Source organism: Enterococcus silesiacus (assembly GCF_001886225.1).
Classification (GTDB): Bacteria; Bacillota; Bacilli; order Lactobacillales; family Enterococcaceae; genus Enterococcus_L; species Enterococcus_L silesiacus.
The window spans coordinates 115,344-173,014 of record NZ_JXLC01000001.1 but is presented as its reverse complement, the minus strand read 5'-3'; the positions used below and the strand labels follow the sequence as shown (position 1 = coordinate 173,014).

The following is a 57,671-nucleotide window of genomic DNA, read 5'->3' as shown; positions in this document are numbered from 1 at the left end:
AAAATTGGGGGTTTTTTACATGAAATTAAAGAGAAGTGCCTTGCTCGGATTACTTGCAGTATCAAGTATTGCTCTAGCTGCATGTGGCGGAGGTTCTAAAAATGCCGACGGTGGGTCTGGCAGTGACGAAAAAGTCTTTAGATATATTGAAAGACAAGAAATGCCAAGTGCAGATCCTTCATTAGCAACAGATGAAGTGAGTTTTGTTGCATTGAATAATGTTTATGAAGGAATTTACCGCTTAGATAAAGACAGTAAGCCTCAACCAGCTGGCGCTGCTGAAAAAGCGGAAGTTAGTGAAGATGGTTTAACGTATAAAGTGAAATTAAGAGAAGATGCTAAATGGACAGATGATAAATCTGTAACAGCAGCCGATTATGTTTACGGCTGGCAGAGAACAGTCGATCCAGCAACTGGATCAGAATACGCTTATATGTACAATTCTGTAAAAAATGCTGAAAAGATCTCTAAAGGCGAAATGAAAAAAGAAGAGCTAGGCATAAAAGCAGTTGGCGATTATGAATTAGAAATTACGTTAGAAAAAGCAACACCTTATTTTGATTACTTATTAGCATTCCCTTCATTTTTACCACAAAGACAAGATATTGCTGAAAAATATGGGAAAGACTATACGACAGCGAGTGATAAAGCAGTTTATAATGGTCCGTTTACATTAACTGATTTTGATGGACCAGGAACAGATACAAGCTGGTCTTACTCAAAAAATGATAAATACTGGGATAAAGATACCGTTAAATTAGATAAAGTAGCGATCGATGTTGTGAAAGAAGCACCAACATCATTGAACTTATTCCAAGACGGTCAGGCAGATGAAGTACCTTTATCTGGTGAATTAGCCCAACAAATGAAAAATGAACCTAACTATATTATCTTAAAAGGTGCTTCAACGTTTTATCTTGAGCCAAACCAAAGAGAAGAAAACTCACCTTACCGAAATGTAAACCTACGTAAAGCATTATCTTATGCAATCGATCGTAAAGCGTTAGTTGAGCAAATTTTAGCGAATGGTTCAGCTGTTCCAATGGGCTTAGTGCCTGAAGGGCTAGCAGCAGATCCGAAAACAGACGAAGACTTTGCCAAAGAGCTAGGTGATGAAGTTACGTATAATGTCGATAAAGCCAAAGAATCATGGAAAAAAGCCAAAGATGAATTAGGTGTTTCCACAGTATCAATCGATTTATTGATCGATGATACCGATAACGCGAAGAAAATGGCCGAATATCTTCAAGGGTCGTTATCTGATACTTTAGAGGGCTTGAAAGTATCTGTTAGCCCAGTACCATTTTCAGTCCGCTTAGATCGTTCAAACAAAGGGGACTTCCAAATCGCTGTTAGTGCTTGGGGAGCAGATTACGCGGACCCAAGTAGTTTCTTAGATTTATTTACGACAGATAACTCTTATAATAGAGGGCACTATTCAAATCCTGAATATGATAAGTTAGTAGAAAGTGCTGCAACAACAAATGCAAATAACCCAGAAGCACGCTGGAAAGACATGCAGGATGCAGAAAAAGTTATTATGAATGATATGGGTGTCATTCCATTGTATCAAAAAGCTGAAGCGCATCTTCGTTCTGAAAAAGTAAAAGATGTTGTGTATCATTCAACTGGTGCGAAATATGACTTTAAATGGACCTACATTGAAGACTAATAAATAGAAAGAATAAGGATGGGACATAAGTGTTTAACCCCGAGAAATAAGAGGGGGTGCTTCTGCTTCCACTGCTTATTCGGATTCCAAGTGATTGAGTTGTAACTCGTAGAGTTATGGCCCAATCACTTTTTTGCTTTATACATGACAAATGTCATCTAGATTCATGACAAGATCATCTAACAAGATTCCCCATACTCAGATAAGATAAGGACATAAGCAAAGGGGAGAAAAAAATGATCACAGTCAATCAACTCACAAAAACAATCAACAAAAAGACAATTTTAAAGCAAGTTTCTTTAAACGTGAATAAAGGCGAAATCATCGCTCTAGTTGGGCCAAATGGTGCTGGAAAAACCACATTGATCAATTGCTTAACTGGCTTGATTCGCCCAACAACGGGGGAAATAAACCTCTTTGGTGCAAAACCACTGAATAAAAAAAATAAAATGAAATTAGGTGTGATGCAGCAAGAAAGCACGACGTTAGACAATGTTAAAGTCAAAGAACTACTGACACTTTTCCGTAGTTTTTACCTCAATCCGCTTTCTCTAGAGGATTTGTTAGACATAACTGGGTTAAATGAACATCAAAACACGTACACAACGAAACTATCTGGTGGGCAAAAACGCCGCCTGACATTTGGGCTATCGATTATCGGAAATCCAGAACTGCTTTTTTTAGATGAGCCGACAACGGGGATGGACGTCACCAGCCGCAAAATTTTCTGGGAAAAAATCAATACGCTAAAAGAACAAGGCAAAACAATTATTTTAACCACTCATTATCTAGAAGAAATTGAAAAAGTTGCTACTCGAATTTTACTGATGAAACAAGGTGAAATCGTTCATGACGGGACATTAGAAAGTATTCAGTCTGAAATGCTGCAAAACAAATTGAGCTTTCAATTACTAGACGATCATGATGAAGCAAAACTAGCTGAGTTGCCGTATGTATCAACAATTGAACAAACAGAAAACAACGTAACGCTCTATACTTCAAACAGCGATGAAACACTTATAGAATTATTCGCAGCAGAAATTACCTTCAAAGATTTGTTGATCACCCCAGGAAGTTTAGAAACAGTCTTCAATACATTGGTCGAGGAGGAAAACAAATGAACGCATTAGTAGTACAAACCAAAACAGATTTAAGCCGTTCTTTATTTAGAAGCAAGCCATTTATCTTTTTTTCGTTAGGAATGCCAGTCGGTTTTTATCTGCTCTTTACTAAAGTCTTTAATATGGGGGTTCCTGAAGAATATCTGGCTATTTTTTATAAAGACAGTATGATTCAAATGGCAACCTATAGCGTGATGATCAGTTCATTATTTTCCTTTTCGATGACCTTGATCGAGGATCGTAAACAAGGTGTGAAGCAGTTTTTACGCCTATCCCCTCTGCCAGAAAGTATGTATTATGTGAGTAAGATTTTAACGCAGTTTTTGATCAATAGTTTATTGTTGGTCGTTATATTTTTGGTTGGGCATTTTGTAAATGACGTTCAAATGGATTTCATGACCTGGATCACCAGTGCTGTCTGGATTTTGTATGGATGTTTACCGATCGTTTCACTAGCAACGATCGTGAGCCTAGTGAAAGATCCAAATACAGCTAGTGTACTGAATAATATGATCTTGATGCCGCTTGCGATTGCCAGTGGATTATGGTGGCCGATCGATATGTTCCCAGAAGTCGTTCAAAAAATTGCTACAGGGTTACCGACTTTTTATGCAGCGCAAGGGGCTAAACAGTTGGCAGCAGGACAGTTACCAGATGTGAAAGGAATGTTGGTCATCTTCATTTATTTTGTAGGAATTATGGTATTATCAATATATCTGAATGGTCGTAGAGAAGAAATAAAACGTTAGGGGTAAGTTATGATAGGGAAGTTTAGGTTGTATCCGAAAGAGGATGGTTTTGTTTCATTTATTTGGTTGATTTTTATTTTGATTCCGATTATCGCGATGTTTCCATATGATAATTTTGATAAACAGTTAGCATTGTTCACTTTGGGGATTTTTGTTGTGACCTACCGAAATTGTTTATTTAATGGGAAATGGTTTCCGTTTTGGATGGCGTTGATGTATGGGATATCGCTCTTTTATACGATCTACTTTGGGTATATCTACTTGTTTATTTATCCAGCGTGGATGATTGGTTTTGTCCCGATGAAAAAACATGTGTTTAAGTATTATTATATTGCGTTATTATGTACGCTGACGCCGGTGCCGTTTAGTTTAAGCCACTTGCCGGAATATATGGCTCAAGATTTAAAAATCACGATTTTTGTTTATGGCTTTTTTATCTGTGCAGCACCTTTTGCGGGTCGTTCGATTCGTAAACAAGCTGAATTACGTAAACAAATGTATCAATCTACGCAACGGATGGAATATGTGATCAAACAAGAGGAACGTTACCGAATCGCTAGAGATTTGCATGATACATTAGGACAGTCGTTGTCGATCATGACGATCAAAACAGAGCTGGCAGGGAAGTTGGTAGACAAAGATCGTGAGCTGGCTAAAAGAGAAATCGCAGAGGTCGCAGAAACGTCAAGAGGTACCTTACAAACGGTACGGGAAATTGTTTCAAGTATGCGTCATGTGTTGATTGCTGAAGAAATGATTATGATTGAAAAAAGCCTGCGGACTGCGAAAATTATTTTATCCACAGAGGGCGAAGAGTTAACAGGAGAGCTTGCCACGGACATTCAAAATACACTGAGTTATTGTTTACGGGAAAGTGTCACAAATGTGATTCGTCATAGCAAAGCGAGTCATTGCAGGATTATTATAGAAAAAAATGCTACTCATTACAGGTTCACAGTCGAAGATGATGGTCGCGGAATGAAAGATTCTGTGTATGGTAATGGATTAACAGGATTAAGCGAGCGCATCGAAAGTATCTGTGGAAAACTCGAATTTACGCAAAAAAATGGGATGAAGATACTATTCACAGTACCTGTGGATAAAAAAGAGGAGACGATCAATGATTAAATTAATTATCGTAGAAGACCAAGGATTATTGTCTTCAGCTTTAGCAACGATTTTAGGTTTAGAGGATGATTTGGAGGTGGTAGGGATTGCTAAAAATGGGGTGGAAGCATTAGCATTGATCGAAAAGCATCAACCAGATATTTGCTTGACAGATATCGAAATGCCATTGAAAACAGGTTTGGATCTAGCAGAAGAATTACAGCATCAGAAACAAAAGGTGATCATTTTAACCACTTTTGCTAGAGAAGGTTATTTTGAGCGTGCAGTAAAAGCTGATGTATCAGGCTATTTGTTAAAAGACACACCGACAGATGAGCTGATTGGCAATATTCGTGCGGTGATGAAAGGGAAAAAGTTTTATTCACCAGAGCTTGTAACGGGGTTATTTTCACAACAAGAAAATCCGTTGACGGAGCGGGAACAAGAAGTTTTACTGGCAGTTGGGGATGGTTTGTCGTCTAAAGAAATTGCTGAGAAATTATTTTTAACTAGTGGAACGGTCCGAAATTATATGTCAGAGATTTTGAATAAACTGAATGCAAAAAATCGGATCGAAGCGGTAAGTGTGGCAAAGGAAAAAGGCTGGATTTAAACGAAAAAGATAAGCGTGAAACAAAGCGAAAAACTCGTTTTGTATCACGCTTTTTTTCTATTCAGGAGTGATCTTTTCTAGCTCAAATTTCCGTAGTTTAACGACTAAATTAGCAAATTTTGACCAATTAGCGGGTGTAGGTGGCTGTTTCCAAATGATCTGCTGGCAATTTGCTTCTTGCAGCCGATAATCTGATAAAAAAATGTGAGTGTCATTATTAAATTTTTCTTGAAAGGCAATATTTAAATCACGGAAACGTTTCAAACTTTGGCGAATATATTCTGTATAAGCGGCACCAGATGAGAAATCTACATAAATATTAATCGGTTTTCCGAATTGTGACGGCTCAAGAAGAGACAATATGGTAAACATAATATCATAATAAAGCTTCGTTTGGTTTCGTTGTGAAAGTTCCAATGATAAAAGAAAATGGTCTTTTCGAGTGAAATTTAAAATCAAGTTATGCACAGGCGCATAGACATCTGCAAAATAGCTATGCGTAGTTGTTTCTATAAAGGTAGTGTAACTTTGTTTAAAAGTAGATAATCCCAAAATTTTTTTGAAAAATGAATCATACAATTGTTTCTGTTGCGAATTGCTTATTTGAAACTGAGTTGTTAACTGCTTGATTAAGCGTTTTGTTGCTTCTTGACTCTGAGTAAAAAGGGTTTGATCAAAACGCAATTCGACATCAAAAATATCCGTAATAAATAAGAAAAGTAGCAAATAATTACTTTCTTTAAAGTTGTCTGAAATTGGAATTTCAGATGTATGAAGAGCTTGTTCAATCATAACTAACTGCCGACCAAAGACTTGTTGTGTTTTAGCACTGCTAGAACACAGAGTCTCTTTCAAAAGGTGCCGACTTCTTATGCGTATTTGAACTATATGAATAAATAAAGCCAATTTTTCCTTCTGAAAAAAGCTTAGATCTAAGTTGAAATAAGTGAGTAGCTGTTGTAGTAGTTGTTGCGCCTCTTTGTCGTTTTCTTTTGAAAAAGGATATTTCTTACCAAAATAAAAGTACGCTACTATATCGAAAATAAGAGACCGAATGTTCATTTCGTTACCAGTTAGTTTATTTTTTTTAATGAAGATTTGCTCTTTTTCTAAACAGGCGACAACTTTTCCCCGGATCTGATAGAGCGTCGTTCTGGCTATATGCTGCTCCTCTTGAAATCTTTTTATGGTTTTTTCTTCAACTAATACCTCTATAAAAAAACGAAATTTTAAGGATCGCTGAATATAATCATATTGAACTGATTGAATCAGATCATTTGATACGGACTGATAGAACAATTCATCATAACTATTTTCATGGATTTTCAATTCTGGATAGGCGGCATTTAACTCGGTGATATATTTATCTAATAAGAATTTAGATAGACCAGTTAATTCTATTAACTTTTTTTTCGTTAGAAATTGTTCATTATAGTGTTGCAAAGTCATAAGCAACTCTAACTTATCATAGTCTTCGTCATCTAAAAAATTTAAGTATTTCACGTATTCTCACCCCAAGATCAACTGTCAATTTGACTTATTTTTATATTTCTTTATTTCTTCTATTACATTTGAGCTATTGTTTCATGGCGCTTATATAGAGTAAAGCAGTTAAATTATTACTTGAACGCAGAGCATGACTAAGTTTTGCTAGATGGAATGTTAGAACTGAGAAATTAGTGAAAGTTCTTGTTTATTCGATATTTTTCTAATAAAAATCATGTTTCATATTGCTGAAAAATGAATTTATCTACATTAATGAAAAAAATACTGATGATTATTCCCGTTTATTTAATTTGTTATTTAATTAATGATTATAATGAATTAATGATAGTTGAATATCGTCTGAACCTTCCTGTTTTGAGATGAAAAAGATCTATTAGCAATACTAGTTAGTTTATCTAATGAGAAGCTAACTAATATATTACACTTTTAACGCTGGAACAGCTATAGATTCTTTTGGTTTTTGTCTTTATTTTTATTTATTACCAAAATATGACGGATTTTTTAAAAAATAAGGAAAAAAATTTGGGTTTGATGGTTGAAATATATTTGAAACTGAAAGAACATTAAAGGAGTGCGAATTAATCTTTTTTTAAAGTTTTTTTAGTTATTTAATGATAAATATTTAAACTGCATAATGATCAATGAATAGGAGGGGATGCTATGAAGATAGGACTAATTGATTCAGAAAAAAAGATCAGTCAGTCAGCTTTTACATATCAAGCCTTTACTTACATACTAGATAGTAAAGAAGTGGTTAAAGAAGGCGATCTGACAGATATTGATGCCCTAATCATTTGTAAAAATCAGTCGTTTGATGTTGGGAAAATTTGCGAATGGGTAATGAAAGCCAAGCGATATAGAAATATTCCAATATGGATAATCATGTCAGAAGAACAGTTGGAAGAAAAATATATTTATCTGCAATTAGGCGTTTGTGGAATCTTTGTAACTGATCACATCGCAGAGGAAATATACTTGTCGATTGGTAATAGCTTAAACACTATAAACGTACAACCGCAAACTGAATTAGGAGAGAAGCCGTTCATCCAGTTAAATCCGTTAATGTTGAGTTTAACAGTTGGAGAAAAGAGTGTTTCACTGACAAAATTGGAGTATTCCTTACTAGCGATTCTTTATGAAAATAAAGAGAATGTCTGCACTTATGAGTTGCTTAGTGAAACTTTTTTAATGAAACTGCCGAATATGTCTCATGAGCAAAGACAAGGTAGAGTTGCCAACATCATTTGTAAAATTCGGGCGAAGTTAGCTCTGGTGGATAAGAAGATGTCACATTTGATCAAAACAGTACGATCAGTCGGTTATATGTTGATTTTAGCAGAGTAAAATTGCCCAGATTCTAATGGTTAGAGGGGGTGATTCATGTAGAAAAAGTCGTGTACTTAGAAAAGAGGGGAGGCAACCATGAAAAAATTAATTTTGTCTAGTATGTGCTTGTTTTTCCTAGCTATCGCATTTTTTGGTACAACTGTGCAAGCCTCTGAGAAAACACAATCAGAGATTACGTTTATTCAAGGAGACAAGGAAAATATAGACCTTATTGAGACTATTAATGGAAATATCCAAGGAATCTTCCCTTCTACAGGAGAACGGCACACGTTATATTTAGTCATTATTGGGATTTGTCTTTTGAGCTTACTCTTTTTAGGGGTTCAATTGAAAAATAAAAAAATACGAAAGTAGGAATAAAAAATGAAAAAGAAAATACTTGCAAGTTTAGTGTTAAGCGGTTTGTTTGTTAGCTACTCACCAGTAACTACACACGCAGATGAGGATGCTGCAAAAACAAAAGCTGAAACAGAGTTTACAGCAGGAGACCGTCCCGACCCATCAAAACCAGAAGAAGGGCCAAAAGATCCTAGCCCATTAGATCCAGACCCAGATCCGACAGATCCAACGAAACCAAAACCACTACCAGAAGTAAATAACGTCTATGTGACTCATTTACCGGACATTTCATTTGGCTCAAATAAGACAGATTTGAAGACGACTGAATACGAAGCTTTAACTGAAAAAAGAACAAAGGGACAAGGAGCTGAGACCTTTTACATGCCTCACTCTGTTCAAGTAGCGGATTTATCGGGGAACAGTGAAACAAAATGGAAATTAAGTGTCCAACAAGATGACGTATTTAAAACGAGTGGTAGCACACCTAAAAAATTAGACAACTCTCGCATTAGAATTTATGGAAATACCTTGACAAGTACAGCGTATGCAGTAGCAGATTTAGCAAATAAGGTTTCTGGGATTGCACTGGGTGAGAAAGATGAATTTGGTGAGTTTTCGACGATTCCAGTCAAAAATGACACACAAGACGAATTAGTAGTGTTAGAAAACAAAACAGCTGGTTTCACATTGAACTCATATACTTCTTCTATTTTTAGAAATAGTTATGTTGAGGGAAATTATGATGCGACTAAGACACCTACAGAGGCTCGTTATGAAGGGGTCAAGTTAAATGTACCTGCAAGCGACCAATCACAAGTTGCAACCTATTCCGCTGATTTGACTTGGACATTGACTGTAGAACCATAAAAATCGAAATCGTTAAATAGAAAAGTAGATCAAATAAGTATCGAGGACAAGGAGCGAAAAAAATGAAAACAACAATAAAAAGAATTTTAGGACTCAGTTTAGTGACAGCGGGAATCTTAAGCTTAAGCGCACCTACTTCTGCTGAGGCAGAACCAGTACAAACAGATGGGAAAGCATCGTTTATGCCTCAAACCGGTGCAATCAATACGATCAAACCAGGTACAGATGAAAAAATCGAAGTTGAAGGTGGAGAGGGCAATCGAGTAACCGTTGAAAATATTCAATTGATGCATGTCCCTAATTTTGATTTTGGCAAGAATGAAACAAGTGTAGACACTAAAAATTATGATGCGATCTATGAGCGTTATAACAAAGCAGGCGATGCAACAAAATATGCTATTCCGCACTTCGTACAAGTCGGAGATGTTTCTGGTGTTCAAGGAACAGCGTGGGCTGTGACGGTTGAGCAAGAAGCATTGTTTAAAGAAAATGGCGGTCATTTGTTGAAAGCATCTAGAGTTAACCTTTATAACCAAACATTGACTAATAATGTTCAAACAGGAAATGTGGCTGATGTCGTTACAGGATTAACGATTCCAAGCGAGGGTTCAGTTCAAGTTCCTGTAAAAGGGGTCGATACAACAGGAAGTGTCGCTGTACTAACATCCAAAGCCGGTAAGACCGACCAAACAACAACAAATGGAACAATTAGTTCGGTTGTTTTCCGAAAAGATTACGAAGAATCGAACTACGGAAAGGTAGATTCACCAGCCGTAACAGATAAAAATACAGATGTGAAACTAAATGTACCGCAAAGCGATGGTGTACAAGCTACAGCTTACGGGGCTAAATTAAATTGGACCTTAACGGTCGGACCGTAAAATCCAGTTTTTGTTGGTGGAAAGTTCCGCTTGTAGGAACTTTTTACCAATTTTGTTAGAAAGGAAAAATGTATGAGTCCACTAAAACGATTAACCTGCTGGAGAAGGCAAGTATTTTTATGTGTGGTTTTGTTGATACTGCTACCATTTTCTACGGTGCATGGAGAGGAAATCCCTATTTCTGTCAAAGCCATTTTACCAGACAATCAAGTCACAAAAGATGCCGGCTATTATGATTTGAAAGTCAATCCGGGAGAAAAACAGGAACTATCTTTTCAACTTTATAATCAAGGGGATAAAGACGCTACGGTCAATATAAACATCAACCCAGCCTATACAGGAGATGGTGGCTCATTTATTTATACAGAAGATGAAGCCAACAAAGATCCCTCTTTAAAATATCCCTTATCAAGTATTGCAACTTCAGAACAAGCGGTCAGTGTTCCCGCCCAAGGGACAACTGTTACCAAAATAACACTTGATATCCCAAGTGAACCCTTTGAAGGCCTGATCCTTGGAGCGATTCGGGTTACAAGCGCGGATGCAGGGGAGAAAAAAACAGAAGAAACAAAAAAGGGCTTCAACATTTCCAATAATTTTGCTTATTCAGTAGCCATTCAACTAAGAGAATCAGATGATCTACCAAAATCAGATTTAGTACTCAAAAAGGTCTTTGCCTCACAAGTTGCAGGGCGCAACACAGTAAAAGTAAATTTGCAAAATCCGACAGCAACGATTATTGACAATGTTTCCTATGAGGCAACCGTCAGCAAAAAAGGGGAAAATACCCCTTTGCATGAAACGAAGGTAAAAGGCTACCGAGTTGCACCGAATACCAATTACAATATTCCAATCAACTGGGAAAATCAGCCTTTTGCGGCGGGTACCTATGTTGCCAATGTCAAAGCAAAATCTGAAGACACAGGGCAAGATTGGACATTTGATCAAGAATTTGTGATCAGTGCAAAAGAAGCCAAAGAGCTGAATGACAAAGCAGTCGATCTTGAAAAAGACTATTTAATGTATGTATTGATCGGCATTGGAATCTTCATTGTACTTGTTATTTTCCTCATTATTTTATTGGTTATCTTATCCAAGAAGAAGAAAAAACGAAAAGAACAAGCAAGACGAGCACGTCAAAAAAGGCAACAAAAAGGAAAAGAATATGACAAACGAAAACAACGACCAAGTAATAAACGATCTTCCCAAAGTTCAGGAAAACCCAAACGAAGATAAGCAAAAAAGCCTTTTTTTCTACCTTATTTTATTGCTACTTATTATTGTGCTGCTAGGTGGTGGTCTTGCGGGCTATATCTTTTACCCATTCGTGAATAAAATCAATGGCAACTGGGTATCGACCGATCAAACCATGCACTTAACCAGCCGAGGCAACATATGGGAACTCGCCATTGCAGATTACCAGCAAACAAAAGGCTTTGCTCTTGTTTATACAGGAGCATGGGAAGCCGCTGGAGTCAATAAGTATGATGGAAAACAAGTGAAATTGCTAGCCAAAATAAAAAAAGCGAATTTTGCTAAAGAGGAAATCAAGAAATTAGAAAAAAAGTCCGACCTATACACAGTGTTTGACCAGACTGAAAAAGAACTTACATTACAATACACAGAAAAAGGAATCAAACAAATTCAATCAGGTGCTAATTTGAATACAGTCGTACATATGACGTTGGAAAATATTCATTGGGAAAAGGCCAAAGAAAAACTGTACTTAAACAGTAGCTATTTTTCTAGTGAACGGATTGAATTTACGTATAAAAATGGACAATAAACATAGCGTGTTATTGAAAATCGGACGAAACGAGAGGAGTGAACAGTTGAAATAGTTAGCTATTTCACAACTTATGAAAAGAAAAAAGTATATTCTCTCTTTGATCATTTTAGGGTTTAGTATAGTGATAGGCATCTTCATTGTCACTTCTTTAAGCTCTAAAAATAAGCTTCAGGCACAAGAAATACAGCCAACCAGAGCAATAACAGATAATATTTTTCAAAGTATAGGTATCATAGTGCCTGGTGAAAAAAATCGGCGATTAGAACAAGAAGATTATCTTGAAAATGGTTCAGAAATCAAAGCTACAATGACCTTTAAATTTACCAATAAAGATTATAAAGTAGGAGATACTTTTGAAACAACGTTACCAGAAGGTTTCGCATATACAAAGGTCTTTGAAGGGACATTGTCTGATACGGCGGCTTATCGTATCGATCCGGTAACGAGAAAATTATCTTTAACAATGATAAAAGACGTTCAATCAGCAGAGTATAATTTGGATTTAGTGACAAGCATCAAATTTAATAGTAAGTTGAATTCTAAACAAACAATGTCTTTTGAGACACAAACACCAAAAAACTATATATTTCACTTATATGATAAGGAAACCGGCAGCACATATAGCTATGGAAAGACCTTTGATAAAGATAAAAATGAAACAAAATTAATGCCAGTAAGTGGTGGTGCATATGCTGCGGTGGACGTCAATTACGCTCATGCAGATTTGTCAAAGCATAATCTCGAAGTTTCTTTTTCAAAGCAATTGATTCCAAGTTATTGGAGTGATGGTTATGTTAAAGCCTCACAAGATATTGAATCCTTTCAATTCTATACCTATGAAACGATGATCGATGGCACACGGATAGGGGAGAAAAAAGAATTAAAAGTCAACGAAGACTTTATTATGATCGAGAAATCGGATTGGCAGAGCCGACTTAAGTTTAAGGAAAAATTTCATGGGGCTTTAGAGGTATCAGGCGGCGAAGTAACTTTTGACTATACTGGGTTTAATCCTATCTCTAATGGAAAAAGCGGCTCACTCTCATCTGGGACGGGGTTTAATGTTTATATTGGGAAGGATAATAATGAACTCATCAGTCTGAGGAGGTTTGCTGTTAACTTTTATGTCGTAGCGCTAGGTTACTTAGGTTTAGGAACAATTGTCGCGGATGACAATGTAAAAGCGCAGGAAGCAATCGTTAAAACACCGATTTATATCAATGGTACCAATCAGCAATTAAAAAAAGGTGACACTTTCACCTTGACGAACGATAAAGAGCCAGCCTTAGTGGCAATCGATACAAAGCTGTCTCGAGAAAATAAAGTGACATTCAATGCTAATGGCTCGATTGTTGAAGGTAGTAAAAAAGCGGTCAGTAACTGGAAAATTTCCAATGATACATTTGGCAAGGTAACACTGACATACTTAGGTGAAGATACGACGGATACTTTTGGCTTGGATATCTACACGGGGATCGATGATACAGTCACACCACCATTTAGTTCTAAATATATTCTTTCAGGGAATGGCTATGAAACAAGCGGAACGACAACGTTTAAAGGACAAGGCAACAATGTGAAAAGAGGAGCGTTCAATACGGCAAAAAATAGTATCAATTGGACGATCACGATTAATTCACTGTATCAAAAAATAACTAAACTAACGGACACTTTCGGTGATGGTGTCAAAGCAGGAACCCTGAAAAACTTAAAAATCACTTCTGTAGAATTTGGAAAATCCGGTGCAATAAAAGAATTAATTGAAGGAATCGATTATGAATTGTTGGATTCGTCGAACGCTTTTGAAATCAAGTTTTTAAAAGAAGTGAAAGAAAAGCTTACAATTACTTATGAAACAGGTGTTGATCTTTTGACGATTGCTCCAACTAATCTACGAGCAACAAATACAATTACGCCAAAATTGGCCATTTCCTCCTCAATCGAAAAAGAATTTCCAACAGTAGGAGTGGCATCTATACCAGCGTATTTATTCACTAATTCACCGTTTATACTTGGTAAAAATGACGTAAGTAGTCGCACAGAAAAAATCAATGAACAGCCTGTAAACCAAATAAAACTACTGATAAATCCATCTGGAGCAGACCTTAATAACAATGAAATTGTGATCAAGTATAAAGGTTTGGATGTGTCGATTTTAGGTGAAAAATTTACAGTAAATACGGTCAAACAGTTTTCTATAACCAATTATGCACAGTTGCTTCCAGGTGAAGAAATCACTTCCGACAGTGAAGAATATCCTGAGATAAACATTGAAGAGGATCAAATTCGTGTAAAGAGTAAAAAGTTGACACAGGCGATTATTGTAAGTTTTACTATGGGCAAAAACAATTATTATAATGCTGCTGGGGAGTCTGCAAGACTCAGTCAAACGAGTGACAATTTTGCTCCAACTAATACAACGTCTCAACGGCTTTATTTTAATAATAGTTTGTCAAAGAGATTTACGTTAAAGACTAGTAAAGAGTATGTCAACATTGCTGAAGGAACCTTGACAGTAGCTAAAAATAATGGCTTTCCTTTAATAAAAGGCACAAAAATCGATCTTGCTAATATTAATCCAGTAAATAATTCTAGAGAACTTTCCAGTTTAAGAGAAGTCACGGACAGCGATGGAAACCCTTTACCAGTTTCAACTATTTCAGTGAGTGGTGGTAGTTATTCAGCTTGGGCGATCACGATCAATGATGAGCAGTTAAAAAATGGCTTAATCGTAAAGTTAAATTGGGACTTTAATACTAGTGGTACGAAAAGTTATTCAGGTGGAAGTTCAAGTCATCCATATATAAATTATGGAGGATCTACAAGTACACAATCCTATACTAATGTCGTTTGGACAGGTAAATTTGATATCGATAACTCTGGCGCAGGTGGTGGCGGAAATCTGATTTTTAAAGACATGCTGATCAATATGGTCGATTCTGTAACAAATAAACCGCTAGCTGGTGCAACCTATGAGATTATCGATAAGGATGGTAACGTAAAGAATACCCTGACGTCAAATGCAAAGGGAGAAATACTCCTAAAAGAGTATGTCGTTACAAACTATACCTTAAAAGAAATTAATCCACCAGACGGCTATTTATCTAATGAAGAATATAATGATTCAGGTAAAGAGATTACGTTAACATCAACTGGTGAAAATAAACTCACGATCCCTTATGTCAAAGAAGGGAAAATTATTGTTCATTTTGCCTATCAGGATGGAACAGCTATTGAAACCATCGATCCAATAACGATCAAAGGCGGTAATGGTTCAACAGTTAATTTAAAAGAGCAAAAAGCAGTAACTGATCAATTGGAGCAAATGAACGCAGTGAATTCAGACTATCGATTTATAAACTTTGACCCAGGGAAAATACAGGGATCAGATGAAGCATTAGTCTTTCCGTATGAAAGTGAAACTGTCTATTACAAATATGAAGGCTTGCTTTCATTAAAAGTGCCAGAACTTCTAACCTTTGAAACAGGTTTTGTCACACCGTTTAAGCAAATGCTGTCATATGACAATATAGAAGATTTTGAAGTTGCACTGAGAGACAATCGACAAGTCACCACGTCAACAACAACGAAACCAAGCAAGACACGAGGCAACATTCGACTAAATGCTTTCCTATCGAAAGAATTTACCACGCAAGGAAATAAGGTGCTAAAAAATGCCCGCTTGATTTACCGAAATAATGCTACAGATATTGTGTTAAACGGAGCTGGCGGAGAATTAGTGAACAATAAGCAAGATGCTAATGATAAAACGAAAAAAGATTTTACTTTCATTTTAGACACAGCAGAAAGTAAAAACCAAGGCTTTAAACTGGAAGTACCTGCCAAAGGGACATTGGCGGATGAATATACAGGAGAAGTTACTTGGGAGATTGTTCAAGAGCCGTAAATTTTTTGAAGTAGTACAATGAACAATAGGAGGCTGGGACAGGAGTTAAATACATCCTGTCCCAGCCTGTTTTAATGTTTAAAATCTAAATGAATCAACCAAACAATTAACAAATTCCTCATAAGAATCAGCTTGTAGCAGCGCATCAATCGTTTCCTTATTATCCAAGGACTCAATAATCAAATTAAAAATCTTTCGAAATTCTTTTCGTTCCGATCGATTCATCGCCATCATCACAACAATTTGGACATACTCTTGATCCCAAAGCATCGGTTCCTCATTGATCACAAAATAAAGTGAGGTTTTCAGCGCATTCATTTCCATCGAATGAGGCATGGCTAATCCATTACCGAAACTCGTAGATGACATATCTTCCCGCCTAAGTATCTCTTCTTCAAAGCTCGAACTCACTCGGTTCAACTCAGTCAAATGGGTGGACATATGATGGATTAGCTGATATTTACTTTGTAAATGCTGATTTTTTTCAAATAATTCTTTAGAAAAATACTGTTCGATGACTTTTTTCATTTTTAGTTGCTGTTGCCCTAAATTGATTTTTTTGATTGCTTTTGTGATAATCTCTTTGTCTCTCTCGTTGAAGAAAGGCGTGATTTTCACATAAGCCACCTCATCTGGCAGTGTGATCGTTGAAATAATCAAATCTTGATTCAGATTAGAGATCGGCGCATCGACCTCGGTAATAACTTTCTTGATATCTAATTCGTAGTCAAAAGCCGTTAAAATTTTTTCAGAAAGATCAATATGCATGTCGTAGTAACTAGGGCAGATCAGGGTAGCGAAGAGCTTACTTTGGTTTATTTTAGCATGTTCAAAATAGGCCCCAATATGAAACGCCAGGTAAGTAATTTCATCTTCGGCAATTTTAGACCCCAAATATTCTTCTAATTCATTGGAAACAAACACAGCTAAATCATAAACTAATGGGTAATTTTCTTTGATTTCTTTCGTCATAGGATTTAAAGCAACTTGTTTTTCCCGATTGCGACTCAATAAGTTTTGAAGGTGCAACGAGAATTTAATGAAAAAGTCTTCGTCATCTAACGATAGTAAAAATTCCTCATTGATTTTTTTTAAAATTCGGTTTGATAATTGAATACTTTCGTCAGTGATGTAGTCTTTCAAGTCTTCTTTAATCTCGGCATAATTTAGTAAGGTTGTCTTACTCTTTAACAGGATCGTCATATAAGAAATTTCGCTCTCTTTTAACTGAATAGCGTAAGTATGCTGAATGTAGGCGGCAATTGCAATGGCTGAGCGATGTTCCGCTGCCAAACGTTCATCAATTTCAGCAGAATCGGTATCGATACTTTGATTGCTGTCGTAGATTCGTTCCATTGCGACTACTATGTGTAAGATGATGCTGTTTAAGGTGTAACCATTGATATATAAGTTGTTTTCTTTCAAAATTTGAGTGATCATGATTTTTAGCTCATCTAAATTATAGCCATAAAATGCAGCCTGAATCGTTGCTAGATGTAAAAATTCAGCACTTGTCTCATGGTAAAATTGTTCTCTGATCCAAGCCCGTTTTTTTTCTTCAGGTCCGGCAAGATGAACGGAATTATCTTGATTGGCGATTTTTAAGTGGAATTTATGCAGTTCTTTGTTTGCTTTATTGATCGTTCGCTCCAGTGTAGATAAGCTGATAAAAAGTTCCTCAGCTAAATCATATTTATTCATCGGTGTTAGAAGATAAATCAACTTTTCTATCAGCACTTTTTCTCGGCTGACTTCCTTTGAGAAAATTTCAGGAGGCTCACTTTGGTCGATATAATAGCCTTTTGAGGTTGCATGAATAATTTTTTCCGCAACGTGTTCATTGATTTTTTTGACATAATTCTTAATGGTTCTAGTAGATACAGAAAAAACTTGTGCTAATTGGCTGGAAGAGGTGAGACCATTTATTTGGAGATACTTTATTAATTGTTCTTCAGATAACTTGTTCATGCTGTTTCCCTCGCAGTCCTTTTTTGATAGTTCCTCTTCTTCTATTGTTGACTTCATTATATAGTCTCTGATTAAAACGAACAAATCACATAACTGCACCGTAAGCGTTTGCTAGTGCAAAATGTTGGTTTGCCCTCTTGGTTCAAAATAGCGATAATTGGGATGTGAAATACAAAGGAGGAAAACAATATGACAAAGAAAAATATTTTATTAGTATGTGGTGGCGGAGCTTCAAGTGGTTTCTTAGCGCAAAGCATGAAAAAAAGTGCTAAAACACAAGGGTTAACAGTAACAGTAGAAGCTGTTGGAGATTCTGAAATTGAAGATTACATCGATGAAAAAGATGTAGTGTTGTTTGGTCCACACTTACGCTATATGGAAGCTGAATTAAAAGAAACAATGAATGAATTTGAGGGAATTCCATATGACTTTATTCCAGATGAATACTATGGAGCGATAAATGGGGAAGCGACTTTGAACTTTGCACTGTCTTTGATTGCGAAGTAGATTGAAAAATAGGTGGGAGAAAAATGAAAAAGATTATTGATTGGATGACGAATGTCTTTGCACCAAAAGCAAATAAAATCACGAAAAATCCTTGGATCGGTGCCATTCAAGAAGCGATGACGACAGTGATGCCAATGATTTTGGTCGGCTCACTGGTAACGATTTTTGCCATTTTTGAAGAATATATTCCAAATTTTCCAGATATTTCGCCAATTAGCAGTTTTAGTTTTGGATTAGCGTCAGTGTTTGTAGCCTTTTTTATTCCGTATCTGCTTTTGGAGAAAAAGAAGAAACATAAATTAAAGAAACAAGCTGGAATGATCGGGATCGCTTTTTTCTTGATGCTGGTTTTTCCGACATTTAATGACAATGGAGATATTATCATTGAATTTGCTAAATTAGGTTCGGGCGGAATGTTTGCAGCAATCGTTGGGGGCTTGTTTGTAGCATTTGTGATGGATAAATTTTCTAAGTTTAGTTTATTTAAAGAAGATACAATGATGCCGCCATTTTTAGTAGAAGGATTTGACAGTATTGCACCAACGTTTTTGATTTTAGCCATTGGTTGGGTAGCGATTTTTATTTTTAATATCAATCTGTATGAGGGTATTTATTGGATTTTATCACCACTGGTCAATGTATCGCAAAGTTTCTGGGGATTTGTGTTGATCATGTTTATTCAGGCTTTTCTATATTCATTTGGTATCAGCAGTTGGGTGTTGGAGCCGCTATATGTGCCGATTGGCTTGCAGGCAGTTGGACAAAATGCAGCTGATTTAGCGCGAGGTATAGATCCGTCATTGATCCTAACAAACGAAACATTGCAAGGTTGGGTGTGGATCGGTGGCGCCGGTTCGACATTGATGCTTTCCGTATTCATGCTGTTCACAAAATCAAAACGGTTAAGAGCAATTGGGAAGTCTTCTATTGTTCCGTCATTATGTAATATCAATGAGCCATTGGTTTATGGCGCTCCGGTAGTTTTCAATCCAATGTTAATGGTGCCAATGTGGATTTCTGGGATTGTAGTGCCGGCGATAACGTATCTTTCTTTCCAACTTGGGTGGGTCAGTATTCCAACGAAACCATTTGCGTTATGGTATTTACCAGTTGGCATCCAAACATGGCTGATCAACGGAGATTTAAATGGGTTGATTTTGTTAGCTGTATCTTTAGTGTTAACAGGATTTATTTATTACCCATTCTTGAAAGTATATGACAACCAAATTTATAAAGAAGAATTGTTGAAAGTGGAGGAAGCCTAAGATGACACAAGATGAAATAAATGAAGTAGCAATGCAAATGATTTTACACGCAGGAAACGGTCGAAATTTGATCAAAGAAGCGTTAGAAAAAATGGATGAAGATTATTTTGTCGAAGGTGAAGAACAATTAAAAGCGGCGAAGCAAGAATTAAATCTAGCCCACAATGCACAGACAAAAGTTGTTCAGTATAGCATGGAAAATCCAGTTGAAATCAATTTGTTATTTACCCATGCACAAGATACCCTGATGACGATTTTAAGCGAATATAATATTGCCAAACATTTATTCAAATTGTACTACAAAATCAGTAAAATCGGAGGATGATCAAATGTCTTCTTTTCCAGAAACGTTTTTATGGGGAGCAGCCACAGCGGCTTATCAAGTGGAAGGTGCTTATCTAGAAGCTGGCAAAACATTATCTGTTGTGGATGAAAGTATTGCTCCGGAATATGCAGATACTAGTATTGCCAGTGATCATTACCATCGGTTTAAAGAAGATATTTGCTTGATGAAAGAGCTAGGATTAACAGCTTATCGCTTTAGCATTGCTTGGACCCGAATTTTACCGAATGGTCGAGGTGCAATCAATCAAGCGGGTGTTGATTTTTATAACCAGCTGATTGATGAGCTGATTAAAAATAACATTGAACCAATTGTCACGATTTATCATTTTGATTTGCCTGTGGTGCTGCAAGAAGAGTACGGCGGTTTTAGTTCAAGAAAGATCATTCCAGACTTCGTGGCGTATTGCCGCGTGTTGTTTGAACAGTTTGGTGATCGGGTCAATTACTGGTTAACGATTAATGAACAAAGCAATATGTTCCTACTGCCATATCTGATCTCTTTCACTGAAAGCAGTGAGCAGTCGTTGTTAAAACAAAAGTATGAGATGAATCATATCATGACCGTAGCCCATGCCAGTGCTGTGAAATTATGTCATGAACTGTTACCAGATGCAAAAATTGGTCCAGCGCTTGGGGTCTCACCGGTTTATCCTAAAACATGCAATCCAAAAGATGTTTTAGCGGCTGAAAAAGCGGAAGAACTGCGGAATACTTTCTTTTTAGAGTTGTATTGTAATGGTCAGTATTTACCATCCATGCAAGCTTACATGAAAGAACATGATTGTCTGCCGACGATTGAAGTGGGGGATATGGCGCTGATTAAAGAGGGCAAATGTGATTTTCTCGGACTTAATTATTACGATAGTAAAACGGTGGAGCATGTAACAGCGTTAGAGCGTGGTAAAGAATTAGTAATCAATACATCAGGCGAAGTTGGTTCAACGGAAAAAGAAGTCGTTGAAGGGATCTATAAAGGTTGTAGTAACCCCTATTTAGAAAGCAACGACTGGGATTGGGAAATTGATCCAGAAGGGTTACGGATCACACTAAACCGAATCTATCAACGATACCAAATACCTTTGATTATCACTGAAAATGGTTTAGGCGGGATCGATACATTAACTGAAAATAACCAGGTCCACGATGATTATCGTATCGAGTACTTGAAAAAGCATCTTGAACAAATCCAATTAGCAATCGTTCAGGATGGCGTAGCAGTTTTTGGTTTTTGTCCATGGTCATTTATTGATTTAATTAGCACGACTAGTGGGTTTAGAAAACGATATGGCTTTGTTTACGTGGATCGTACAGATACAGAGGTCAGGGAATTGACCAGGTATAAAAAAGATAGCTTTTATTGGTACCAAGGAGTTATTAGGAGTAATGGAAAAAGGTTGTAGATATAGATTTTAAAGAACAAAAATTGAAGTTAGATCAGATTCTATTTAGGACGGAATCTGATCTTTTTTTGAATGTTCAGTCAATTTAGTGTATAAAATTGACTGAATCCAAGCATTCTAAGAAAAAATATCAGTAACGTCTTTATTTAGTGAACGAGCAATGTTAACAGCTAAAGAGTCAGAAGGTTTATATTTCCCTTTTTCAATACTTTGGATGGTTTGGATCGAAACATCGACTTGATTGGCAAGTTCTTCTTGTGTCATGTTTGTAGTGCTGCGGATTTCTTGTAAATTGTTTTTGATCGGTTTTTTCATAGATGATTGCCTCTTTCTTTATTGTGTATAGTGGTAAGGAATATAACGCACCAAGTATTTTATAATAAATTTAGTTAAAAATATATATACTAATTTAACCTTAGTGTGTTATATTTAATACGTAGTGGCAAACTACAGATAAAGGGATTATATTCCTTCTATTGAGGACTTCTAGCATGAATAACTTCCCCAAGTTTTATGAATGCTAGGAGTTTGTTATAGGATTAATATCCTATTTGCCAAGTATAAACACTAATAATACAAGCAAGTGTAGTAATAAACATTTATATTCCCCCTTAAATATAGTTATATCTATCAAAGTACTTAAAATATCTAGTACTTAATGATAATATTACCAAAAATTAAGACAGTTATAAACATATTATTAAATGAATTGTTAAAATCTCATAAAGTAATGAGTATTAGAGTGAAAAGTAGTTTTTTTATGTGAATATGTCATTGAAAGGAGAGTAAGTGGTGGAGATATATGAAGCTTTGAGATATTTTAGAAAAAAAATAAATTTTACTCAAAAGGAGATTCTACCTGATGTAGACCCTTCAGTTTATTCTAGGCTTGAGAGCGGGAAGCAAGAGATTAAAGTAAATGACTTGAAAAGGATACTGAACAGTCTATCTCTTTTACCCGAAGAAGTTTTTACAATCGCACCATTGAATGAAGATCAACAAAAATTCCATATTCTATTTTCTAATTGCGCAGAGGATTTACGTGGTGAAAATAGGAAGGAAGAGTTGATTAATTACTACCTTGAACTATCTAATAAAAATAAAGACTTAAGAGAGTTATCCAATTATTTTGCTATTAAGAGTTATTTTGCTCAACTATGGGACGAGGTTGATGAAGTTAGTGAAGATGAATTAAATGATATATTTACTATGGTAGTGAATAAAGATTACTATCAACATTATGATTATATAATTATTAGAAATGCCATGCGAATTCTTGAAAAGGAAAAGGCCGACATCCTTATAGAAAAAATTTTTCTTACTAAAAAAAACAAGTCACAAGCTAAAGTTATGGATGACGCTTTTTATTATATTCTTTTAAATGCAACGACAACGAGAATATATGAAAAAGAGTATACTAGTGCTAGAAAATATATTCATTTAGCAAAAATGCAAGATAAAGAACGAAAGAATTTTAACTATAGAATTCATCTAAAATATTTGGAAAATTTACTAGATTATATAACTATCGGCGATTACCAATATATGCAGCGGATTCAAGAATATATCCATTTACTTAAGGATATAGGTGACACGGTTGTAGCAGACCAAATTAGCACGGATGTCAAACTAGTTTTGGCTGATACTGCTGCATATACTGATAAAAAAGATTTTCCAGTTATTTTTGTAAAACATACTTAAATAGTCTGGATATTTACTATATATCTAGCATACGTAAGTCTCAATATACCCACAACCCTTCCCTTCCATCCCAAAAACCTCTATAATAAAAACAGAAATCAAAAGAGAAGAGGAAGCTTTTTGCGTATATTATTTATAGGAGACGTAGTAGGTTCGCTAGGACGGGATACGATCACCACTTATTTACCGAAGTTGAAGAAGAAGTATCGCCCACAAGTAACGATTTTAAATGGTGAGAATGCTGCAGCCGGTCGAGGAATCACTGGTAAGATCTATAAGAAATTTTTACAAGATGGGGTTGATGTTGTCACATTAGGGAACCATACTTGGGATAATAAAGATATTTTTGAATTTATTGATGATGCAAAAAAAATGATTCGCCCTGCCAATTTTCCAGAAGGGACACCAGGACAAGGAATGGTTTTTGTTAAAGTCAATCAGCTTGAATTAGCTGTAATCAACATGCAGGCGCGTGTTTTTATGGCAGATATCGATGATCCCTTTCGTAAAACCGAGGAGCTGATTGCTCAAGCACGTAAGCGGACGCCGTTGATTTTTGTTGATTTTCACGGGGAGACAACAAGTGAGAAGCAAGCGATGGGGTGGTTTTTAGATGGGAAGGTCAGTGCAGTTGTTGGTACGCATACTCATGTCCAGACAAACGATGCACGCATTTTACCCGCAGGTACAGCTTACTTAAGCGACGTTGGTATGACTGGTCCTTATGATGGTATCTTAGGAATGAAGCGTGGTCCAGTTATTGAGAAATTTTTGACGGCATTACCGAAACGTTTTGAAGTCGTTGAAGAGGGCCGAAGTTTATTGTCTGCTTGTGTTATTGATATTGACGACCAAACAGGACGGGCGAAAAAAATCGAACCGATCCAAATCAGTGATGATCGTCCATTTGAAGAATAAAACAACCAAATTAAATAATAACAGAAACAGAAGGATCACCGTTTATTCGGATTCATTGAGGCTGGAATGTAACTCGTAGAGTTATGTCCCAGCCTTACTCACTTTTCTTTTGATTGTAAAGGCGATTGAGCATTTTTGAACAAGAGACAAGTAAATTGATTTATAATGAAAAAAGAATCAGAGAGCGGTGAGTAAAGTAGCAGATTGTAGGGAGGTATTTATGCAAAATTCTTTTATGGGAAAAAAAGAACGGACAAAGTTCGAATTATTTAAGTCGATTGTTTTCTCAAAAAGTGGGTTGAGTTTTAATGATTTATTGCTAAAGTATGGTCTTACGAAAAGTACGCTCAGTAGATATCTTCATGAGTTGGTGCAGGAAGTAGAAGAAGCCTTCGAAGAAAAGGTACAGTTAAGTCAAAATGTCCAAACAGGACTGTATCAAATTGAAACACAAGAAGCTTACAGCATAGGCTATTTGATTGATTATCTTCATTTATTCTATGTGGAAAAAAGTGGTGTTTTTTTCATCTTAGATGTGCTGTTAAAAAAACGTTATATCTCAATTGAAGCGATGGCGTTAGATTTACATATGAGTAGTTCGTCGGTATACAAACAATTGCGAGAGTTGAAACAGATGGTAGCACCATTTGGCGGTAAGATTTCGTTCAATCAGCTTACTAGCCCTTTGACAGGTAATGAGATCGGGATTCGTTTATTCAGCTTTTTTTCCTATTGGTCAGTGTTTAAATCAACAGAATTTGACAATAAAAATTATCCTGAATCGTGGCTAGAATTAAAAGAATTCGAGGGCTATTTTGACCATGCCTCTTCCCTTTCAGAATCTCAAAAAGCTAAATTACGGTTTATTCAGCTGATTACGTTAAAAAGAGCACTTTGGCAAAAGAATTATATAGAGCCTTCTAAAGAGTTTTTGGCAGATATAGCCTACTTTGATAATAAAGATATGGAGTTGTTGCCGCTACTTAAAAATCTGCTGACAAATGAACAATACCAAAAGGAACGAGCATTATTAGTCTATGCAACAAGAGGACTGATTTATAATCTTGATTCGCTGGAAACCAAAAAGAAAATCGTGCAGGATTATCAACAGTCTTCGCTAGAAATCGCAGCGTATACAACAAAGCTGATGTCAGAGGTACAAAAAGAGTTTAAACTCGATTATACGGAAGAGGGATTTACAAATTTTTATTTTTATCTACTCATTTTGTTGATCTATATCAAACACATCAATATGGATATATCTGGTTATTACAAAAACGGGCTCTCGTTTCTTCCGATGATCGATTACAACGAAGTCAACGAGAATATCCTTCAAAGGATTGCAGAGATTGTTGGGCGACAAGATTTTTATCCTAAGATAAATAAGCAATCCTTGCCTGGCGTAATGGCAATTCTGTCATTGACGATTTACTCAGGTATCTATTTAAATAAAAAACTCGGTTATATCCAGATTTGTGTAATTTTCAATAATAGTTTGATTTTGGCAGATAATATAAAAAAAGCGATTTTGGATGTGTATAATCAGGAACGGATCATTTTTACGAATGATGTAATGGCAGCTGATTTAGTGATATCAGACTCTTATGAAGCTGTTGCGCCGCAAACCGAGCATTTTTATTTTGATGAGCAGTTGAATCCAGAGCAATGGAAGCAGATGTTGGATGTGATCAATCAAATCTTTTATAGAACGATTTTTTAAGTCGAACGGAGCCAATTGTTGGGAATATCGCTTTTTTATCACTAAATTATCATTATTAATTATTTTTTATAAGGTTGGAACAAAACACTTGTGTGTTTTGTTTCAGCCTTTTTCCTTGATGAATACAGCGTTTTGAAATAAAGAACTGTTGTTTTTTTTGTTTTGAAACAATCTGTTTCAAAAATATACAATTTTTTTCTGAAAAAAATTGTATTATTTCATGGTAGTGAAAAAAGTAGCTTATGTTCACACTACACAATGAAATAAGCGGATCGGAGAATCGATGAAAAAAAACATATTTAGTTTACTCATTTTGTTTTTCTGTCTATTATATACCGTTCTAAAAACAGATGTGACCTTTGCAGAGAGCATTTCTCCGCCTTTGGGCTATCCATTGGGTGTTTCCACAAAAACGAATTTAACAGCTGGCGGTACACTTTACTTTAATACCGATCAATTGCAGGATAAACAGCTTGTCGGCCAGTTTATGGCAAAAAATATAACCTCTAACGGCTCATCAGGCTTGTCTAAAGGTGGTTTTCAAAATTATCAAGACACAACTAAGAATTGGGAGCTTGAACAAATCGATCCGGCTGTTGTTTCTGAAACCATTACTGGGAGTGACATTATTCGCTGGTATGCAAATGAAACAAGCTTCAAATACGTAGCAGGTGAAAACTTACATTATTATTTAGAACATCTGCCAACAGATGAAGAAATGAATGCTGCATTTCGGTACTATCCAAGCTTGCGGGATAATTTTACAGATAGAAGCTACACTGGTTCGCTTGAGTCATTTCCGTCATTTACAGAAAATGGTATTTCAACCTTTTCTCAAGTAACGGCTAATATCCAAACAGTCAGTGATTACTATGCATCCTTGATCGATACTGATCAAGCGGTAGTTTATAATTCGGCGGTTCAAGCAGCAGAAGTAAATACAGCGCAAAAAGTAGTGAATCCAAATGATTGGGGCGGACAGTCCTCGATCCAACTTAATATCGCTTTGAAAAAAGGTGTGACAGAGCAGGCAGTAGTGATTGTTGATGTGGATGGTCAAATCGAGCATTTCAAAAACGCTCAAGATATTTCGATCAACTACACGAATTATGATCCAGACACGATGCTGCCGCCTTATGTATTCATTAATTACAAACACTTTCCATCGTTTAATTTTAGCGGAAGCACTTTTTTTCATGCAACAGCCTATCCTAGTTTGCCAGGAACTGAAGAATATGATTTTGAGGGGAACCAAGGAGTCTTTTTTGAAAGAAAATATGCAGATCAAGCAGTGCCTTTGATCCAATCAGACAGCCATACGATTTCTGAAGACTTGAAAGATAAAACGTATAAAATTGCGACGCACCTTGTTCATAATTTTAATGATGAGGATCAAGAAATCCAATTTAGAAGCAATGCTTCATTATTTATAGGGACAGTATTAGCGCCGCGAGCTTCTGTTACGCTCGATGATACACAAGGTCGAGTTTTGGGTAGTGTTATTTCTGGTTACGATATTCATACCAATATGCCGATCAACACCGAAGAGAGCACGGCGATGTTTGATTACGATGATTTTCCAGGATTGGGAGATATCATTGGCGGTGAAGAACTTGAAGCACCCTTCAAAGTTGGGGAGCATTTTAATTATATTGGCGCTGAAAAAAGAAAATTATATACAATTTCTCAAAAAGTACCAGCCTACTCCTCGCGTTTTTTGATCCAGTCGTTAAACATTACGGATGCATTAGCCGATTCATTGAGGATAGACGCTTCAGATGTAGAGATCACCGATGAGGCAGGAGAGGCAGCTGCTGATTATTTTACAGTTAGCGAAAATGCTGAAAATGAATTGCTGATCGAAGCCAAAGCAGAGAGCCTAATGAATGAATCCTTTTATGGGAAAACGTACACGTTTGAATTAAACGGCAGTCTAGCGCTAAGCCAAGAAGAGCTGTCAAGTCCAGAAGTTAATCAAATCACGATCCCCAATACAGCAGTTGTTACTGCAAATGAGGAAGAAAAAATCAGTAATAAAGCTGTTCTAGAAGCAGATCTCATAGAAGGGAAACCAGTTCTTGTCAAATATTTAAATGAAGATGGACAAGAGATTGCACCAACTGAAACGTTGGCTGGAAAAATCAGTCAGGCCTATCAGAGTGAAGCGAAAGACATTTCCGGCTATACGCTGAAAGCGACGCCAGAAAATAAATCAGGAATCTTTTCTGATGAAGAACAAACAGTCGTTTATAACTATCAAGGTCATCTAACATTTTCGGATGTACCAACCCAGATCAGTTTTGGAACACACACATTATCTGCCAAGGATGAAGAATATAATATCGAATCAAAAGATCGGGATATCATTGTGAAAGATACGCGTGTATTAGGTTCTAGTTGGCAATTACGGGCAACCTTGAGCAAACCCTTGACAGGAAGCAAGAGCAAACGCGTCTTAACCGATGCACTATTTTATGTAAGAGCTGGGCAGTCCGTTCCGATCCGTTCCGATTCATCAGCAACGATTGAATCAGCAATAACGGCAACTCATGATGACTACAATGTCACGCATGATTGGAACACATCAGATGATGGATTGAAAATTGCTGTGAAATCAGGCGACGCATTAGCAGATCGGTATTCTGGAGAAATTAGCTGGGATTTGTATGATGTTGTTTCCAATGATTGAAAGGTGTTCAACTGTGAAAAAAAAAAGAAAATGGGTTCAATTATTAATAATCAGTTGTTATTTTGTCTATTTAATTGGAAAAAATGAAAGTTATGCCGCAGAAAATGCCAAAGCCACAGTGGGTTTTTATGAAATAAAGAAAAAAGAACAACGAGAGACAGATGCTTTGCCTAGTACAGGCGAGCGTCCAACAGAGAAAATTTTACTAATAAGTGGAGTATCCATTCTGTTATTTATAACTGGAATGATATCATATAGAATTTTAATGAACGGGGAGAGAATTTAAATGAAAGCAAACAAAATTTTAGTAGGAATTGCAGCAGTATCAATGATCTTTAGCGGAAGTGTAATCGCTAGCGCCGAAGAAATCGAAAACCAAGAATCAACAAGTGATATCGGTTTTACATCACCAACAGACGGTGCCTTGACACTATTAAATGTCGCTGATCTTGATTTTGGTTCAAATCCGATTTCAGCAAAAGACGAAGTGTATAAAAATAAAACAGAAACAGCTACAACAGTTCAAGATATTCGTGGTACAGAAGCTGGCTGGATCGTCCAAGTTGCACAAGAAGGACAATTAAAAGCAGGCGAAAAACAATTAACTAATGCTCAAATTACATTAAAAACACCGACTATCTCAGAAAAATCAACAGGTGCAGCTACAGCTAAAACAGACGTTGTTTTAAATACAGATGGTTCTGCTGCAACAATTCTAGAAGCTGGAAAAGGACTAGGGAATGGTGTGACGATCGAAAACTTCGATAAAGATGCCGCTATGTTAGAAGTCCCAGGCAATACAGTCAAAGTAGCAAAACAATATGAAACAACATTAACCTGGACCTTGCTAGATCAACCAACAAATAGCTAAGACCAATTAGAGCGTGGTGCAGAGTAAACGATGAGTCTGGCCGCGTTCTATGTATATACATAGAAATAAAAAAATGGAGGAATTTACATGTTAAAACGAACGTTTAAAGTGTTGTTGCCGCTGACAGTTGTTGTATTCGGGTGCTTGGTAGGAACCCTGAATGTTTGGGCTCAAGACGCAGATTATGAGGTCAAAGCAATTCCTTCGACAAAGCAAGTAGACAAATCGAAAACCTATTTTGATCTAAGACTTAAACCAGAGGAAAAGCATGTAATAAGCGTTACTGTAACTAATCAATCTGATCAAGAACGGACGATCAATACTAGCGTTAAGACCGCTACAACGAATACCAATGGAGTAGTTGAGTACCTTAAGAGCGAGCAGAATCAATCAATCGACTTACCTTATGATCTGAGTAAGCTCGTCAAAACAAACGCCTCAAAAATTATCTTAGCACCGCATGAATCAAAAAATGTTGACTATGACATTACAATGCCTGAAGATGATTTTTCAGGAGTTTTATCTGGTGGTATTATTTTCACAAGTGAAAATAAAGCAAAATCGCAAGCAACAAATGCAGATGTGGCTATAAACAATCAATTTGGTTATGTGATCGCATTAGTTTTACACGGGAACAAAGAGGTTTCGCCTGATTTACAATTAGCCAAGGTAAATTTAGGTCAAATCAACAATAGAAATACTGTTTTTGCTCAGTTAGCCAATCCAAAAGCTGCCTATTTGAATCGTCTAAATGTCACGGTCAAAATCCGAAAGGAAAGTACTGACAAAATACTTTATGAAACGAAAAAGAGTGACCTGCAAATGGCGCCAAATTCCATATTCAACTATCCAGTAAGCTTGCAGGAAACAGAATTTAAACCGGGAAAATATCGTTTAGCTGTTCATGCAGAATCAAAAGGAAAAATCTGGGATTTTGAAGAAGGTTTTGAAATTAAAGGAACAGAGGCTAAAAAGTTAAACGAGCAAGCCTATATTCATCATGATAAACATAATTACCTGCTCTATATCATTTTAATCGTGATTCTTTTGTTGCTCATCCTTTTATATATTGTATACAGAAAAAGACAACAAAAAATCAAAGCACTAGAGGAGCAAGTAGCAGCATTGAAAAAGGATTGAAGGAACAAAAAATAAGTGAGCTGCAAGGATCTATTCCTGAGTGATCGTTAATTCGTATTTAAGGTATGAAACAAAAGTGATTGTTACTTTTGTTTCATGCCTTTTTTTACGGTTTATAATTGTACAATTTTGGTATACAATAAACAGCAACTGATTGACCGGTTGCATTCATAGCTACCAGTGAATGATTAGCAGAAGCGCGCGTATACGTCTTTGTCTGGCTTCCTTAGTTTACTACTTTGTAGGTCTGTCTTTAAGTGGGCTCAAAAACATGCAAACTTGTTGTTTTATTTTCCGTAAACTGTTGATTTTGCTGGAATTATGTTAAAATAAGTAGACTTGTCTTACAACAAAATCTTACCCAGAATAAAGGTGTGAAATCATGGAGTTATCCATTACAGATAAAAGAATCAACGAAGAATTAATGAAATTATTAGCCTTACTTGGTGAGGATGAATTGATTAAACGGTATAAAGAACTAGAAGAAAAAGTCCAAAATAACGAAAAACTGACTGCGCTGGTAGAACAAATCAAAGCCGCGCAAAAAGATGCAGTCCAATTTGCTCACTACGATAAACCAGAAGCTGAAAAAACAGCGATCAAACAAGCTGATGCCCTAACAAAAGAATTTGATGAGCATCCTTTAGTCGTAGCATATAGAGAGCAATTGATGGAAGCAAATGATCTCTTACAACACGTCACCGACATGATCCAATACAGAATCAATGAAGAATTAGAGAAGGAAGTGTAGCAATGCCGCAAAAAACAAAAAACACGCCAATGATGGAACAATACTTAGCGATCAAAGATCAATACCAAGATGCGTTTCTTTTTTATCGCTTAGGCGACTTTTATGAAATGTTTTATGAAGACGCGGTCAATGCTTCTCAGCTTTTGGAATTGACATTGACTAGCCGCAACCGCAATGCAGATGATCCGATTCCGATGTGTGGCATTCCACATCACGCAGCCCAAGGTTATATTGATACCTTGATTGAAAAAGGCTATAAAGTAGCGATCTGCGAACAAGTAGAAGATCCTAAAACCACTAAAGGTATGGTCAAGCGCGAAGTGGTTCAGCTGATTACGCCAGGAACGGTCATGACCAGCAAAGGACTAGATGCCAAAGACAACAACTATCTTACCGCTATCGTGGAAGAGAATGGTCTATTCGGTTTAGCATATGTCGATTTAAGTACTGGAGAACTAAAAACAGCTGTGTTAAATGATGAAGATGCTGTAATCAATGAAGCATCAGCGCTACAAACCAAAGAAATTGTTTTAGGCAGTCCTTTATCAGACACATTGCAGCAGACCTTGAAAGATCGTCTGAATATTATTTTCTCTGAGCAAAAACAAGCAGAAGAAAATGCTGAGTTCAGCTTTATAACAAGTGAATTGACCCAGCCTTTAGAAGTTGAAGTTACGGGAAAATTATTGACCTACTTAACTGTGACCCAAAAACGTGGCTTGTCACATATTCAAAAAGCAGTAGAATATCAACCAGACCATTTCTTAAAAATGGATCACTATTCTAAATTCAACTTAGAATTGACCCAATCGATTCGAACTGGACTGAAAAAAGGTACCTTATTATGGTTGCTAGACGAAACAAAAACGGCAATGGGCGGCCGTTTACTAAAACAATGGCTAGATCGCCCATTGATCCAGGAAAAACAAATCCAAACACGACAAGAAATGGTTCAATCATTACTGAATGCCTATTTTGAACGTGTTGACTTACAATCGACTTTAACAAAAGTCTATGATTTAGAGCGTTTAGCTGGCCGGGTCGCTTTTGGTAATGTAAATGGCCGTGACTTGATTCAACTGAAAACTTCATTAGAACAAGTACCATTGGTTCGTGAATTGATCGTTGGTATCAACCAAGGCGAGTGGAATGATTTATTATTAGATTTAAATCCAGCGGAAGATATCGTTGAACTAATCAATACAGCTATCAACGAAGAAGCGCCGCTTGCAATCACAGAAGGAAATATCATTAAAGATAATTACAATGAAAAACTAGATGAATACCGCGATGCCATGCGTCACGGTAAACAATGGTTAGCTGAGCTAGAAGCTAAAGAACGCCAGGAGACAGGCATCAAGACCTTAAAAGTTGGATTTAATCGAGTATTTGGTTATTACATTGAAGTCACAAAATCTAACTTAGCCAACCTAGAAGAAGGCAAATACGAACGCAAGCAAACCTTAGCGAATGCGGAACGTTTTATCACACCTGAATTAAAAGAAATGGAAACCTTGATTTTAGAAGCAGAAGAAAAATCTGTTGATCTAGAATACCAATTATTCCTAGAAGTTCGTGAACAAGTCAAAGCGAATATCGAACGTCTGCAAAAGCTAGCAAAAACGATCAGCGCAGTAGATGTCCTACAAGCTTTTGCTACAGTGAGTGAAAGATACCAATATGTTCGCCCGATCCTAAAAAGCAACAGCAAAGAGCTGCATATTGTTGAAGGCCGCCATCCAGTTGTAGAAAAAGTGTTGGGACATCAAGAATATATTCCTAACAGTGTTCATATGAATAAAGACAACATCATCTTGTTAATCACTGGACCAAATATGTCTGGTAAAAGTACCTACATGCGCCAATTAGCGCTAACAGTCGTGATGGCTCAAATCGGTTGTTTTGTTCCAGCTGAATCGGCGGAGCTACCGATTTTCGACCAAATTTTCACAAGAATCGGAGCATCAGACGATTTGATCGCTGGCCAAAGTACCTTTATGGTGGAAATGATGGAAGCCAATCAAGCATTGCGTCACGCTACACCAAATAGCTTGATTTTATTCGATGAACTTGGTCGGGGAACGGCAACCTATGATGGGATGGCACTAGCACAAGCAATCATTGAGTATATTCATCGAGAAGTCAAAGCGAAAACACTGTTCTCTACCCATTATCACGAATTAACGGTGTTAGATGAGAGTTTAACTGGCTTAAAAAATATTCATGTCGGCGCCGTAGAGAAAAATGGCGAAGTCGTATTTTTGCATAAAATGATGGATGGACCAGCAGATAAAAGTTATGGGATTCATGTCGCTAAAATCGCTGGATTGCCAAGTGCTTTATTAGAAAGAGCGGCAACGATCCTTTCAGCATTAGAGTCCGAGGAACAACCCCTTAAAACGATTGAATACCAAGATGAAATTAAAGAAGATACAGAGCAACTTTCGCTATTTAAAGAAGTATCAACAGATGAATTAGGTGTGATCGATACCTTAAAGAAAATAAACTTGTTAGAAATGACGCCGATGGATGCGTTAAATAAACTACACGAATTACAAAAAAGAATTTAAACGTAAAGAAAAAAACTGAGCCAGGAAAGGATCGTCTAGATGGGAAAAATACAAGAATTATCCGAACAACTTGCCAATCAGATTGCTGCTGGTGAAGTAGTAGAACGTCCTGCATCAGTTGTCAAAGAACTTGTTGAAAATGCGATCGATGCTGGCAGTACTCAAATCGATATTTTTATTGAAGAAGCAGGACTTAAAACAATCCAAGTCATTGATAATGGCGAAGGAATCGCAAAAGAGGATATCTTGAGTGCGTTTAAACGTCATGCAACAAGTAAAATCCATACAAGAGATGATTTATTCCGTATCCGTAGTTTAGGATTCCGGGGAGAAGCTCTACCCAGTATCGCCTCTGTCTCAGAAATCATTGTGGAAACAGCGGTTTCTGAAGAGGAAGAAGGTAGTTATGTGCAGATGAAAGGCGGAAAGATCGAAGAACACCGCCCAGCGGCTTTAAGAAAAGGCACAAAAATCACTGTTTCAAATCTATTTTTTAATACGCCTGCTCGCTTAAAATATGTCAAAACGATCCAAACGGAACTCGCCAATGTAGGGGATATCGTCAATCGCTTGGCGTTAAGCCATCCTAAAATAGCTTTCCGCTTAGTTCATGATGGCAATAAAATGATGAATACAACTGGTAACGGTGATTTAAAACAAACGATTGCTGGAATTTATGGTATTGGCACGGCAAAAAAAATGCTGAAGATCGAAGCAGAAGATCTAGACTTTAAGCTGACTGGTTATGTTTCGTTGCCAGAAGTAACAAGAGCTAGCCGAAATTATTTGTCGACAATCATCAATGGCCGCTATATCAAAAACTTTGCGTTAAACAAAGCAATCGTGGATGGTTACGGCTCTAAATTGATGGTGGGACGTTTTCCGCTTGCCGTGTTAGAGATCGAGATGGATCCTTTATTAGTGGATGTCAATGTGCATCCGACCAAACAAGAAGTTCGTTTGAGTAAAGAGAAAGACTTGATGGCTCTGATCAGTGTAGCAATTCGTGAAGTATTAAGCCACGAGCAATTGATCCCAAATGCCGCAGACAATCTTCGTTTTAAAAAGAAAATCGAGCAACAGCCTAAAGTTGAACAAATGGAAATTCCTTTGACAGAACAAGAGGAAACCGCTCGCCCCATTCGAAAGCCTAGCAGTCTAGGCTATGATGCTAGTAGCGGGAATTTTTTTGTCAAAGAATCGACACCAGAATTTCCAACGCAACAGCCTGCTAGTAAGTTTGCAGAAACTGAACCACAAACAAAAGAAGAACTTGAAAAAGAAGCCTTGATGGCCTACGCATTCAGCGCGCCAACAGAAGTTGAGGCAGAGTCAATTTCTGATAACCGTCAGTTAGGTGAGTTTGCTGAATCAACAAAATTAGCAGAAACCCCTCAAACTGAAGAACAGACAACTGTTGATGAACACGTGTATCAAGAAGAACTGAGCCATCATCCAGAAGTTGATTTTTCAGCGAAAGGCGCTCAAAATGATTTGAATAAGATGTTGAATAAACTAGTCGATGAGCGTCCGAAAGAACGTTTTCCCGAGTTAGAATATTTTGGTCAAATGCACGGCACCTATCTCTTTGCGCAAAGCAAAGATGGTCTATATATTATCGATCAACATGCTGCTCAAGAGCGCATCAAATACGAATATTTCAGAGAAAAAATCGGTGAAGTGACCAATGATCTACAAGAATTATTAGTCCCAATCGTGATCGATTATCCAAACAGTGATGCCTTAAAAATCAAAGAACAAAAAGAAACATTAGCAGAAGTGGGCATTCATTTAGAAGACTTTGGGCAAAATAGTTTTATCGTTCGCGCTCATCCAACCTGGTATCCAGCAGGTGAAGAAGAAACGATCATCCGTGAAATGATCGATATGTTTTTGACCACAGGCTCTGTCAGTGTCAAAAAATTTCGTGAGGCTACAGCGATCATGATGAGCTGTAAACGGTCGATAAAAGCCAATCATTATTTAAATGAACAACAGGCTCGAGTGCTACTGAAGGATCTTGAAACCTGTGAGAATCCGTTTAATTGTCCTCATGGCCGTCCTGTTTTGATTCATTTTACCAATTCAGATATGGAAAAAATGTTTAAACGTATACAAGATCCACATTAAAAAGTATGAGGAAGAAGGTTATATACGAATGAAAGTTATCTTAGCCTCTCAATCGCCGCGCAGACGTGAGCTACTGAGTCGCATCATCGCTGATTTTGACGTCGTTCCAGCTGATATCAATGAAGAAGTCAAAAATTATTTTACTCCAATGGATTACGTCTTGACTATGGCAGCACAAAAGGCGATGCATGTTGCAAAACAGTACCCTAATGATCTAGTCATAGGCTCAGATACGATCGTGACGATCGATAATGAAATATTGGGAAAACCAACTTCCAGAGACGATGCTTTTCGCATGTTGCGAAAGTTAAGCGGCAGGACACATAAAGTATATACGAGTGTTGTGTTGTTGAAAGATGATCAAGAATCTTCCGCGACTGTTCCTGCAACAGTCGAGTTTTACGATTTGACCGATGAAGAGATCAATCGTTATTTAGACACAAAAGAGTATCAGGATAAGGCTGGGGCCTACGGTATTCAAGAACAAGGAGCTTTATTGGTGAAAACTATTCAAGGGGACTATTATTCAATCATGGGACTACCGATCGCAACGTTATACCGTATGTTGCCAGCGTTTGAGTAGTCATAAACTAAAGAGAGAAGGAAACAACGGATGAAATGTTCGCAAACAAGAGCAATCCAAACGCATATAATCACGTATCCGCATTTAAATTTTCATAAAACATTATTTGGCGGACAGCTGATGGCATGGCTGGATGAGACAGCCGGCATTGCTGCTGTTCGAATCTCAAGAGCTGCAATCGTGACGGCGTCTGTTGATCATTTAGATTTTCTGGCGCCTTTAAAAGCCAGCCATTCTGTGTGTATCGATGCATATGTCTCTGGTGTTGGCACTCGTTCAATGGAGATTTTTGCAAAAGTGATCGGAGAAGATCTGCTTTCAGGTGAGCGTTATTTAGCGGGAACTTGCTTTATGACCTTTGTTGTACCTAAAGGAGCTAGTTTACCTGAAACGATCGAACCTGAGACGAAAGAAGAGCAATTTATTTGCCAAGGCTATGAAGCCAGAAAAAAAGTTAGACAAGCAAAACGTCAAGAGAGTATTGATTTTGCGCAAAATATCGATTTAGATATTCCTTGGAATTGATTGAACCTGCAGCACTTATTTTCTAAACAGAAAATGAGTGTTTTTTTCTCAAGAGTGCTATGATAAGGCTAACTAAAAAGCGAGGGTGTGAGTTGTCATGGAAAAACCATCAAAAAAAGAGTTGAAAGAAAAATTATCGGATATCGAGTACGCTGTAACGCAGGAAAATGCAACGGAACGACCTTTTTCAGGTAAGTATGATGATTTTTATCAAGAAGGTATTTATGTGGATATCGTCAGCGGTGAGCCACTCTTTAGCTCAACAGACAAATATGATGCAGGGTGCGGCTGGCCTTCGTTTACTAAGCCAATCGAAAAACAAGACATCGAAGAAAAAACAGATTTTTCTTTAGGAATGCAACGTGTTGAAGTTCGTAGTAAGGAAGCAGATTCTCATTTAGGACATGTTTTTACAGACGGACCACAAGATCAAGGCGGATTACGTTATTGTATTAATGCAGCAGCCTTGCATTTTATTCCAGTTCAAGAGCTTGAAAAAGCAGGCTATGGGGAATATAGTACCTTATTTAAATAATGACTAAGACTGTTTAAATGTGGCAAAAGATTGGGATCAAAGCAGAGCGTAATAGCTGTTTTTACCACTGTTTGTTCAGATTTTTTTAAGGATGGAATGTAACTCGTAGAGTTATGTCCCATCCTTATTTTGCTATCATAGAAAAAGATTGCTATTTGTTCTAAATTTTATTATTATAAGAATGTTCAGAAAATTGAAATAAAAAAGAAAATAATTGTTTGTTGAGGAGAAAATTATGAAAAAGTTGAATGGAATGAAATCAGTTAGTGTCCTACTATTGTCTACATTAGTATTGGCAGCTTGCGGAGGTGGTACAACAAGCTCTACGGATAGTAGCAAAGATGAGAAGAAAGCGCATGGGGAGCAGCTTTTTAAACTCGTTGTCCAACAAGAAATGCCCACAGCCGATCTATCTTTAGGAACGAATACGATAAGCTTTTCCGCATTTAATAATATCTACGAAGGATTATACCGACTAGATGAGAAAAGCAAACCACATGCTGCAGGAGCGGCTGAGATGGCGAAGAAAAGCGATGATGGTTTGACCTATACATTTAAGTTACGAGAAGAGGCAAAATGGTCGAATGGCGATCCAGTCGTAGCAGCGGACTATGTATATGGTTGGCAACGGACGGCCGATCCCAAAACAGCGGCTGAGTACGCTTATATGTTTGAATTGGTAAAAAATGGAGCAGAGGTATCTGACGGTAAAAAAGGACTGGATGAATTAGGGATCAAAGCAATCAATGATCATGAACTAGAAGTAACATTAGAGAAAGAAACGCCTTACTTTGATTACTTACTGGCATTTCCATCATTTTTCCCACAAAATAAAAAGATAGCTGCTGAAAAAGGTGACGCCTACGCAGCAACTAGTGAGGATTCTGTCTACAACGGACCATTTACCTTGACTGATTTTGACGGAGCGGGAACAGATACTGACTGGTCTTATACAAAAAATGATCAGTACTGGGATAAAGAGACTGTTCAATTGGATAAGATTGAGGTAAACGTAGTGAAAGAAGCACCGACTGCTTTGAATCTGTTCCAGAATGGACAAGCTGACGATGTCATTTTAAGTGGAGAATTAGCCAAACAAATGGCGGATGATCCAGAGCTTGTGATCGAAAAAGACGCACGTACATCTTATCTAGAATTTAATCAAAGAGATGAAAAATCACCTTATCATAATGCTAATCTAAGAAAAGCTATTTCTTATTCCATAGATCGTAAGGCAGTCGTTGAACGGATCTTAGACGATGGCTCGGTTGCTTCTACAGGGCTAGTACCAGAAGGGATGTCTTATTCGCCATCTGCTAACAAGGACTTTGCAGATGAAAATAAAGACTTATTGAACTATGATAAGGAAAAGGCCCAAAAATATTGGGCAGCAGCAAAAAAAGAACTAGGAATCGACACATTTAAATTTGATATTCTAGGCGATGATACGGATTCTACGAAAAAAATCTTGGAATATATCCAAGGCGCAGTCAAAGAGACCTTAGAAGGTGTTGACGTGACTGTAACCAATGTTCCCTTTGCTGTTCGTTTAGATCGTGGTAAAAATGGTGATTTCGAAGTGCTCATGGGCGGTTGGGGTGCTGATTATGCAGATCCAAGCAGCTTTACTGATTTGTTTGTAACAGGAGGCCCTTATAACAGAGGATGTTTCTCAAATGAAAAATACAATCAGTTAGTCGAAGATTCTGGTAACAAAGATGCTTCAGATCCAGAAAAGCGCTGGGCTGATATGATAGCTGCTGAAAAACTATTGATCGATGAGATGGGTGTTGCCCCAGTCTATCAAAAAGCAGAAGCGCATATGCGGAACCAAAAAGTTAAAGGCGTAATTGCTCACGGAGCAGGCGCGAGATATGATTATAAATGGACGTATATTTCTGAATAAGAAGATCAATCAAATTAAAAAGTGCTAAGTTGATGAAGTGAATGAAAGAGGCATCGACCTATACTTGATTTCTGTTGTGATAAAAATGACAGAAGCCAAAATAGGTCGGTGTTTTTTGTTTAAGCTAAACTGCAAGAAATACCAGATAAGTATTTCGTTTAGCCAAGCGTGTTCGGGGATGGTATTTACCGATAATCGTTTTTTCAAGCTACTGATTTTTCTGAATATGTGCTAAAATAGAAACGTATGTGCGTGTAAAACGTAAAGGGTAGTGAGAAAGGTGAAAATATGTACGAGTATATTATTGGTAAAGTGACATTTATCAGTCCTTATTATATTGTAGTAGAAACAAATGGCATCGGGTTTCAAATTTCTGTAGGCAATCCCTACCGTTATTCTGGAAAAACCGATCAGCAAATCAAAATTTATATCCATCAAGTGATCCGTGAAGACGCTCATTTGTTATATGGGTTTGGTGATTTAGATGAAAAGCAATTATTTTTAAAACTGATCAGTGTTTCAGGGATCGGACCAAAGAGCGGTCTTGCAATCATGGCTTCTGATGATCATGGTGGTTTGATCAATGCCATCGAAAGTGAAGATGCAGCGTACTTAACGAAATTTCCTGGTGTAGGTAAAAAAACAGCACAGCAAATGGTTTTAGACCTTAAAGGAAAACTAGGGGAGTTGGAGACCTCAGAAGCAGCCGTTGAAGCAATGGCCAAAGCGCCGACGTCATCAGCCAATCAATCGTTAACAGAAGCATTAGAGGCGTTAAGTGCTTTAGGTTACAGTGAAAAAGAGATCAAACGAATCACACCAAAATTAGAAGAGCTAGGCAAGCAGCCAACAGACGAATATTTACGTAATGCATTGAAATTCATGATGAAACGCTAAGGAGGAATGGCTATGACAGAAGATGAAAGACTACTTTCCGCTGAAACAAGTGAAGGGGAGGCGTCGCTGGAAAAGTCACTACGTCCCCAATTTCTCGAACAATATATTGGCCAAGATAAAGTCAAACAGGAGCTTACAATCTACATCGAAGCTGCCCGCAATCGGGAAGAAGCGTTGGATCATACCTTGTTATATGGACCGCCAGGATTAGGAAAAACGACAATGGCCATGGTGATTGCTAATGAAATGCAGGTTAATATTCGAACGACTAGTGGTCCAGCCATCGAACGTGCGGGTGATCTGGTAGCAATTTTAAATGAGCTTGAACCAGGCGATGTGTTATTTATCGATGAAATCCATCGTTTACCTCGTGTTGTAGAAGAAATGCTCTATTCTGCAATGGAAGACTTTTACGTCGATATCATGGTAGGACAAGGGACGACTGCTCATCCCGTTCATTTCCCTTTACCACCATTTACCTTGATCGGTGCAACAACTCGAGCAGGAATGCTGTCAGCACCGCTTCGAGATCGTTTTGGAATCATTTCTCATATGGAATATTACGAAACACAAGATCTAAAAGAAATCGTTCTGCGCTCAGCGGATATTTTTCAAACAGAAATCGTAGAAGAAGGCGCATTTGAAATTGCCCGTCGTTCTCGTGGCACACCAAGGATTGCCAACCGTTTATTAAAGCGTGTCCGTGATTTTGCCCAAGTCCAGTCAAATGGGACAATTGATCGAGGCATTGCTGATCAAGCGTTGACATTGCTACAAGTTGATCATCAAGGCTTAGATTATGTCGATCAAAAACTATTAAAGACAATGATCGAATTATATGGTGGCGGCCCAGTTGGTTTAAGCACGTTAGCTGTGAATATCAGTGAAGAGACAGAGACAGTGGAAGATATGTATGAACCTTATTTGATTCAAAAAGGCTTTATCAAGCGAACGCCAAGAGGCCGGATCGCAACCGCTCTAGCGTATGAACATTTTGGTTATGAATCGTATTATCAAGAATAATAGAATTAAACTACTCACCCCACAGATAACAAGTGGGGTGAGTAATTTTTTAGCTTAAATGATGAGAGCAGAAATAATTTCTTGGCGTTTAACCATGTTCTGAACCATTGATCGTTGCAAAAAAAGCTTCAAACTCTGCGGCAATCTCTGCTTGGCCGACTACTTTTAATGTATTCAATGCCCAACGAACTTTTTTTTCGCCAGCGATATTGTTTCCTTGACAGATAGCTAATAATCCACTGTAATAGATAAAAACGATTCGAAAAAAACTGTTTGTATATTCTTTACTTAGTTGCTCCAACCAATCTAACGCTTGTGAAATTACAGCCCACTCTTGCTTACGGAATAAGGTTGGCAAGATATTTGCCAGTAAAGAAGCATAAACTGGAATTGCTCGGTCATATGCTTGGTAGTTAGGCAAGGATTTTAATAATTGCTTAAAAAAGAAAATCTGTTGTTCTTGGTGAAACATATCAGCATTGTTACTAAACAAGATAATTTCCTGCAGCGTCCAACTTTGCACATTCATCAAGTAGTGGCTGATGATCTGGATATCTTCTGCATTCCCTTGCCAATGTTCAAAATTTTTGTAGGTTTCAAAATAGCTGAAGGACTGAATTCTTAAACGTAGTTCTGCCTGACGAACAAAGGTCAGTGGCGTAGAAGCAGTCTGGAGCAATGTTTGGTACATGTTTTCTAGTGTTTTAATATCATGGCGGTTGGCGGCCTGGGAAAAGTTGTTGATATAATCACTTTCTTCCTCTAAACGATACTCATTATGAATATAAAAAAATTCATCGATATCTACCATTAAACGATCCAAAATCTGCATAAATAAAAAAAGGGAGATATCGTGCTTTCCTTGTTCAAATTCAATGGCATAAGATTTTGTAATGATTTCGGCATAAACTTCTTTTTGACTGTAGCCTTTATTTAAACGGATTTTTCTGACAGTGAGCCCATAATTTTTCATCTGTTCACTACCTCCTAGAACTAGTTTAGCGTGTTTTTTTGTCTGATTCAAAAGGTTACACTTATTAGGTCTTATATAGCAGACTAAAATGACCAAAGATAGAAAAAACAGTTATTATCTAAACAGCGGAGATGAATTGCTATTGAAATAGGCGAATCATTTGTTTACTGTAAAGATAGAAACTATACTAAAAGAAAATAAACCTAAGGGCGTGGAGAAGATGCAAGAATTATTTGATAGAAAAGTAAAACTAGTTCCAGCAATTGTTTCGTTAGTATTATTAGGCGGTGCGTTTTACTCCTTGTTGCATACAGCATTTATATTGAATTTTTGTATTATTTTAGTTGCAGGATTAATCGGCATGTACTTGATGTATGGTGTGGAAGGCATAAAAAAACTGTATTCTCCGCTGAAAAAAGGCTCAGTCAAAATTATCCTGATTGCTTATGTTTTAAGTTGGGTAACCGCTCTTTTAGCGAAATTTTTAGCAGGGATTATTGGTCAACCAACTGCTGATAACCCAATCGTAAGTCAATTCAGTCATGGATTAGTACCGGCGCTGACATTGCTAGGAAAAACACTATTTATGCTTGCCGGAGAAGAAATCATTACGACAATTCCGTTGATTTTATTGGTTCATGTAGCGTTACGTTATAAAATTGAACGAAAAACAGCAATCATTGGTTCCGTTATTTTAACCAGTCTTATGTTTGGTTCATTACACTTATCGACTTACGATTGGAATTGGTTCCAGTGCTTGGTCGTGATCGGTTTGACGAGAATCCCATTTACGTGGGCAACGTTAAAAACAAATTCAATCTGGGCTGGTACGATCATTCATATCGCATTTGACTGGCTGATTTTTATTGGTGTGATGCTTTCTACTTTAGCGCACTAAAACAGTAATCGATAACATCTTTTTCTGATATTTTAAATGCCTTGTTAGAGCTATACCATTATATTGGTATAGCTCTAACATTTTTTTTCTGTGCGTGCAAATCATAACCCTTTTCTAGAAGAAGTGAGTATTTGATTAGAAAAAAAATCGTATCATTTGCGCAAAATATTCTATGCTCTTATAGTTGATAGTGTACCAATTAGTGAAAATAATAGACGAAAGGATGAGAATTATGGAAAAGAATACGAGAAAAAAGGTTTTGTATCGTACCTAACAACGCAGGATGAAGCAGGGGTAAATATCTCTTGGGGGGCAATTATAGCGGGATTGGTTTCCTTCTTTGCGATTTTCTTTACCTTGAGTTTAATTGGTTCGGCTATTGGTTTTGGGATCGTTAAACCAACATCGGATAATCCGTTGGACGGTGTGGGAATGGGACTTATTATTTGGACAGTGGTAACATTTGTTCTTTCATTATTTTGTAGTGGATTTATTGCAGGAGTAGCAGCACGCAGAGTGGGCTTAGTTCATGGTTTTCTAACTTGGGCAACCAGTGTCTTGGTATTGTTGGCTATCCTTTCTTATACAGCAATCGGCGCATTTTCAGCGATCGGTTCGTTATTTGGGAATATCGCTTCAGCGACTGGCAGCACTGTGGAAACAGTAGCATCTGGTACATCTGATGCGATCAACAAAGGGTTTGATAAAGTCACCGACGGAGTTCGATCAGTAGACACTACAGAGCTTCAAGGACAAGTCAAAAAAGTGTTATCTGACACTGATGTGAAAGAATTACAACCTGACTATTTAACAGATCAAATGAAAGAAGCGACGGATGAAATTACGAATGCTGGAAAAGAAATCGTTAAAAATCCTGATAACTCAGATAAAATATTCAAAGATACTGCAGATTCCTTAGAAGCAAAAGCAAAAAAAATCGGTGATTCAATCGATCGTCCAGCAATTGCCAATGCAGTAGCAAAAAATACTGATTTATCACAAGAAGAAGCACAACAAGCAACAGATAATATCTATAATGAATTACAAAAAGCTTCAAAAGAAACACAAACACAAATCGAAAAAGCAAAAACAAGTCTTGAAGATGCAAAAGAAGACTTGGATAAAAATATTAAAGAAGCTAGACAAGCAGCAGAAGATGCTTCAAATACCGTATCTAAAGCTTCTATCTGGGGATTTATTGCTATGATTCTTGGTATGATCATTACCTCTTTAGCAGGTTTATGGGGTGCTAATTTAGTGAAAGATCCTGTGACTGAAAGTAAATTGTAAGAGAACGCTGTAGTGGGTTAGTTCAAAAAGATTGGAACACAAGCGTCCAGCTCCTAGAAATAAACTACTTTTGCTCCTAGCATTTATGCAAATTTTATGTGATTGAGAGATGACTCGAAGAGTTATCTCTCAATCACTTTTTTTATCATTTTTTAACTGATACGTTAGAAAACAATAAATCGTTTTAAGCAAGATTCTTTCTCCAAGATTTCCAACCTTTAACAATCCCTAAAAAAACTTCAAAACCTTATATTTTCTTCTCATTTTTTGGTATGATGAACCTATCTAAAAAAAGCGAGGAAAAAAACATGAGTGAATCACAAATAACTAAAAAAGCCATCTCAGCTGCATTGATCGAACTGTGCGACAAAAAGTTATTCAGTAAAATCAGTGTTCAAGACATCACCAAAGAAGTTGGCCTTAATCGCCAAACATTCTATTATCACTTTACCGACAAACAAGATCTTTTGCGCTGGATTTACACACACGATGCATTGATTTATCTAGACTCACCAGATGTTAGTATTGATAATTGGGAAGAACAAGCGTTAAAAATGCTAAAAGCGATCCAGTCTAAAAGTGATTTCTACTACAATACAGTCAGTTCAGATTCAGATATTTTAAGAAACTGTTTTTCAGCGATCACCAATAAACTATTTATCAATTTATTTGATCAAATGGATAAAGAAAATCAGCTGCTTCCAGAAGACAAAGTATTTTACGCTCGTTTTTTTTCATATGGTTGTAGCGGTGTCTTGATTGATTGGATTCTCGGTGGCTATAAAGAATCACCACTAGAAATCGCCACACAGTTATTCCGATTAGCCAAAGACACTGAGTTTTTCTCTTATCGTCTCTATGCCCAAGAAAACGAACTATTATGACAAATTGTCCATAGTGTCTAAAAAGAAGACGGAATGGAAAGGCTATCACAAGACATTTGCATGGAATCATTGTACGCTAGGTTCATAAATTGAATCGGGGGGATTTTCATGAAAAAAAGACATATTGGATTAGCCGCAGCAGGTGCATTAGGTGCCGCTTATCTTGCTAAAAAAGTATCCGCTGAAAAGAAAGTAGAAAAAGTTGCCGAAATCGAAGAAGAAATCAATAGCCGTTATTACGGAGACAAACAAGTTTACCTAATCGGCGGTGGGATTGCCACAATGGCAGCCGCAGCCTACTTGATTCGAGATGCGAATTTTAGTGGAAAAAACATCCATGTGATCGAAGGTATGAAAATTCTTGGCGGAAGCAATGACGGAATTGGTACAAATGAAAAAGGCTTCGTTGCTCGTGGCGGCCGGATGCTAAATGAAGAAACCTATGAAAACTTCTGGGAATTATTTAGTAGTATTCCATCATTAGAATGGCCAGATCACAGTGTGACAGAAGAAATCTTGAATTTTGATCACTTACATCCTACTCATGCACAGGCACGTTTAGTGACAAAAAAACAAGAAATCCTTGATGCTCATACAATGGGCTTCGATAATGAGGACCGCTTAGCGATGACAAAATTATTAGCTGCCTCAGAAGAAAGCTTAGATGGTGTGACGATCGAAGAATGGTTCGGTCCTCATTTCTTTGAAACGAATTTCTGGTATATGTGGCAAACAACATTTGCTTTCCAAAAATGGAGTAGTGCTTTTGAGTTACGCCGTTATATGAATCGGATGATTTTGGAATTTTCTCGTATCGATACATTAGAAGGGGTCACTCGCACACCATTAAACCAATACGATAGCGTGATTTTACCGTTGAAAGCTTTTTTAGAAAAACATGGTGTTGACTTCACCTTAAATGAAGACGTAGTAGATCTAGAATTTAAATCAGGTTCTGAAATTACGGTCACTGCGTTAAAACTCGGAAATGGGGAAACCATTGAGCTAAACGAAGAGGACATCGTCATCATGACCAATGGCACGATGACGGACAGTTCTACAGAAGGCAATTGGAGCACTCCTGCACCAGGTGTCACAGAAGAATCACGCTCTGCTCGTCTATGGCGTAATATTGCCAAGAAAAAAGCAGGATTAGGCAATCCTGAACCATTCTTTGGCAATGAAGCGCAAACCAACTGGGAAAGCTTTACTGTAACGTGCCGTGGCGATAAATTATTAAAACGAATCGAAGAGTTCTCTGGAAATATTCCTGGATCAGGTGCTTTGATGACCTTAAAAGATTCAAGCTGGCTAATGAGTACGGTAGTGGCAGCACAACCGCATTTTAAAAATCAAGATCCTGATACAACGATTTTCTGGGGTTACGGTATTTATACCGATAAAGTTGGCGATTACGTGAAAAAACCAATGCGTGATTGTACAGGGGAAGAAATTTTGTACGAATGGATTTGCCAAATGGGCTGGCAAGCGGATTGGGATGAAATCATTAAAGATGTTGTGAATGTGATTCCAGCATATATGCCTTACATTGATGCGCAGTTCCAACCTCGTAAAATGACGGACCGTCCTCAAGTGGTTCCAGAAGGCAGTACGAACTTTGCGATGGTCAGTCAATTTGTTGAAATACCAAAAGATATGGTTTTCACGGAAGAATATTCAGTTCGGGCTGCAAGAATCGCCGTCTATACATTGTTTGAGATTGATAAGGAAATTATTCCTGTCACTCCATACAATCGAGATCCAAAAGTATTAGCTAAAGCTGCTCAAACTATGTTTAGATAGATACAAGGTTAAAAATAGTTACAATTACCAACATAAAAAGAATGAAATAAAACTAAGAATTAGTTTTATTTCATTCTTTTTATGTTTTTTTTGAAATGTAAATGATGCGAAAAAAGAAAGGTGCAGGCTTGTTTTTACTTTTTTTTGATAATTAATTTCCTAAAAAAAAATAAAAAATCACTGGTAACATCATGCATAATAGCTTTTGTTGCAAAAACATTTCTAATTCTACGATAAAAAAAGAAATATAAGAAATAAATAAAGAGGAAAAAGGGATATTATTTGTTAAAAAGGACGTTTTGTTATTAATCAAAAAAAAATTTCGTTTAGGAGGTAATAATGAGAGCTTTTTTAGATGAAAATTATGATAAACAATTAAAAATTTTAAGTTATATAGATCAGAAAAAAAAGTTGGTAAGTATCAAACAAATTTCTGTGAATACAAATATTTCTGAAAAGACTGTGCTCCAAATAATTAGAAAATTTGAGCAGGAATCTTTTTTTTCAAACCATCAATTAGAAATCACTTATGCAAATAAATCAATAAAAGGAATTTCGGGAGAAAACCTAGACTTGATGACAATTGCTACAGAATATTTAAAAAAATCCGTTCTTTATAAAATGATTCGAAACATTTTCTTATATGAAAAAGTTGATGTAAAGAAATTTTGTGAGTTAGAGTACATCAGCGCACCAACATTTTCGAGATATCGCCAAAGATTGTCAGTAATTTTAACTAGTTTTGACTTGAAGTTGACGCGTGATAATCAGATTTACGGCGATGAATTAAAAATTAGAAACTTCTATTTCTTGTTTTTTTCTTATGGATCAAGTGAATGGCCCTTTAGTCAGCACGAATATCACGAAATTGAAACATATATTTATAATTCTGTTGAAAAGTGGCATAACCTAAATAGAATTCGGCAACAAAAGATTTGCTTGCTTGTTTTTATCAGTAATATTCGTTCTTCCCAAAAACATTATTTTACCAATGAGACTTTAATAAAGCTGGCTAAGCGAGATAAGTTTGAATATAAACGAGTGGTACTTGATTATTTTCAATTTAAAAAAAATAAAACAATAGATCAAGCTTGGCAAGAATTAAGTGCCATCCAACTATTTATGTATAAAGAAAATTTGGTTGAAGAAGAACTTGACTATGAAAGTTATGAATCTTATTTCAATGAGCAGAATTTTCCTTTTATCAAACAAAGTAACTTATTAACGGATAGAATCATTCAAGATTTTTTCAGAGGAACTAAAGGAGCAACTGCCAAACATTTTTTGCGGATTCGTCAAGAAATAGATAAAATGCATCTGGTGTTTTCAACTTGCTATGTTGATTTGAGCATATTTTACTATGTATATGACCCAACTAATTTCTATTATCGTGATGCTGCTGAGCAAGAAATTGTTAAGAAAATCGAAAAAATCGTGGACGAATTAACAACATCCACGATTTATAAAGTTTGGTGGGAACAATTAAATATTGAGAAAAAAGCCTTTATTAATTCACTTTATCTGCTTGTGTATACACTATTGAATGAACTTCATGAATATCGATATGCTCCTGTAAAAGTTATGGTGCAAAATTCAAAAGTGTTTATTGAAAATATTCTTATGAACAAGCTGGACTTGATTTTTGGCGATAGGATTCAGCTAGTAGCAAGTTTTCGCGACGAGCCAGAAATTTTGATTACGGATGTTTATTTGCCTGGTACACCAGAACAAACCAAAACCATCTTTGCTACGTCGTTTTCAGATTTTGCAGATATCAATAATGCGGTCAATGAAATCAAAAAGGCAACGCTTAAAAATTTCGAACAACGGGAAATTGTCAAACACTTGGAAGGGATTCACCAACAATCATATGGAGAACGTAGCGTCATGTAGCTTAGCTTGGACAAAGCGTGATAATAAATGCCAAGTTTCAGAATTGTATGGTTCGGCGAAATAAAAGAAGTTTTGATTTGGGATGCTTCCTTCATAAGCGTCAGAAATCACAATGTCAGCTTGCTGAATATCACTTGTAAATTGAATAACAGCTGTGCCGAAAATAGTTAACAAGCTATTTTTTATTTCTTCAACAGTATAAAAATTTTTTGAATATTGACAGAAAATAACCAATGGCGTTATTTTCCTAGAATGATCAATAACATAATAGAGCAAGTTAACCATGTGTGTGATAAAACCTGCTGCCACATTTTTTTTTATATAGGGGTCTTTTTTAAAAAAATCGCGTACGAGTTTAGTTAGTTCCTTTTCAATATTGGTAAAGTTATGTTCATCTGTATTTAAAAAAGATAAACGTTCTGGCGTTTCTAAAAACGGCTTATAGTCATTTCCAATATATTCGATATAAAGTAGAGCAGACATTACAAGATAAAAGGCAATAAGATAGTTCTCTTGACTCATGGCCAGATTGTAATTTGAGTTTACTAAGCTTAATAAATGCTGGCAACTTTTTGTCAAAGGTAGCTGAGAATCGAGAAACCTTTGGGCAGTTTTCCTCTTTATTTCCTTCGTATCAATATCAGCGATAAAAAATCTAGCAAGAAAACCAAAAAATTTTTGCTCACTATTTATTTCGTCAGCTGTCAGTGTACCATTTAAATCTATCGTAAATAATGTAGGATTTTCTGCATCTAGAATCTCTAAATAAGACATGAGCTCTTTATCAAGACTCACTTTTTTTTGTAGGTACAGAGTTCTCCAGTACGTTATATTTTGGAAATAGCCTAATCTAGCCAATTGCGAAGGGGCTAAAGTTGTGTTGATTGGGATCGGCAACGTACTAAAATAGTCCGGAGATTTAGCAAAGGGCCAAGTAATCCCTCGTAAGGAATTCCAATAAGAATAGAAGAGGAAAAAGCGAATATTCTCTTCTGTACCAGATAAATTACTATCTTTTTTTGAGCTATTGCTAAAAGCAAATTTAAGATTAAAGTACGCTAGTTTAGTATTTAATTGTTTTAAACTTCTGTAAGTATAAGACGGGCTTAAATTAATATGTTGGGCAAGAGCTTCCAAAGAAGAATGCTTTTTCTGTGTAGCAGCTACAAGAATCAAATACTCAGGAGCAAGATTAATGTAACTAAACCCTAACGTATCAATAACATAAGCGGTATTTAAATCATCTGGTAGTGAGATGAAAAAAGTTGTCAGCTTTTGTTCAATGTTAATTGGTGTTTCTGGAAACACATGAAGTAAATCTTGATTTATTTGTTGGATATAACGATAGAAATTACTTTTAGAGTCATTACTACCAGCTATAAGAGTTTGAATGCTGATGCCGTTTTGACTTAGTAATATTTTTTTGAATAATTCAAATTTTTTTGCGTCATTTCTTTTCATAAATGTATTTCTCATAGTGGTCTGCATCCTTTTGATTCAAAATCTATCATTTCATTTTATAGTGAAAAATATACCATAAAAAAGAAAAAATGTTAAAAAAAAACTGTTGGAAAAGAAAAAATTTCAGAAATAACCTAAAAAACAGGAGGATTTGTAAATCAAATCCCAAAATAGTATATATAATTAAATTGAATTGAAATTTAAAATATATATATATATTTATTTTAAGAAAGAAAGGAAAATAGTATGTATAACATAGGTATCGTACCAGAAAACAATCAAATAGGAGATACATATTCAAAAGAATTAAATAAACTAACCTATCAATTACATTCATTATCAAGCGATGACATTATCAATGAGGCACCTAAAATGGATGCGTTAATTATTGAAGAAACGGCAACACACGGCTTAAAGAATACGTGTGAATTAATTTTAGAACTTAGAAGAGATTTTGATGTGTTGATCTGGATTGTTTCTAAAAATCTGACGAAGACAAGTAAAATTATTTATTTACAATTAGGAGCAGATGGTGTCGTTGATAAAGACTGCGATCAAGAAGAATCCATCTTACAACTTTCAAATATATTGAATCGAGTTAAAAAGATACCTAATTCACAAAAAAAAGAAATAAGCTATCAGAAAGAAGCACAGGTTACAAGTAACTTAGAACTGATTCCTAATAATTTGAGTGTCTTGGTTGAAGAAAAAGAAGTTAGTTTGACACGCTTAGAGTTTCAAACAATTTCCTATTTATTTGATAACCTTGGGACCGCTGTAACGTATGAAGAGATTTATACAAATGTTTGGAAAGAGGAGTTTGAAGATAGCGATTCAGGGAATAAGCAATATCGTGTTAGTAACTTAATATTCCACTTACGTAAAAAATTGGAGGAAAACCCAACTCAACCTAAATATATTAAAACTGTCCGTTCTAAAGGTTATATGATCGTTGCGTAAAAATCCCCTAAATAGCCTGTGGTCATGGCGATTCAATGTATGAAGACAGCATAATTGAATGACGGTGGCTATCGTTTTGATAAGAAGCAGATTTCTTTTTTTAAACTGATAATTTGGGTAACAACGTACGTTATGATAAGTAGCTGGGAAATTGAAGTAATAAAAAACCAGCTAATCAGTTAAGAAAAATAGAAATCAACACCTTTGACCAAAGGATTAAAAAATTAAGGAAGGAGGGAAACATCGAAAAGTAAAATAACACTTGATCGACTATTTCTTGGTTTCTCTTTTTCAAACTAAAACTGGAATAACTACTCAATTGAGGCGTTATTCCAGTTTATGCAAGGAAAGTTGAAATAAATCTGCATTTTTTTAAAATGCATAAAGAATAATGAAAGAAAGGAGGAGAAAATGAAAAAAAGAAAAATTCAACTACCCATTATTTTACTTTTATCATTCTTTTTTATAGTTGGAGCGGTTTTATGGGGAAATCAGGTTTCAGCAGCATTACCAAGTGATGTAGCAAATGCTAATTTTGACTGGCGCAAGCTTGATAAAGATGCACAAGGCAACGACAACATTGATTTATCAACCTTTACAAAAGTCGATAAGAATACACCTGTCAAATTGACAGGAGGAGCTTTTGAAAAAAGCCGCAGACGCTACTATCTGTTTTTCGGTCATGTTGGGGCTGGCTCTAATCCGGTTAAATACGATCTTGACACGAAAAGTTTCAACGTAGCCGGCAATATGTTGGCAACCTTGGGACCAAGTCAAGAATTACCTATTTTGGGTCCTGTAATGATCGGTGTGAAAGAAGAAGCGGGTACTGGTAAACAGCAGGTTTTTGGCTATGATTACAATTATGCGAATAACTCTGTTGGTAGTAGTGGGAGCAACTTTGACATCGGGGATGCACAGTACAATGCGTTGTCTAGTTCATGGCAAGTGACCAGAAGTGGTTACACATCAAACTCCATGATAAGTAATCAAAGAAGAGATAATTATATTTTAGAGCAATACGTGAAAGCAAATGAAATCGTCTCTTATGGCTACTACGGACGTGGTACTGGTGATAATGGGTCCACAGATATGAAATATCTGCCTGTCAGAGTTCATGGTTATGTCGATAACTTTGAAGAAGGACGAATTCGCTATGATGTCAGTTTTTATAATGATAGTGGGGTCACTACAAATTATGCAATGACACATGGCTCTCATATGGACGTTGGTGGGAATCATACAAGCTCCAGATTATACTCTAATAACCAATTTGGTCTTTACTTTGATGAACCGACATCAACACTTGCGGATAAAATAGCAGCACGTATCTACTTTTATACCACTTTAGGATATGGGACGAATCCTGGACCAAATGATTTTAAAGTTGGGGATTTATATGATAGTAGCTTGACGCTCTATAGAATAAGTAATTGGAATGCTATCCACATGAGTAAGTGGGGCGAGTGGGGAACTGGAACCACGTTTTACCCAACGGCTATAACGGGAAAGAACAATGCGTATGAAGCATGGGATCCAGTGATGCCACAAGGCTACTATTATAACTTAAAACATCCTGTGTTTGCCTTAAGATGGCCAGTGCTAACAGTTATGCCAGGGCAAGTCGGCATGGGCGCATTAGATATGTCTATTGAAGAGCCAGCAGATATTAAGCCATTTACCACAAAAAAATATGAAAATGCAACGGGTGTAAATCCAGCTAAAAATTTAGTCGGTGATATCCTTGATTTTGAAGTTACAGCTTTAAATAAAGGATTATTATCTTCGTGGAACCAAGTCACTTTAGAAGACAATTTGCCGCCAGAATTAGAGCTGGATACAGAATCACTGACACTTATTGATACTCTAGGAGTAGAAACAAAACTTAACCCTACTGTATATGATAAAGCAACCCATACAATTAAGGTAGGAACATATAATATTCCGATTAACACAGGTGTTACGATAAAGTATAAAGCGAAGATTATCTCAGGTGCCAATACCACAACAATCAATCGATTTAAAGCATATAATGCTGCCGATGAAAAAGATGATACCTCTGTTGAGATCCCGATTGGGTCAGAACCTGCAAAACCAGAAGCAATTAAAACGTATACGAATGATACTTCTGATGATGCAAATAATCGAGTGGAAGATACCTTGTCATTCGAACTGACAGCTAGTAATACTGGTGGTAGTGTCTGGGAAGGGGTTACCTGGAAAGATACGTACCCAAAAGAGCTAGAACTTGATAAGTTTTCATTTGAATTAGTAGGTGCAGATGGTGTTGCGACACACGTTGTACCAACATTTACAGAAGACCCTCATACATTTGAAATTAAAGAGTTAGATGCGTTAGACGTTGCACCAGGCAAACAAATTAAAGTCCGATACAAGGCGAAAATTATTGGTGGGGCAAATACAACCATCATTAATAAATTTGAAGCAAACAATCAACACAATCAAAAAGCAGAAGCGCAAGTTGAAATCGATGTGTTACCAAAAAAGGTTCTTGAAAAAGAACTACTTGTGGAATTTTTAGATAAAGATGGTAACAAGCGTCATGAACCGATCAGCATAACTGCAAAGGTTGGCGAATTCGTGAAGTTGAAAGACATTGCTGAAACAGCAAATTCTGACCTCTATAATGCACTGAAAATGGTGGAAAGCGAGGGGTATGAACTAGTTACTCGACCACTCAATGAAGCCTCAGTTGAAATCATAGATGGAGATAACCGGGTACAATACATCTTTGATGGGAAGCTGATCTTTGTCTCTGCCCCACCTAAAATTGATTTTGGCGTGAGATCAGGTGCAAATTTAGATGAATTAACTCTTGAAAAACCAGCGTATGATAAAACTCAACCTTTGAAAGTTCGCGATAATCGAGCAGGTAATCGTGAATGGGCGTTAACGGTGAAGTTGACAACACCATTTACTACAGCAGATACAAACTCTGTTTTACCAGTTGCTTTAAGTTACAAACGCGATACAACGGAAGATGTTCTAACAGCTGCAGGCGATGCGGCATTGATTACACAGCAGTCAGGTATTCAAGGTATGGACTATGATATCAGTAAACAAGAGTGGGAAGATAAAAATAATGGCTTTAAGTTTAAACTTGAAAAAGGTCAAACTAAAAAGATGGAAGAGTATACGGCAACACTGCTGTATACGTTGAGTGAGACCAAGTGATACTAGAGGAGAAAAAACATGAAAAATAATAAAAAGTTGTCTGTCTTGATATTCTCTGTTGTCATTTGGCTCCTACTTTCAATTAGCCCCATCTCTTGTGTGCACGCTGAGGAAGAAACAATCGGTGGTGCAGTTCAAACAAACGGGGAAATTACGTTTTTTGACGAAGCGACACTGTCATCCACGACAGAATCAAGTAAACCGTCAGACTCTTCAGATGAACCGCTATCAGAGCCCAAGCCTAAAGGCAGATTTCCCTCTACAGGGGAACTTGTGAAAGCGAGTGTCTCTATTAGTGGCATCGTCCTAATTGTGATCTTAGCCTGTGTTTATCTTTGGAAGCAGAAAAAAAGAAAACAAGCGGGAGGGAGTAAGCAATGAAAATCACGAAAACAACGTCGATAATTGCTGGAATCCTGCTTACGACTCTGTTCTTGATTGATGCAAACAGCTCGACTGTTTACGCAGATGATCGTGTACAAAGTGGGGGACATATTTCGTTTGTTGGGGAATACGATAAAGGGGTCCGAGATCCTGAATATCCAAATAATATTGTTGATCCAGGACCAAGCCCTAGCACGAAAGGCCCATTGCGGCTTGATTTTGTACCACAATTGAATTTTCATCGAAATAAAATAGCTGGCAAAGATATGGTTTATCCAGTCAATGCCCAATTATTCCATGATGAAACTGACGCAAGAGGAAATTTTGTACAAGTATCAGATAATCGAGGCGCGGCTCTCGGCTGGACATTACAGCTGAGACAAGAAGCGCAATTTAATAATATGGAATCAAATCATCAACTAAAAGGTGCATTTCTCTCTTTGGATAAGTCATGGGCTAATTCTAATCAAACACAAGCGAAGGCACCAATCGTTTCTAAAGATGTGATTCTGATGGATCATATTGGTGAAACATACAATTTAGCTGATGCTAAGTCCGGAGCAGGAGAGGGAAGCTGGCTGATTTCATTTGGAGCATCAATAACTAATCCAAATGGAGATGAAAGTACGCTAACGCCAAAAGTGGATACAGAGAATAAGCCAATTCTTGATCCAGCATTTGAAAACAAACAAATGGTGGAAAATAATGCGATTACGTTGTCTATCCCTGGTGCAACGAAAAAAGAATCCGGAACTTACACTACGGTGTTAACTTGGCTATTAGCCGAGTTGCCATAAATCAAACACACACTATTAGGAGGAAATACAAATGAAATTAACACACAAATTATGTGGAGCAGCTTTATTATCTGTAATTGGAGTAGCTCTTGCAGTACCAAACACGACTAAAGCGGTAGATTCAGTGAAAGATGGAACAGGACACATTAAATTTACTTTAACAGATGATGGCACTGAAATTACTGACCCAGGTTCTGAAACAACAATTACCAACATTCCTGATGTAACAAACCCAGGAACATTCGGAATCATGGCTGTAACACCACTAGAATTTGAAACACACAGTGTATTAACTGCACAAACTACTCGTACTTATGATGCCTCTCCATTTAAAGCAAATGCAGGCAGTACAGATCCAGATTATCCAGAATTTGACGTACAAAACTTTGTAAAATACAGAGACATCCGTACAACTGACGTTCACAAATATTCATTATCCGCAGCGTTGACTCAAAACTTCAAAGATACAGCAAGTGGTACGTACCTTACTGGATCAGAATTAAACTTTAAAAATATTGATACAACTTCACTTGATGCAGTAGCTCAACCAACAGGTGTATCAGGAACAAATAAATTAGTTGCAAATGCAGACAACTCACTACCAGGTGCTTCAGCAGAATTCATCAGAAATGATGTAGCGGACAATACAGGTGCTGGGAATATCGAAATGAACTTTGGTAGACACACATTAGATACAGCAGGAAACTCTGTATCATTAACAATTCCAACAACAACTTCAATCGGTATTGGTGATTACAATGCAGTTATTACTTGGACGTTATCTGAAACAATTGTACCGGAAACACCAGTTACTCCAGAAGGCGAATAAGCACAAAAAAAGATTGCTTCATGATAGCAAGGTTCACCGACTCACTGAGTCGGTGACCTTGTTTCATCATGGAAAGAAGGGACAAAAGAATGAACATGAAGAAAAAAGCAGTGACGATTTCTCTAATCGTTTTATACATAGTAGGTCTGATAATACCTGGTCAGCAAGCGCTAGCCGAAGAATCACCCAAAAAAGGCACGAGTACAGCGAGTCCTACTGGATTTACGTACCGAGTGCTCCAACCTGAAAATCAGCAAAATAAGAAAGTTGGTTATTTTGATTTAAAAATGTCACCTAGCCAAAAACAAACCGTTCAGATCGAACTTGGTAATGAGAGCACTGAGGAAATAGAAGTCGATATAGCCATCAATGGTGCCAAGACAAATGGTAATGGTGTAATTGAATATGGGCCAACAGGGATTGAAAATGATACATCGCTAAAATATGCTTTTGAAGACTTAGTCAAAGGACCGAAGTCTGTAAAAATTCCAGGCAATGGAACAGCAATGTTAGACTTGGAAATTACCATGCCAAAAGTGAGTTTTGATGGGGTAGTTTCTGGTGGGATTCAATTAAAAAATGCTCAAGATGAAAAAATGCGTGCTGAAAAGAAAGGTGTTATCAATGAGTATGCCTTTTTAGTAGGAATGTTGTTAACAGAAACAGAAACAGCTGTAATGCCTGAATTGAACTTAAATAAGGTTTCTGCTGGGTTAAGCAACTACCGTAACAGCATTTTTGTCAATTTTTCAAACATTAAAGCAGCCTATCTAGAGAATTTGACCTTAGATGTTCAAGTGATGAAAAAAGGATCAGATAATGTTTTATATGAAGCAAAAAAAGCAAGTATGCGTGTGGCACCAAACTCAAGAGTTGATTTTCCTGTGTCAATGAATGGTGAAAAAATGGAACCTGGCAAATATATAGCCCATATCGTCGCGACAGCTGGGGATAAAAAATGG

48 protein-coding genes (1 of these 48 only partly in view) are annotated in these 57,671 nt (G+C 36.8%); 43 read left to right on the top strand and 5 right to left on the bottom strand.

Translation table 11 applies throughout. The features are described from left to right. The first annotated feature begins 19 nt into the window (after positions 1–19). From RV15_RS00765 to RV15_RS00745, 5 genes are all read left to right on the top strand, one after another. Positions 20–1,672: a peptide ABC transporter substrate-binding protein gene (locus RV15_RS00765; RefSeq protein WP_071876149.1), complete on the top strand. Its 1,653-nt coding sequence runs from the start codon at positions 20–22 to the stop codon at positions 1,670–1,672. A gap of 236 nt (positions 1,673–1,908) precedes the next feature. After that, positions 1,909–2,793: an ABC transporter ATP-binding protein gene (locus RV15_RS00760; protein ID WP_071876148.1), complete on the top strand. Its 885-nt coding sequence runs from the start codon at positions 1,909–1,911 to the stop codon at positions 2,791–2,793. Next, positions 2,790–3,542, top strand: coding sequence for an ABC transporter permease (locus RV15_RS00755; RefSeq protein ID WP_071876147.1), 753 nt, complete (start codon positions 2,790–2,792; stop codon positions 3,540–3,542). Before RV15_RS00760 ends, RV15_RS00755 begins: the two co-directional genes overlap by 4 nt. Before the next feature lie 27 nt (positions 3,543–3,569). Further along, entirely contained in the window at positions 3,570–4,670 is a 1,101-nt protein-coding gene (locus RV15_RS00750; protein WP_245791170.1) for a sensor histidine kinase, read from the top strand. Beyond that, a complete protein-coding gene (locus RV15_RS00745; RefSeq protein ID WP_071876145.1) occupies positions 4,663–5,262 on the top strand; it encodes a response regulator transcription factor in 600 nt (199 codons plus the stop codon). Before RV15_RS00750 ends, RV15_RS00745 begins: the two co-directional genes overlap by 8 nt. Before the next feature lie 57 nt (positions 5,263–5,319). On the opposite strand, the gene RV15_RS00740 is transcribed toward RV15_RS00745, so the two are convergent. Continuing rightward, entirely contained in the window at positions 5,320–6,765 is a 1,446-nt protein-coding gene (locus RV15_RS00740) for a helix-turn-helix domain-containing protein (protein ID WP_071876144.1), read from the bottom strand. A gap of 663 nt (positions 6,766–7,428) precedes the next feature. Here RV15_RS00740 and RV15_RS00735 point away from each other — a divergent pair. From RV15_RS00735 to RV15_RS00705, 7 genes are all read left to right on the top strand, one after another. Next, positions 7,429–8,112, top strand: a complete 684-nt coding sequence (locus tag RV15_RS00735) for a winged helix-turn-helix domain-containing protein (RefSeq protein ID WP_071876143.1) — start codon at positions 7,429–7,431, stop codon at positions 8,110–8,112. A 78-nt stretch (positions 8,113–8,190) separates the two neighbouring features. Then, on the top strand, positions 8,191–8,469 hold the full coding sequence (locus RV15_RS00730) for an EF2685/EF0750 family sortase-dependent surface protein (protein WP_071876142.1): 279 nt from the start codon (positions 8,191–8,193) through the stop codon (positions 8,467–8,469). A gap of 9 nt (positions 8,470–8,478) precedes the next feature. After that, complete coding sequence (locus RV15_RS00725; protein WP_071876141.1) at positions 8,479–9,321, top strand: WxL domain-containing protein; 843 nt, start codon at positions 8,479–8,481, stop codon at positions 9,319–9,321. Positions 9,322–9,383: 62 nt separating this feature from the next. Beyond that, positions 9,384–10,202 (top strand): WxL domain-containing protein, encoded by an 819-nt coding sequence (locus tag RV15_RS00720; RefSeq protein WP_071876140.1) that lies wholly within the window; start codon positions 9,384–9,386, stop codon positions 10,200–10,202. Between the two features lie 72 nt (positions 10,203–10,274). Continuing rightward, complete coding sequence (locus RV15_RS00715; RefSeq protein ID WP_071876139.1) at positions 10,275–11,438, top strand: WxLIP family cell surface protein; 1,164 nt, start codon at positions 10,275–10,277, stop codon at positions 11,436–11,438. Then, complete coding sequence (locus RV15_RS00710; protein ID WP_083429052.1) at positions 11,368–11,988, top strand: hypothetical protein; 621 nt, start codon at positions 11,368–11,370, stop codon at positions 11,986–11,988. The genes RV15_RS00715 and RV15_RS00710 overlap by 71 nt, the downstream gene beginning before the upstream one ends. 73 nt (positions 11,989–12,061) lie before the next feature. Further along, positions 12,062–15,898, top strand: a complete 3,837-nt coding sequence (locus tag RV15_RS00705) for a SpaA isopeptide-forming pilin-related protein (RefSeq protein ID WP_071876138.1) — start codon at positions 12,062–12,064, stop codon at positions 15,896–15,898. Between the two features lie 78 nt (positions 15,899–15,976). Here the strand turns inward: RV15_RS00705 and RV15_RS00700 are convergent, their stop codons facing one another. Continuing rightward, entirely contained in the window at positions 15,977–17,866 is a 1,890-nt protein-coding gene (locus RV15_RS00700; protein ID WP_071876137.1) for a BglG family transcription antiterminator, read from the bottom strand. A gap of 189 nt (positions 17,867–18,055) precedes the next feature. On the opposite strand from RV15_RS00700, the gene RV15_RS00695 reads away from it, so the two are divergent. Genes RV15_RS00695 through RV15_RS00680 form a run of 4 tightly spaced genes read left to right on the top strand, consistent with a single transcriptional unit; the run spans position 18,056 to position 21,383 of the window. Continuing rightward, the gene (locus tag RV15_RS00695; protein ID WP_071876136.1) at positions 18,056–18,373 is read left to right on the top strand and encodes a PTS sugar transporter subunit IIB; all 318 of its coding nucleotides are present in this window, start codon (positions 18,056–18,058) and stop codon (positions 18,371–18,373) included. 23 nt (positions 18,374–18,396) lie between these two features. Further along, positions 18,397–19,638 (top strand): PTS sugar transporter subunit IIC, encoded by a 1,242-nt coding sequence (locus tag RV15_RS00690; RefSeq protein WP_071876135.1) that lies wholly within the window; start codon positions 18,397–18,399, stop codon positions 19,636–19,638. Position 19,639: 1 nt separating this feature from the next. Next, positions 19,640–19,963 carry a PTS sugar transporter subunit IIA gene (locus tag RV15_RS00685; RefSeq protein WP_071876134.1) on the top strand — a complete coding sequence of 108 codons (324 nt, stop codon included), beginning with the start codon at positions 19,640–19,642 and terminating at the stop codon, positions 19,961–19,963. A gap of 4 nt (positions 19,964–19,967) precedes the next feature. Beyond that, positions 19,968–21,383, top strand: coding sequence for a glycoside hydrolase family 1 protein (locus tag RV15_RS00680; protein ID WP_071876133.1), 1,416 nt, complete (start codon positions 19,968–19,970; stop codon positions 21,381–21,383). Positions 21,384–21,500: 117 nt separating this feature from the next. On the opposite strand, the gene RV15_RS00675 is transcribed toward RV15_RS00680, so the two are convergent. Beyond that, positions 21,501–21,698 carry a helix-turn-helix transcriptional regulator gene (locus RV15_RS00675; protein ID WP_245791169.1) on the bottom strand — a complete coding sequence of 66 codons (198 nt, stop codon included), beginning with the start codon at positions 21,696–21,698 and terminating at the stop codon, positions 21,501–21,503. Positions 21,699–22,175: 477 nt separating this feature from the next. Here RV15_RS00675 and RV15_RS00670 point away from each other — a divergent pair, with 477 nt between their 5' ends. From RV15_RS00670 to ruvB, 16 genes are all read left to right on the top strand, one after another. Continuing rightward, positions 22,176–23,084 (top strand): helix-turn-helix domain-containing protein, encoded by a 909-nt coding sequence (locus RV15_RS00670; protein ID WP_071876132.1) that lies wholly within the window; start codon positions 22,176–22,178, stop codon positions 23,082–23,084. 120 nt (positions 23,085–23,204) lie between these two features. Further along, positions 23,205–24,002, top strand: coding sequence for a TIGR00282 family metallophosphoesterase (locus tag RV15_RS00665; RefSeq protein ID WP_071876131.1), 798 nt, complete (start codon positions 23,205–23,207; stop codon positions 24,000–24,002). 220 nt (positions 24,003–24,222) lie between these two features. Then, a complete protein-coding gene (locus RV15_RS00660; protein ID WP_071876130.1) occupies positions 24,223–25,722 on the top strand; it encodes a helix-turn-helix domain-containing protein in 1,500 nt (499 codons plus the stop codon). A gap of 283 nt (positions 25,723–26,005) precedes the next feature. Further along, positions 26,006–28,411 carry a MucBP domain-containing protein gene (locus tag RV15_RS00655; protein ID WP_071876129.1) on the top strand — a complete coding sequence of 802 codons (2,406 nt, stop codon included), beginning with the start codon at positions 26,006–26,008 and terminating at the stop codon, positions 28,409–28,411. Between the two features lie 13 nt (positions 28,412–28,424). Continuing rightward, the gene (locus RV15_RS00650) at positions 28,425–28,697 is read left to right on the top strand and encodes a hypothetical protein (protein ID WP_139242946.1); all 273 of its coding nucleotides are present in this window, start codon (positions 28,425–28,427) and stop codon (positions 28,695–28,697) included. Then, the gene (locus RV15_RS00645) at positions 28,698–29,282 is read left to right on the top strand and encodes a WxL domain-containing protein (RefSeq protein ID WP_071876127.1); all 585 of its coding nucleotides are present in this window, start codon (positions 28,698–28,700) and stop codon (positions 29,280–29,282) included. It begins immediately after the preceding gene. Positions 29,283–29,369: 87 nt separating this feature from the next. Continuing rightward, positions 29,370–30,422, top strand: coding sequence for a WxLIP family cell surface protein (locus tag RV15_RS00640; protein WP_071876126.1), 1,053 nt, complete (start codon positions 29,370–29,372; stop codon positions 30,420–30,422). A gap of 382 nt (positions 30,423–30,804) precedes the next feature. Continuing rightward, on the top strand, positions 30,805–31,173 hold the full coding sequence (locus tag RV15_RS00635) for a YlbF/YmcA family competence regulator (RefSeq protein WP_071876125.1): 369 nt from the start codon (positions 30,805–30,807) through the stop codon (positions 31,171–31,173). 2 nt (positions 31,174–31,175) lie between these two features. Then, positions 31,176–33,743: a DNA mismatch repair protein MutS gene (mutS, locus tag RV15_RS00630; RefSeq protein WP_071876124.1), complete on the top strand. Its 2,568-nt coding sequence runs from the start codon at positions 31,176–31,178 to the stop codon at positions 33,741–33,743. Between the two features lie 39 nt (positions 33,744–33,782). Beyond that, on the top strand, positions 33,783–35,873 hold the full coding sequence (mutL, locus tag RV15_RS00625) for a DNA mismatch repair endonuclease MutL (protein WP_071876123.1): 2,091 nt from the start codon (positions 33,783–33,785) through the stop codon (positions 35,871–35,873). A 28-nt stretch (positions 35,874–35,901) separates the two neighbouring features. Then, entirely contained in the window at positions 35,902–36,456 is a 555-nt protein-coding gene (locus RV15_RS00620; protein ID WP_071876122.1) for a Maf family protein, read from the top strand. 30 nt (positions 36,457–36,486) lie between these two features. Further along, complete coding sequence (locus tag RV15_RS00615; RefSeq protein ID WP_071876121.1) at positions 36,487–36,981, top strand: acyl-CoA thioesterase; 495 nt, start codon at positions 36,487–36,489, stop codon at positions 36,979–36,981. A 97-nt stretch (positions 36,982–37,078) separates the two neighbouring features. Continuing rightward, positions 37,079–37,516: a peptide-methionine (R)-S-oxide reductase MsrB gene (gene msrB / locus RV15_RS00610; protein ID WP_071876120.1), complete on the top strand. Its 438-nt coding sequence runs from the start codon at positions 37,079–37,081 to the stop codon at positions 37,514–37,516. A 235-nt stretch (positions 37,517–37,751) separates the two neighbouring features. Beyond that, on the top strand, positions 37,752–39,422 hold the full coding sequence (locus RV15_RS00605; protein WP_071876119.1) for a peptide ABC transporter substrate-binding protein: 1,671 nt from the start codon (positions 37,752–37,754) through the stop codon (positions 39,420–39,422). A 288-nt stretch (positions 39,423–39,710) separates the two neighbouring features. After that, positions 39,711–40,319, top strand: a complete 609-nt coding sequence (gene ruvA / locus RV15_RS00600; protein WP_071876118.1) for a Holliday junction branch migration protein RuvA — start codon at positions 39,711–39,713, stop codon at positions 40,317–40,319. 12 nt (positions 40,320–40,331) lie between these two features. Further along, the gene (gene ruvB / locus RV15_RS00595) at positions 40,332–41,342 is read left to right on the top strand and encodes a Holliday junction branch migration DNA helicase RuvB (RefSeq protein ID WP_071876117.1); all 1,011 of its coding nucleotides are present in this window, start codon (positions 40,332–40,334) and stop codon (positions 41,340–41,342) included. Positions 41,343–41,430: 88 nt separating this feature from the next. On the opposite strand, the gene RV15_RS00590 is transcribed toward ruvB, so the two are convergent. After that, the gene (locus tag RV15_RS00590) at positions 41,431–42,315 is read right to left on the bottom strand and encodes a helix-turn-helix domain-containing protein (RefSeq protein WP_071876116.1); all 885 of its coding nucleotides are present in this window, start codon (positions 42,313–42,315) and stop codon (positions 41,431–41,433) included. 220 nt (positions 42,316–42,535) lie between these two features. On the opposite strand from RV15_RS00590, the gene RV15_RS00585 reads away from it, so the two are divergent. The 5 genes from RV15_RS00585 (at position 42,536) to RV15_RS00565 (ending at position 49,083) form a co-directional block, all read left to right on the top strand. Continuing rightward, the gene (locus tag RV15_RS00585; protein ID WP_071876115.1) at positions 42,536–43,213 is read left to right on the top strand and encodes a CPBP family intramembrane glutamic endopeptidase; all 678 of its coding nucleotides are present in this window, start codon (positions 42,536–42,538) and stop codon (positions 43,211–43,213) included. 300 nt (positions 43,214–43,513) lie between these two features. Next, a complete protein-coding gene (locus tag RV15_RS00580) occupies positions 43,514–44,503 on the top strand; it encodes a TIGR04086 family membrane protein (protein WP_245791178.1) in 990 nt (329 codons plus the stop codon). Between the two features lie 308 nt (positions 44,504–44,811). After that, positions 44,812–45,387 carry a TetR/AcrR family transcriptional regulator gene (locus RV15_RS00575; RefSeq protein ID WP_071876114.1) on the top strand — a complete coding sequence of 192 codons (576 nt, stop codon included), beginning with the start codon at positions 44,812–44,814 and terminating at the stop codon, positions 45,385–45,387. Positions 45,388–45,495: 108 nt separating this feature from the next. Continuing rightward, the gene (locus RV15_RS00570; protein WP_071876113.1) at positions 45,496–47,190 is read left to right on the top strand and encodes an oleate hydratase; all 1,695 of its coding nucleotides are present in this window, start codon (positions 45,496–45,498) and stop codon (positions 47,188–47,190) included. A gap of 339 nt (positions 47,191–47,529) precedes the next feature. After that, complete coding sequence (locus RV15_RS00565) at positions 47,530–49,083, top strand: helix-turn-helix domain-containing protein (RefSeq protein WP_071876112.1); 1,554 nt, start codon at positions 47,530–47,532, stop codon at positions 49,081–49,083. Here the strand turns inward: RV15_RS00565 and RV15_RS00560 are convergent. After that, positions 49,057–50,544 (bottom strand): helix-turn-helix domain-containing protein, encoded by a 1,488-nt coding sequence (locus RV15_RS00560; RefSeq protein WP_245791166.1) that lies wholly within the window; start codon positions 50,542–50,544, stop codon positions 49,057–49,059. The genes RV15_RS00565 and RV15_RS00560 overlap by 27 nt on opposite strands. A 246-nt stretch (positions 50,545–50,790) precedes the next feature. Between RV15_RS00560 and RV15_RS00555 the strand changes: the two genes are divergently transcribed. From RV15_RS00555 to RV15_RS00530, 6 genes are all read left to right on the top strand, one after another. Beyond that, entirely contained in the window at positions 50,791–51,504 is a 714-nt protein-coding gene (locus RV15_RS00555) for a winged helix-turn-helix domain-containing protein (RefSeq protein WP_071876110.1), read from the top strand. Positions 51,505–51,915: 411 nt separating this feature from the next. Next, on the top strand, positions 51,916–54,699 hold the full coding sequence (locus RV15_RS00550; protein WP_071876109.1) for an isopeptide-forming domain-containing fimbrial protein: 2,784 nt from the start codon (positions 51,916–51,918) through the stop codon (positions 54,697–54,699). 18 nt (positions 54,700–54,717) lie between these two features. After that, on the top strand, positions 54,718–55,080 hold the full coding sequence (locus tag RV15_RS00545; protein WP_071876108.1) for an EF2685/EF0750 family sortase-dependent surface protein: 363 nt from the start codon (positions 54,718–54,720) through the stop codon (positions 55,078–55,080). After that, complete coding sequence (locus RV15_RS00540) at positions 55,077–55,880, top strand: WxL domain-containing protein (RefSeq protein ID WP_071876107.1); 804 nt, start codon at positions 55,077–55,079, stop codon at positions 55,878–55,880. Before RV15_RS00545 ends, RV15_RS00540 begins: the two co-directional genes overlap by 4 nt. A gap of 31 nt (positions 55,881–55,911) precedes the next feature. Next, positions 55,912–56,709, top strand: coding sequence for a WxL domain-containing protein (locus RV15_RS00535; RefSeq protein ID WP_071876106.1), 798 nt, complete (start codon positions 55,912–55,914; stop codon positions 56,707–56,709). An 89-nt stretch (positions 56,710–56,798) separates the two neighbouring features. After that, positions 56,799–57,671 carry the 5' portion of a WxLIP family cell surface protein gene (locus RV15_RS00530; protein ID WP_342715478.1) on the top strand. The gene runs 216 nt beyond the window's last position, so the window shows 873 of its 1,089 coding nt (coding positions 1–873); it begins with the start codon at positions 56,799–56,801; the stop codon falls past the right edge of the window.

What these genes read in the sequence shown, in the direction of transcription:
- RV15_RS00545 (WP_071876108.1), top strand. Translation starts at nt 54,718, where the DNA reads ATGAAAAATAATAAAAAGTTGTCTGTCTTGATATTCTCTGTTGTCATT.
- RV15_RS00635 (WP_071876125.1), top strand. Translation starts at nt 30,805, where the DNA reads ATGGAGTTATCCATTACAGATAAAAGAATCAACGAAGAATTAATGAAA.
- RV15_RS00725 (WP_071876141.1), top strand. Translation starts at nt 8,479, where the DNA reads ATGAAAAAGAAAATACTTGCAAGTTTAGTGTTAAGCGGTTTGTTTGTT.
- RV15_RS00695 (WP_071876136.1), top strand. Translation starts at nt 18,056, where the DNA reads ATGACAAAGAAAAATATTTTATTAGTATGTGGTGGCGGAGCTTCAAGT.
- RV15_RS00655 (WP_071876129.1), top strand. Translation starts at nt 26,006, where the DNA reads ATGAAAAAAAACATATTTAGTTTACTCATTTTGTTTTTCTGTCTATTA.
- RV15_RS00615 (WP_071876121.1), top strand. Translation starts at nt 36,487, where the DNA reads ATGAAATGTTCGCAAACAAGAGCAATCCAAACGCATATAATCACGTAT.
- RV15_RS00575 (WP_071876114.1), top strand. Translation starts at nt 44,812, where the DNA reads ATGAGTGAATCACAAATAACTAAAAAAGCCATCTCAGCTGCATTGATC.
- RV15_RS00585 (WP_071876115.1), top strand. Translation starts at nt 42,536, where the DNA reads ATGCAAGAATTATTTGATAGAAAAGTAAAACTAGTTCCAGCAATTGTT.
- RV15_RS00675 (WP_245791169.1), bottom strand. Translation starts at nt 21,698, where the DNA reads ATGAAAAAACCGATCAAAAACAATTTACAAGAAATCCGCAGCACTACA.
- msrB (WP_071876120.1), top strand. Translation starts at nt 37,079, where the DNA reads ATGGAAAAACCATCAAAAAAAGAGTTGAAAGAAAAATTATCGGATATC.
- RV15_RS00640 (WP_071876126.1), top strand. Translation starts at nt 29,370, where the DNA reads ATGTTAAAACGAACGTTTAAAGTGTTGTTGCCGCTGACAGTTGTTGTA.
- RV15_RS00555 (WP_071876110.1), top strand. Translation starts at nt 50,791, where the DNA reads ATGTATAACATAGGTATCGTACCAGAAAACAATCAAATAGGAGATACA.
- RV15_RS00760 (WP_071876148.1), top strand. Translation starts at nt 1,909, where the DNA reads ATGATCACAGTCAATCAACTCACAAAAACAATCAACAAAAAGACAATT.
- RV15_RS00540 (WP_071876107.1), top strand. Translation starts at nt 55,077, where the DNA reads ATGAAAATCACGAAAACAACGTCGATAATTGCTGGAATCCTGCTTACG.
- RV15_RS00735 (WP_071876143.1), top strand. Translation starts at nt 7,429, where the DNA reads ATGAAGATAGGACTAATTGATTCAGAAAAAAAGATCAGTCAGTCAGCT.
- RV15_RS00550 (WP_071876109.1), top strand. Translation starts at nt 51,916, where the DNA reads ATGAAAAAAAGAAAAATTCAACTACCCATTATTTTACTTTTATCATTC.
- RV15_RS00730 (WP_071876142.1), top strand. Translation starts at nt 8,191, where the DNA reads ATGAAAAAATTAATTTTGTCTAGTATGTGCTTGTTTTTCCTAGCTATC.
- RV15_RS00720 (WP_071876140.1), top strand. Translation starts at nt 9,384, where the DNA reads ATGAAAACAACAATAAAAAGAATTTTAGGACTCAGTTTAGTGACAGCG.
- RV15_RS00715 (WP_071876139.1), top strand. Translation starts at nt 10,275, where the DNA reads ATGAGTCCACTAAAACGATTAACCTGCTGGAGAAGGCAAGTATTTTTA.
- RV15_RS00560 (WP_245791166.1), bottom strand. Translation starts at nt 50,544, where the DNA reads ATGAAAAGAAATGACGCAAAAAAATTTGAATTATTCAAAAAAATATTA.
- RV15_RS00565 (WP_071876112.1), top strand. Translation starts at nt 47,530, where the DNA reads ATGAGAGCTTTTTTAGATGAAAATTATGATAAACAATTAAAAATTTTA.
- mutS (WP_071876124.1), top strand. Translation starts at nt 31,176, where the DNA reads ATGCCGCAAAAAACAAAAAACACGCCAATGATGGAACAATACTTAGCG.
- RV15_RS00645 (WP_071876127.1), top strand. Translation starts at nt 28,698, where the DNA reads ATGAAAGCAAACAAAATTTTAGTAGGAATTGCAGCAGTATCAATGATC.
- ruvB (WP_071876117.1), top strand. Translation starts at nt 40,332, where the DNA reads ATGACAGAAGATGAAAGACTACTTTCCGCTGAAACAAGTGAAGGGGAG.
- RV15_RS00660 (WP_071876130.1), top strand. Translation starts at nt 24,223, where the DNA reads ATGCAAAATTCTTTTATGGGAAAAAAAGAACGGACAAAGTTCGAATTA.
- RV15_RS00590 (WP_071876116.1), bottom strand. Translation starts at nt 42,315, where the DNA reads ATGAAAAATTATGGGCTCACTGTCAGAAAAATCCGTTTAAATAAAGGC.
- RV15_RS00570 (WP_071876113.1), top strand. Translation starts at nt 45,496, where the DNA reads ATGAAAAAAAGACATATTGGATTAGCCGCAGCAGGTGCATTAGGTGCC.
- RV15_RS00700 (WP_071876137.1), bottom strand. Translation starts at nt 17,866, where the DNA reads ATGAACAAGTTATCTGAAGAACAATTAATAAAGTATCTCCAAATAAAT.
- RV15_RS00705 (WP_071876138.1), top strand. Translation starts at nt 12,062, where the DNA reads ATGAAAAGAAAAAAGTATATTCTCTCTTTGATCATTTTAGGGTTTAGT.
- RV15_RS00745 (WP_071876145.1), top strand. Translation starts at nt 4,663, where the DNA reads ATGATTAAATTAATTATCGTAGAAGACCAAGGATTATTGTCTTCAGCT.
- RV15_RS00765 (WP_071876149.1), top strand. Translation starts at nt 20, where the DNA reads ATGAAATTAAAGAGAAGTGCCTTGCTCGGATTACTTGCAGTATCAAGT.
- RV15_RS00535 (WP_071876106.1), top strand. Translation starts at nt 55,912, where the DNA reads ATGAAATTAACACACAAATTATGTGGAGCAGCTTTATTATCTGTAATT.
- RV15_RS00680 (WP_071876133.1), top strand. Translation starts at nt 19,968, where the DNA reads ATGTCTTCTTTTCCAGAAACGTTTTTATGGGGAGCAGCCACAGCGGCT.
- ruvA (WP_071876118.1), top strand. Translation starts at nt 39,711, where the DNA reads ATGTACGAGTATATTATTGGTAAAGTGACATTTATCAGTCCTTATTAT.
- RV15_RS00685 (WP_071876134.1), top strand. Translation starts at nt 19,640, where the DNA reads ATGACACAAGATGAAATAAATGAAGTAGCAATGCAAATGATTTTACAC.
- RV15_RS00755 (WP_071876147.1), top strand. Translation starts at nt 2,790, where the DNA reads ATGAACGCATTAGTAGTACAAACCAAAACAGATTTAAGCCGTTCTTTA.
- RV15_RS00690 (WP_071876135.1), top strand. Translation starts at nt 18,397, where the DNA reads ATGAAAAAGATTATTGATTGGATGACGAATGTCTTTGCACCAAAAGCA.
- mutL (WP_071876123.1), top strand. Translation starts at nt 33,783, where the DNA reads ATGGGAAAAATACAAGAATTATCCGAACAACTTGCCAATCAGATTGCT.
- RV15_RS00620 (WP_071876122.1), top strand. Translation starts at nt 35,902, where the DNA reads ATGAAAGTTATCTTAGCCTCTCAATCGCCGCGCAGACGTGAGCTACTG.
- RV15_RS00605 (WP_071876119.1), top strand. Translation starts at nt 37,752, where the DNA reads ATGAAAAAGTTGAATGGAATGAAATCAGTTAGTGTCCTACTATTGTCT.
- RV15_RS00710 (WP_083429052.1), top strand. Translation starts at nt 11,368, where the DNA reads ATGACAAACGAAAACAACGACCAAGTAATAAACGATCTTCCCAAAGTT.